The following is a 55,116-nucleotide window of genomic DNA, read 5'->3' as shown; positions in this document are numbered from 1 at the left end:
CCCGACGGGCTTCGGCATCAACGCCGCCATCGACGACTCCAAGGTCCAGGCCGCGAAGGACTTCCTCGCCTTCGCCGCGGGCGAAGAGGGCGCGCAGATCCTGGCCGGCATCGGCATCACGCCGGCGCTGCTGACCGACCCGGTCGTCGAGACGTACTTCTCCGTCGACGGTGCTCCCACCGACGACCTCTCGAAGTTCGCGTACTCGACCCACGAGGTGCACCCCGAGAACCCGACGTCGAACAAGGCTGCGGCGATCCAGGGCATCCTCGGCGACATGCACACCGCGATCATGTCGGGCTCCAAGAGCGTCTCCGACGCGATCAAGGAGGCGCAGGACCGCGTCGCCAACGAGGTCGGCTGACCTCATCCCTTCACGCCGAGGCCCTGAGGGCTGACGCGACCGGCGGAGGATCCGCCGAAATCTGAACCCGGTGACCGGTCCGCTCCTGCGGGCGGGCCGGTCACCGCACCACCATCTGCACCCCGGAGGTCCGCCATGGCGACCATCACCGCCGACGAGACCGGCACCGCGGCAGCGCCGCCCCCCGCGCGCCGCAGGCGCTCGCGGCTGCGGCTGCGCAACACCCTCATCGGGTGGAGCTTCATCCTTCCCAACTTCATCGGCTTCGGGCTGCTCACCCTCGTCCCGATCGTCGTGCTGTTCTACATGTCGTTCACGAACTGGAACGTCTTCGGCACGGCGAACTGGGTCGGCCTCGCCAACTTCCAGCGCCTCATGGGCGACGGCAGCTTCCAGATCGCGGTGTTCAACACCCTGTACTACTCGGTGCTGCACATTCCGCTGACGATCGTCGTCGCGCTGGGTCTGGCACTGCTGCTGAACAACAAGCTCCGCGGAGTCGCATTCTTCCGCACCGCCGCATTCTTCCCCTACATCACCTCGATCGTCGCGATCGCGGTGGTGTGGAACCTGCTCTTCAGCCCCGAGTACGGCCCGATCAACGAGTTCCTCCGCTTCATCGGCATCCAGAACCCGCCCGGATGGCTCACCTCGCCGGAGTGGGCGATGCCCGCCGTCGTCATCGTCTCGACGTGGCGCGACATGGGCTACTACATGATCCTGTTCCTGGCGGGCCTGCAGACGGTGCCGCGCGAACTGCACGAGGCGGCGCGCATGGACGGCGCCAACATCTGGCAGCGGTTCGTCAACGTGACCCTCCCGTGCCTGCGTCCGACGATGTTCTTCGTCACGGTGATGCTCACGATCAACTCGTTCAAGATCTTCGACCTGATCCTCGTCATGACCGACGGCGGCCCGGGTCAGTCCACCCTCGTCATGTCCCAGTTCATCTACCGCAAGGGCTTCGAGGAGAGCCAGTTCGGCTACGCGTCAGCGGCAGCCGTCGTGCTCTTCTTCATGTGCATCATCGTGACGATCCTCCAGTTCCTGTGGAACAAGAAGCGGAGCAGCTGATGGCCGAGCAGATCGAAAAGGATGCTGAGCTCCTGGTCTCCGACTTCACCGCGCCCGCCGGTGCCCGCCGCGGACTGCGCAGGCTCGCCGAAGAGGCCCCTGTTCCTCAGCCCGAGATCCCCACGGAGAAGATGACGCCCGGTCGCCGCATCGCGCGCATCGCGATGTACGTCGGACTGGTCATCTTCGCGATCGGGCTCCTGACGCCGTTCGTCTGGATGGTGCTGAGCTCGTTCAAGTCGGCCAACGAGGTGTTCTCGGTGCCGGTGAAGTGGCTCCCCGAGACGTGGGTGTGGCAGAACTACATCGACATCTGGACCGAGTCGAACATGCTCGTCTGGATCCGCAACACGCTGTTCCTGGCCGTGGTGGTCACGTTCCTGCAGGTGCTGACCGGCTCGTTCGCCGCCTACGGCTTCGCGCGCATGCGCTTCCGCGGTCGCGACGTGCTGTTCCTGCTGTACGTCGGCACGATCGCCGTGCCGTGGCAGTCGTACATGATCCCGCAGTTCATCCTGCTGTCGAATCTCAAGGTGTCGAACACGCTGTGGTCGATCATCCTGCTGCAGGCGTTCGGCGCGTTCGGCGTGTTCCTGATGAAGCAGTTCTACGAGACGATCCCGGAGGAGCTCTCCGAGGCGGCGCGGCTCGACGGCCTCAGCGAGTACGCGATCTGGCGCAGGATCATGCTGCCGCTGTCGATCCCCGCGCTCGCCTCGCTGACCCTGCTGACGTTCGTCAACACGTGGAACGACTACCTCGGGCCGCTCATCTACCTGCGCAACCCCGACCTGTGGACGATCCAGCTCGGCCTCAAGGGATTCGTCTCGAACCTCTACGACACCAACTATGCGCTGCTGTTCGCGGGCCTGACGATCTCGGTCATCCCGATCGCTGTCATCTTCCTGCTCGGCCAGAAGTACTTCATCGAGGGCATCGCGACGAGCGGTCTGAAGGGCTGAGGCCATGAAGAAGCCCGGTGGTTTCAACAAGCTCAGTGGCCTGGTGTCGCATGAGACGTGGGCGTCCCTCATCGGGATGATCTACCTCGGGCTCATCGTGAACCTGCTGCTGGTGGTCACGTCGCTGCCCCTCGTGGCGCTGCTCGTCACGACCGACCCGCTGTACTCCTGGCCGGCGCTCGCCGTCGCAGCGCCGCTCGCCGCCCCCGGACTCGCCGCCGCGTTCCGCGCGTTCCGCGAGCACCAAGGCGGCGGGCTCGGCCCGATCCGCGCGTTCGTCGCGGGGCTGCGGGCCACTTGGCGCCGCGCGCTCCTCATCGGCGCGGCGGTCACGGCCGTCATCGTGGTGCTGCTCGTGGATGTGCGGATGCTGTCGACCACGGCCGTCGCCGTGTTCACGGTGCCCCTGCTCGGCGTGCTGGCACTACTCGCGATCGCGGTCGGGCTCGTCGGGCTGGTCGCGATCGCGGAGGTGCCGGCCGCACGGCTCCGCGACGTGCTGCGGGCCAGCCTCTACCTGAGCCTGCGCCGCTGGTACCTCACGGCCGCGTCGCTGGCCGCCTTGGCGGCGCAAGTCGCCGTGTTCGCCACCGCGCCCGCGCTCGGGCTGGGGCTCACGGCCTCCGCCGCCCTCTTCTTCGCGTGGACCAACTCCCGCTTCACGCTCCGCCCCGTGCTCGATCTCGACGAGAAGGCCGCCGCGCAGGCCTGAGCCCGCGGCATCCGTTCTCCGTATATACCTCAGAAGGAATCTCTCCATGACGTCCACCTCGCCCGCTGCGGGCACCACCGAGACCACGACCGAGGCGGCCATCGCCGCCGCGCTGTCGACGATCCGGCGCAACATCGCGACCTTCGGGGGCTCGTACCCCGACGACACGACGGTGGACGACCGCTACGAGCTGCGTCCGGCTGACGGGAACATCCCGCGCGGCGGGAACCGCGGCTGGACCACGAGCTTCCGCACGGGCATGCTGTGGCTCGCGTGGGAGCTCTCGGGCGACGAGGACTACCGCGAGGCGGCACGGGTCGACGCGGCCGACTTCGAGCGGCGCGTGCGCGCGGAGGAGGACCTCGACACCCACGACCTCGGGTTCCTCTACACGCTGTCGACGGTCGCGGCGTGGCGTCTGGTCGGCGACCCGAAGGCCCGCGACGCGTCGCTGCTGGCCGCCGACCACCTGATGCGCCGGTTCCTCGAGCCCGCGGGCATCATCCAGGCGTGGGGCGACCTCTCGGACCCCGCGCAGCGCGGCCGCACGATCATCGACAGCCTCATGAATATGCCGCTGCTGACATGGGCTCACGAGCAGACCGGCGAGGAGCGCTTCGCCGACGCCGTCGTGCGCCACACCGCGCAGCTGCGCGAGCACATCCTCCGCCCCGACGACTCGACGTTCCACACCTTCTACTGGGACGCCGAGACAGGTGAGGCGCTCCGCGGGGGCACCGAGCAGGGCGCGGCCGACGAATCGTGCTGGGCACGTGGTCAGGCGTGGGGCATCTACGGCTTCGCGATGAACTACGCGGTGACCGGCGACGAGCGCCTGCTCGAGGCATCCCGTCGCTGCACGGAATACTTCCTGCGCCATCTGCCGGCCGACGAAGTGCCCTTCTGGGACCTCGTCTACACCGACGGCAGCGACGCCCCGCGCGACAGCTCCGCCGCCGCGATCGCGGTGTGCGGGCTCCTCGAGCTCGCGAAGGTCGAGACGGATGCTGCGGCCGCCGCCGAGTGGACCGCCCGCGCCCACTCGATCCTGGCGTCGCTCATCGCGAACTACACGCCGGTGAACGCCGAGGACTCGGACGCGCTGATCCTGCACTCGGTGTACGACCTGCCGAAGGACAACGGCGTCGACGAGGGCACCCTCTGGGGCGACTACTTCTACCTCGAGGCTCTGATGCGCGTGGCGCGTCCGGAGTGGAGGAAGTACTGGTGAGGCTCGTCACCTACGCGGGTTCGGACGGCGCCCGGCCGGCTGCGGTCGTCGCGGGCGATCGGGTGCTCGACCTGGGCGGGATCGCCGGTTCGGTGACGGAGGTGCTGGCGGATGCGGCGGCCCTGGCCGCCGCGGAGGCCGCGGCGGCGTCGGCCGAGGTGGATTCCCTGCCGGTGCTCGACGCGTCGGCGCTCTTGGCACCGGTCGTGCCGGGCAAGATCCTCTGCCTCGGGTACAACTACCGCGGGCACGTGCCGGACGGTATCGATCCGACGGCGAACGACCCTGAGTACCCGGACGTCTTCGTCAAGACGTCGAACACGCTGGCAGGCCCGAACGACGCGGTGGTCATCCCGCCCGGAGCGACCGACGTCGATTACGAGGGCGAGGTCGCGGTGGTCATCGGCCGCCGCGCCCAGCGCGTGTCGCTCGAGGACGCCCTCGACCACGTCGGCGGCTACACCATCCTCAACGATGTGTCGGACCGCGCGTGGCAGCGCCGGCAGAGCCAATGGGCGCTGGGCAAGTGCTCCGACGGGTTCGCGCCGCTGGGGCCGTGGGTCGTCACGCCCGACGAGGCGCCCGACCCGCAGGATCTCCTCGTCGAGGTCGTGCGCGACGGGGTCGTCACGGTGTCGCAGTCGACGTCGACCACGATCTTCAGCGTGGCGTACGTCATCCATCACCTCAGCCAGGTGCTGACCCTCGAGCCGGGCGACATCGTCTCGACCGGGACGCCGCAGAAGCTGCCCGCCGCGCAGGACGCGCACCGTCCGCTCGCCGACGGCGACGCGGTCACCGTCCGCATCTCCGGCCTCGGCGAGCTCACCACCCGTTTCACCGCAAGCCAGGAGTCCGCCGCATGATCCTCGATTCGTTCCGCCTCGACGGCAAGGTCGCGCTCGTCACCGGGTCCAGCCGTGGGCTGGGCCAGGGCGCGGCCGTCGCCCTCGCCGAGGCCGGTGCCGACGTCGCGCTGCTCGATCGCGGGGATGCCTCGGCCACCGCCGAACTCATCGAGGCGACCGGCCGCCGGGTGCACCGCGTGCAGCGCGACCTCGTCTCCGCCACCCCGGAGGAGCTCTCCTCGGCCGTGGACGAGGTCATCGCCGAGCTCGGCGGATTCGACATCCTCGTGAACAACGCCGGCACCATCCGCCGGGCGCCGGCCGCCGAGTACCCGGCCGGCGACTGGGACGACGTGCTCTCGATCAACCTCGACGCGGTGTTCCACCTGTCGCAGGCGGCGGGCCGCCACATGCTCGCGCAGGGGAGCGGCCGCATCATCAACGTCGCGTCGATGCTGTCGTTCCAGGGTGGCATTCTCGTTCCGGCATACACTGCGTCCAAGCACGCCGTCGCCGGACTCACGAAGGCCCTCGCGAACGAGTGGGCGGCAGCGGGCGTCACCGTCAACGCGGTCGCACCCGGCTACATGGCGACCGACAACACCGCACCGCTGCGGGCCGACGAGGACCGCGCCGCGTCGATCCTGTCGCGCATCCCCGCAGGACGCTGGGGCGCAGCATCCGATCTCCAAGGCGTCTTCGTCTTCCTCGCCTCGGACGCCGCCGCCTACGTGACCGGCGCCGTCATCCCCGTCGACGGCGGCTGGCTCGTCCGCTGACCCTTACGCACCCCACGCAGAACCAGGAGAGACCTCGTGACCGAGACGCACATCCCGCAGCGCTACGCGACCAACCCCGCCCAGATCCCGGGCATGACGACGCAGGACCTGCGCGACACGTACCTCATCCCCGACGTCTTCGTGCCGGGCGAGATCCGCCTGACGTACACGCACCACGACCGCATCGTGCTCGGCGGCGCCGTGCCCGCCGGCACCGTGCTGGAACTCGGCGGCTACCCCGAGATCCGCAGCGACTACTTCCTCGAGCACCGCGAGGTCGGCATCATCAACGTCGGCGGCACCGGCACGGTCACCGCCGATGGCGAGGTCTACACGCTCGTCAAGGGCGCGTGCCTGTACCTCGGCCGTGGCATCAAGGACGTGTCGTTCGCGGACGCTTCCGGTGAGACGGGGGCGCAGTTCTACCTCTTCTCGGCTCCCGCCCACACCGCGTACCCGTCGGCGCTCGTGTCGCCCGGCGAAGGCACCGTACGCGAGCTCGGCGACCAGCTGACCTCGAACCGCCGCACGCTCAACCAGTACATCCACGAGAACGGCGTGAAGAGCTGCCAGATCGTGATGGGCGTCACCGAGCTGCACCCGGGCTCGATGTGGAACACCATGCCGGCGCACACCCACGACCGCCGCACCGAGTGCTACCTGTACTTCGACCTGCCCGAGGACGCCCGCGTCATCCACCTCATGGGCGAGCGCGAAGAGACGCGTCACCTCGTGATCGCCGACCGCCAGGCCGTCATCTCGCCCTCGTGGTCGCTGCACTCCGGCGTCGGCACGTCGGCCTACACGTTCATCTGGGCGATGGCGGGCGAGAACCAGGCGTTCGACGACATGGACGCCGCCCCCGTCACCGACCTGCGATGACGCGATTCGACGCCGCCGGCGCTGCGCCGGCGGCCGCCGAGAATCGGAGATCCGGCGAAACTCGGACGGATGCGGCGCATCGATCCGAGTTCGGGCAGATCTCCGAGTTTCGCGCGATCACGCCGGGAAGGGCGACGGATGCTGCGGCCTGACTACGCTGGCGGAGTGCCCCGGACTCTGCTCGCGATCGGCGAGACGATGGCGATGGTGACGCCCGTCGTCGCCGCGCCGGTCGCCGACGCCGAAGCGTTCCTGCTGGACGCCGGGGGAGCGGAGTCGAACGTCGCCGCGCATGTGGCGGCGCTCGGGCATCGCGCCGTGTGGTTCAGCCGACTGGGCGAAGATGCCCTCGGGCGCCGTATCGCGCGCCAGCTCACCGCGCGCGGCGTCGACGTCTCGCGCGTCGTGTTCGACGACGCCCACCCGACCGGGCTGTACGTGAAGGATCCCGGCAACGGCGTCCTCTACTACCGCCGGGGCTCCGCCGCGGCGCACCTGTCGGAGGCCGACGCCGACGACGTGTCGTTCGCTGACGTGGATCTGCTCCATGTCTCCGGCATCACAGCCGCGATCTCAGCATCCGCCGCCGCCTTCCTGTCGCGGGTCATCGCCCGGGCCCGGGAGCACGGCGTGCCGGTGTCGTTCGACGTCAACCACCGCGCGCCGCTGTGGGATGCCGCGACTGCCGCCCCGGCGCTGCTCGAGCTCGCTCGCAGCGCCGACATCGTGCTCGTCGGCCGCGACGAGGCCGAGACGCTGTGGGGCACGGCGACCGCGGCCGACGTGCGCGCCCTGCTGCCGGACGTCGCCGAGCTCATCGTCAAGGACGGCGACATCGGCGCGACCGCGTTCGTCGGCGGCGACGTGGTGTTCGAGCCCGCGCTCGTGGTCGAGGTCGTGGAGCCGGTCGGCGCCGGCGACGCGTTCGCCGGCGGCTACCTCGCGGGCCGCCTCGCGGGCGACGCCGTACCCGATCGCCTGCGTGCGGGTCACGCGCGCGCCGCCCGCACCCTGCAGACCACCACCGACTCGATCGACGAGCCTGCTCCGACCGCCGACCTCCCGACCTGACGGGTTCGGGGCGCGCTCCGAACCGTCGGGGCGCACGCGACGCGCCCCGCACGCGCGCGGTGCGCCCCCATCCCGACAAGCCAGCTGAACCCGACGCACGAAGGACCGCCCCATGACCTCTCACACTCCCCAGACGAGCGGCACGGATGCTGCCACCCAGGCCGCCTGGTTCGACAGCGCCTTCGCCGGGGCACCGCTCATGGCGATCCTTCGCGGCATGGGCGTCGAGCGCTCGGTGCGCCTCTCCGAGACGGCGTGGGACCTCGGCATCGACTCCGTCGAGGTGCCGTTGCAGACCGACGAGGACGAGCAGGCCCTGCGTGCTGTCGTCGAGGCCGCGAAGGCCCGCGGCAAGAGCGTCGGCGCCGGCACCATCATCACGCCCGAGCAGGTGACGCGGGCCGCCGACGCCGGCGCGGTGTACCTCGTCTCGCCGGGGCTCGACCCGGTCGTGGTGCGTGCGGCGCAGGATGCCGGCATCCCGATCCTCCCCGGCGTCGCGACCCCCAGCGAGGTTCAGCTCGCCGTCTCGCTCGGGCTGACGTGGCTCAAGGCGTTCCCCGCGACGTGGCTGGGCAGCGGCTGGTTCAAGCACATCCGCGGCCCATTCCCGCAGGTGAAGTTCGTCGCGACCGGAGGACTCGACGCGTCGAACGTCGACGAGTTCCTCGACGCCGGGGTGCGCGTCGCCGCCGTCGGCTCGGCCCTCGAAGACGCGTCACAGCTCGAGCGCCTCGCCGCGGTGCTCCACGCCCGCACGGGCTCGGCTCGATGACGCAGGTCACGGCGCGGTCGTTCGCGATCGGTGAGACGGACTTCCTCCTCGACGGGGAGCCCTTCCGGGTGCTCGCCGGGGCGCTGCACTACTTCCGGGTGCACCCCGGGCAGTGGGCGGATCGCATCCGCAAGGCGAAACTCATGGGCCTGAACACCATCGAGACCTACGTCGCGTGGAACGCCCACGAGCCGGTGCGCGGCGAGTGGGACGCGACCGGCTGGAACGACCTGGGAGCGTTCCTCGACCTCGTCGCCGCCGAGGGAATGCACGCGATCGTGCGGCCCGGGCCGTACATCTGCGCCGAATGGCACAACGGGGGACTGCCCGTCTGGCTGACCGGACTCGAGGGTGTCGGGCTCCGTCGCTCGGAGCCGCTGTACCTCGCCGAGGTCACGGCGTACCTCGACCGCGTGTACGAGATCGTCGCGCCGCGCCAGATCGACCGCGGTGGACCAGTCATCCTTGTGCAGATCGAGAACGAATACGGCGCCTACGCCAGCGACACCGCGTACCTCGAGCACCTCGTGCAGGTGACGAAGGACGCCGGCATCACCGTGCCGCTCACGACGATCGACCAGCCGACCGACCAGATGCTCAGCGACGGCAGCGTCGAGGGTGTGCACCTCACGGGTTCGTTCGGCTCGCGTGCGGCCGAGCGCCTCGCCACCCTGCGCCGGCACCAGCCGACGGGGCCGCTCATGTGCGCCGAGTTCTGGGACGGCTGGTTCGACTGGTGGGGCAACACCCACCACACGACGCCCGCCGCTGCGTCGGCTGCCGAGCTCGACGCGCTTCTTGCCGCCGGGGCGTCGGTGAACTTCTACATGTTCCACGGCGGCACCAACTTCGGGCTCACGAACGGCGCGAACGACAAGGGCCGCTACCTGCCGATCGTGACGTCGTACGACTACGACGCGCCGCTCGACGAGCGCGGCGATCCGACCGAGAAGTACTTCGCCTTCCGCGACGTGCTCGCCAAGTACGCACCGGTGCCCGACGAGGTGCCCGCTGCCAGCGGCCCGGCGCCGGTGTTCGACGTCGCGCTGGAGCGCGTCGACGCCGGGGGCGCAGCATCCGTCTCCCGTCACGAAGCCCCGCCGACGTTCGAGGAACTCGGGCACCTCAGCGCCCTCGTCGCCTACGAAGCAGACCTCGACGGCCGCGGGGGAGTGCTGCGCTTCGGTGAGGTGCGCGACCACGCGTGGGTGTCGGTCGACGGGGCGTCGGTCGGTACGCTGTCGCGCACGCGTCACGAGGACGCTCTTGGCGTGCCGGCCGGCCGCCGGCTGCGTGTGCTCGTGGAGGAGCAGGGCCGCGTCAACTACGACGTGCGCCTGGGCGAGTCCAAGGGGCTGATCGGTCCGGTGACGCTCGCGGGTGAGCCCCTCACCGGGTGGACCGCGACGCCCATCGACGTCGCCGCTCTGGGTGCTTCGGCGATGGATGCTGCGACCGCCGCGGCTGCAGAGGCCGGCGTCGTCGCCCCGTTCGTGCTGCGCGGTACGTTCGTGATCGAGGAGCCGGCCGACCTGTTCCTCGACACCGCGGGATGGGGCAAGGGCTTCGCGCTGGTCAATGGGTTCCTGCTCGGACGCTACTGGTCGAGCGGTCCGCAGCGGACGCTTTACGTGCCCGCCGCCGCGCTGAACGTGGGGGAGAACATGGTTGTGGTGGTCGAACTGGATCGCGTGACCGAGGCGGTCGTGCGCTTCGTCGCCGAGCCGGACCTCGGCCCGCTCGAGGAGTAGCGGGGTGCGCCCGTCGTGGGAACGACCGCGGTGACCGCGTCGCAGCAGCCTGACGATCGTGCTGCGGCTGGTTGACTGGGCGGATGCCGCTCGTCTCTGACGCCCGGGTCGCCGTGTGCGGACCCGCCTCGTGGAACCATGTCATCCTCCTCGACCGCCTTCCCGAGCCGGTGCCGCACATGCAGTTCGCGCTCGGCGACCTGCACACGCTCGGCGGGACGTCGGCCGGCAAGGCGCTGCACCTCGCCGACCGTGGCGTCGACGTGACCCTCCACGCGTTGCTGGGAACCGACGAGGACGGGCGCCGCGTGTCGGCCGCGCTCGAAACGGCCGGCGTCCCGGTCGCGGCCTACGCCTCGGAGCGCACCGAACGCCACGCGAACCTGATGACAGCGGCAGGGGAGCGCGTGAGCCTCTACCTCGCGACGCCCTCGACGGCGTCCGTCGAAACGATAGACCACGTCGAGGCCTCCCTCGCCGACGCGGACATCGCGGTGGTCGACCTCAGCGAGATGGGTGCGGCTCTGGTGCAGCGCCGGCTCGCCGGTGCCATGGGAGCCCCGATCTGGACCGACCTTCACGACTACGACGGCGCGGCGGAGTTCCACGAGCCGTTCCTGCGCGCCGCCGATGTCGCCTTCATGAACGACGATGCGACCGACGATCCGTGGGCGCTCATGCAGAGCTGCCTCGACCGTGGTCCGCGGCTTGCCGTGTGCACCCTCGGCTCGCGGGGCGCCGTCGCGCTCGCCGCGTCAGGGGAGCGCGTGGCGGTCGATGCCGTCGCGGTCGATGTCGTCGACACGAACGGCGCCGGCGACGCGTTCTTCGCCGGGTTCCTCGCCGCCTCGCTCACCGGTGACGGACTGGACGGATGCCTCGCGGCCGGCGCCCGTCAGGCGGTCGTGGCCCTCTCATCCGAGCACCTGCATCCGGCGGTCGCGCCCGGTGGGGTCACCAGCGCGCTTCGGTGATCTTCGCGGGGCTCGTCGAGGCGTCGTACACCCGCACCCACGCGGGGCGCACCACGACGACCGCGAAGTCCGGGTCGAGTGCGCGGGAACCGGGGAACTGCGCGTTGTAGGCGCCGCCGTACTCCTCGCGGAGTGTGCCGTGCACGATCGTGCCGAAGCCGTCGATCTGCGCCGACACCGCGCCGTCCGTTCCGATGACGACGGCGATGCGGTGATCGTGGCGGAGGTTGTACGCCTTGCGCGAGCCGACCAGTGTGTCGAACACGAGCGTGCCGTCGTCGAGTGCGGCGATCCCGACGAGCGCGGCCTCGGGTGCTCCCGACGGTGTGACGGTCGCGACGACGCCCTGCGCTTCGGAGCGCACGAAGGCCACGAATGCGGGAACGTCGCTGGGATCGAACGCCATCCGCTCACAGTACGGCAGGGAGCGCGGCCGCGGCATCGACTCGCAGAGCAGCGGATGCTGCGCCGCGACGCTGGTTCAGAAGCTCGTGTTGAGTGTGGCCTGCCTGCTCGTCACGCCCGCGCGCGACGCCCACCGGATCGTCACGCCGCCTCGAATCGCCGGGGTGATCTCGATCTCAGCTCGACGGGCTCGCCGATCTCACCCGTGGCGGGGTCGGGTGGTGGATGGAGCCAGTACGTGTCGCCTTGTCAGCCGACGAGCCGGCGGAACACCTCGTCCGCCCGGGCCTTCACGTCGCCGGGATCCTGAACCGGCGCCACCGATTCGGACGCTTCCGCGCGTTCCAGTTCCCGCGCGGCGAATCGCCGGAGCACCGCGGGCGCCTCGCCGGAGCCGAGTTCTCGCGTCACGGATTTGAGGGCGATCAGGTCGACGGCAGCATCCCGGATCTCCGGCGAGACCGTGACCTCGGACAGCAGCGTCGGCAGGTCCATCGGCGGCAGCGCGTCGCCGGGGTGGTCGGCGAGCCACCGCAGCGCGGTGGCCGGACGCAGCACGTAGAAGAACCGCTTCAGCGTCTGAGGACCGGACTGCTGCCGCCGTGCCACATGGAGGTAGTGGCGGGAGATCGCCGCGCGCTCCACGACGGCGGACGCGTACGCCAGCAGCTCGTCGCGGAACGCGGTGTCGCCGCCGTACACGATGGGCGATCGCAGCCACTCGATCGGCGTCGCGTTGCCGCGCGCGATGAGGGTCAGCGCCTTCGGCAGATCCCAAGCGCCGGTCGATCTCGGTGACGACCGCGGCGTCGAGGCTGTCGGGGATCGCGCGCATCGCTCGACCCTACTCGCGGATCACGTCGATCGTCACGGATGCTGCGCCCCGCGGCATCCGGAATCCACACGTGCGCCGTGCGAGCCGTCGCTTCGCAGCCGGCTCATGCGACTGGTCTACCCTCGCCCGTATGGCGGGCGGAACGCATTTCGAGGAGGGCGCGGACGAGTACGACTCGGCGCGCCCGCCGTATCCGCAGGCCCTGTGGGATCGGCTGCGGATGCTCGGGCTGCTTCAGCCGGGGCGGTCTGTGCTCGACGTGGGTGCAGGAAGCGGGCAGGCGACGAGAGTTCTCCTGGCGGCCGGGATGAGCGTCACGGCGATCGAGCCGGGCATGCGGCTGGCGACCCTGCTCGAGGCCGCGTATCCCGCAGCAACGGTGATCGTCTCACGGGCCGAGGACGCGGATCTCCCTGCGGGCCGGTTCGACCTCGCTGTGGCCGCGACGTCGGTCCACTGGCTCGACCTCACCATCGTGCTCCCGAAGATACATGCGACTCTCGCGCCGGATGGACGTTTCGCCGTCTGGCGCAATGTGTTCGGCGATGGCGACGCACCCCCGACGCCGTTCCGCTCACGTGTCGCCGAGATCGTCGCCGCGCGTCGCGCACCTGAGCGACCGGGACCGCCTGCGGAGGATGTCGCCGCGATGACCGCGGCGCTGACGGCGTCGGGGCTCTTCGCCCTCGAGGACGCGTCGGTCTATCGATGGACCATCGAACTCGACGCCGCGGCGATCCGACGTCTCTTCCGCACCTTCAGCGACTGGTCGGCGGCGGAGGTGGAGCAGGCGGTCGCGGCGGTGACCGAACTCGGAGGCTCGGTCACCGAGCACTACTCATCGTGGCTGCTGGTGCTCGCCCCGACCCGGGTGACGCCCTGATCGAGCGGTGACGGATGCCGCCTACCGCAGCGTCGCCGCGGGCTCCGGCCGGTGCACGCCGCGGGGACGATAGCCGAGCGCATCGGAGACGCCGGCGAGGTCGGCGAGGTACCAGAGGATCGCGAGCCACATCTCGGTGCCCTGCAGTCCCGGCTCGGTCTCGGCGAGGCCGCGGGTGGCCGGGCTCGGCTCGCGGAACGAGAAGCCGGCGCCGGGCACCCAGGTCGACAGGGCGTCCGCCAGGAGTCGAGCGGCGAGCTCCCGCACCTCGTCGTCGCGGTAGCCGTTCCCGCGCGCGAGCCACAGCGGGTGCGCGACGTCGAGCACGTTGCACGCGTTCCGCGCGCCCGACGCGAACCAGCGCGGGTCGCGGGCGTGGCGCAGCACCGTGTCGATCACGCGATCCGGGTGGGGGAGCGGCACGCCGAACTGCGCGAACGTGCCGCGCGATGCGCGGTAGAAACCGTTCACGACGGGGAGCAGCCCGCGGTCGGGTGTCGCCGAACCCCACATGCCGGTGTGCGGGTCGGCGTGGAGCAGCAGCCAGCCGAACAGCGCCTCCTCCACACCTGCCGGAATGGAGTGCCCTGCCCGCTTCGTCCACAGGATCGCCGTGCCGAAGCCGTCGACGTGATGTCCGGCGCCCCACGCGTCGGTGGCCCACGGCAGACTCTCGCAGAACTCGACGACGCGTTCGGGCGTCGCCGCCGTCACCCACGTGAGAGGAGCAGGGAATGCCGACCCCAGCAGATCGAGCGCGTAGCCCGTGCTCAGCACGTGATACGCGACGTCTTCGTGCGAGAACCCGAGCCCCTCCCGCTGGCGCCCGTCCGCATCGAAGGGAGCGACCGCGCCGGTCGCGGCATCCTGCCAGCCGTGCAGCCGGCGGATCTGGACGTCGACCGGCGCCTGCGCCGGCGCTGCGCCGAGCAGCAGGTCGGCGATCTCGATCGCATCGGCTTGCGCGCGAACGGTGGGCGCGGCGCCGGGGCGGTCTGCGAAGAGCCCCGGCTCGTCGTTCCACGCGCGTTGCAGGACGACGGATGCCTCGTCCCGCGCGCGTGCGGCGAGCTCGGCGACGCGCTCGGCCAGGCCGGCGAACTCGTCGGTGGCCGCGGTGCCGACGAGGGCCGGCGCGAGCTCGGGCGTCGAGAAGGACGCGGGTGCGGGAGCAGGCCCCGGAGCGAACGGCGCGGGGTCCGTCGTCGACTCAGGCGTGCCCTCCGACGCGGCCGCGGCCAGCGCGGCGAGCACCTCGGGCGGCGTCTCGACGGGCTCGCGTGGTTCGGCGATCTCGGGCCGATCCTCCGTGCCGCGGGCCGCAGCATCCGCCGCCGCATCGGGGTGGATGCCGGTGTCGTCGGGCTCTACGCGCCAGCGGATGAAGCGCGCGGGGTTGCCGCCGACGACGGCTCCGGCCGGCACGTCCTTGGTGACGACCGCGCTCGCAGCGAGCACGGAGTGCGAGCCGACCTTGACGCCGTCGAGGATCACGACGTGCGAGCCGATCCAGACATCGTCGCCGATCTCGATGCCCTGGGAGGTGAGCGGCTGGCGGAAGACGGGCGTGCCCGACTCCATCGAATGGTTGAAGCCGAGGATCGACGTGTGTGCGCCGATCCGCACGCCGTCGCCCATCGTGACGCGGCCGCGGATCACCGTGTAGGGGTTGATGCTGCAGTCCGCGCCGGCAAGGAGGTCGCCGGTGAGGTAGGCGCCCGCCGCGACGTACGTGCGGTCGCCGAGGCGCAGCGAGTCGTTGTCGATCGAGGCGAGCTCGGAGAGGAAGCACTGCTCGCCGAGCTTGTGATCGGGACGGCTGTCGACGACGGTCTGCTGTAGGGCCAGCTGCGCCTCGCGTTCGAACGGACTCGCCTCGCTCCAGAAATCCCAGGGGGAGTACTCGTGCGCGGCGATTGCGGGAGACATGGAGGGGCTGACGGGAATCGAACCCGCGCTGTCTGCTTGGGAAGCAGAAGTTCTGCCATTGAACTACAGCCCCGATGCCTTGAAATTACTGGGATCGAGGAACCCTGTCAAGGCGGGGTATACACATTGGTGTACACATGAGCGTGGCGCCCAATTTCTCGGCGACACTCGATCAGCTTACCTGCCAGCTCCGTTGACACGCCCGCAGGTGCCCCAACTCAGCGGACTCCGCGCGGCCCGCGAGTGCGCTCGCTGCGTCCGGGGGGCGTTGGATCATGACGATCGCAACTATGTCGTGGCGTAGTTCGCTCAGCTAGATGAAGCTCGGCGGCTTCGTTCCTGCTGATGCCCCAGAGCTAGCGCCCGCGTCCTTACGCCGCGCTGGTTCGTGTGTGGAGGGGGCGCTGCGAACTACACGCTCAGGAGGTGCTCGGGGTGCGTGGGCAGGTGCTCGATGAACTCTTTGAGATCCGACACGAGGTACAAAGGCTTCGTCCCCGAGAAGTGTGGGACCACGTCCCCGAGGCGTACATGCTGTCGGAGGCGAGACGGGCTCATCCCGACCGCGGCAGCCGCGGAGGCGTGATCAAGCGCGACAACGGCCTGCGCTGCATCCGAGTCGAGGCTCGCGATGCTCATGATGGGTCTTCCAGTGATGTCGGCGAGTCGGGTCGCTCGGACATGGGCCGCCCGAGGTTCGACGTGAGGCCGGCGAGCCAGCCGGCGGCGCGAGCCTCCTGAACCCAGTACGCCGCAGTGCGCTCGGCAACGTCGAGCTCCTGCGCTATCAGCTTCAAGGGGGGGAGGCCGGCGAGCGCCGCGGTCCCGTACAGGATCTCGATGACCTCCCAGCGTTCATCCTTCATGCCTCGTTTGACGACTGCCTGCGCCATCCAGACCGGGATGATTCGCCCCTCGGCTGATGTGAGGTCAGCGACGGTCGTGGGTGTCGCGCCCGCACTGTCGTCAAGAAGCAGTGCGATGCACTGGGGGATGGCTGCCTGGAGTATCGCCTGCGTGGCGACGTGCTTGAGTCGGTCCTCGAGGAAGTCGCTGCCGACCGCCTGGTTGGTGATCTTCGTGAGCACATAGCGACCGCGATTGGCGCTGTAGTGCGCCTCGACGGTGGTCTCGATGCCGGTCGTCTGATCGATTGCGATCGCGATGAAGCCCGGCGCAATACGAAGCGTCGCACCGATCAGTTCCGTCGCGTCCTTCGACGTCATCTTGGTGCCGTCAAGCGCCTTCACTTCGACCTTCACCCCCTCAGCTTGCCGTATTCGAGACGAGTTCAGCAGTTGCCTCTTGCAAACTATACGACTAAGCGGTGTACTGCTGTCAATAGCCGATTCACTTCGGCAGTTTCGAAGGTTGGAGATTAGTCATGAGGATCGTCGCGGTCGCCAATCAGAAGGGCGGGGTCGGGAAGACTACCGTCGCGATGCAGGTGGGTGCGGAGTTGTCGCGGCGGCATCGGGTGCTGGTGGTGGATGTGGATCGTCAGCAGTCGACGGTGTGGTGGGCGGAGAACGCCCGCGACCGTCTGCCGTTCGACTTCGCCGGCAGTCAGCACCCGAACATGCTGAGCCGGCTCCGGGAACTCGGCGCGGACTATGAGTTCGTGCTGGTGGACACTCCGGGCAGCCTGGAAGACACGGCCGTGCTGGAGACGGTCCTTGAAGCCGCCGACTATGCCCTGGTGCCGGTCACCCCCGAGCCGCTCGCGGTCGACCCCACGCTCCGCACGCTCAGCCGGCTGATCGAACCACGCCACCTGCGCCATGGGGTGCTGCTGAACCGGGTCGACCCGCGGGTGCCGCACCAACTGAACACCTGGCAGCGGTTGCTGGACTCCGAGTTGGGGGTGCCTCGGCTGGATTCGTATCTGCGGCAGTACAAGGTCCACGCTGAGGCCCCGGTGATGGGGGAGCTGGTGACGAGCCTGCGCCGCAACCGCCGCACCGAGGGCACGATCGCGGACATCGCAGCCATCTCCCGGGAACTGGAGCAGCTGCTGTCGCCGGCGCTGGCGGGAGCGTGGTGAGGATGGGCAGGGTCGATCTCGCCGGCAAGCTCAGCGACGCCCGTGCCCGCGTCGACGCCGAGATCCCACCGACAGAGCCCTCCGCCCCAATGTTCGCCCGGCTGGCGCGGAAGGACGCGCGCATCCGCGACGACCAGCTCATCGCACTGACAGCGCTCGCGGATGCGGTGATGCGCCGTCGCCGGTTCAAGGCGGAGCGGATCACGGAGAACACGCTGATCCGCATTGCGGTCGATCTCCTCCTCGCCCACGCCGACCGGTTGCGAGGCTCGACCGAAGACGAACTGCGGAACTCCGTGACCTCCGCAGTTCCGAACTCCGCGACTTCCGCAGGTCCGGACTCCGGACCTTCCGGAGCGACCGTGCCGGGCGCGGCGATGCTCGAGCCCGCGGCGGCGCGCGTGAGCGGCGCCCGGGCGCCAGAGGAGGTCGGAACTTCGGACGTTCGTGACTCCGGCAGTCTCGGGCCTCGGTCCCTTGCCGGATCGGAGGGTTCGGCATGAACTCCCGGTCGGAGCGCGGCGAGGAGCGCGTTGCCGGGGAGCACGAGAGGGCGGCGCGGCGCGCGTATCGGGAGCGCAACGCGGAACAGATCAGCGCGACGAAGCGGGCGTGGCGGGAGCGCAATCAAGAGCACATCCGGGCGTACCGCGCCGCGTACAACGCGGAACACCGCGAGGAGGTGCGCGCGAAGAAGCGTGAGCACGCGGCCGTCTACGGCGCCCGGAAGGCTGCCGAGCGGCGCCGGAAGGAATCGAAGCGGGCCTCGTCGAAGAAGTACTACGAGGCGCACAAGGCCGAGCACCGTGAGTACTCACGGCAGTGGCAGGCTCGCAAGCGTGCGGAGGACCCGGAGGGGTACCGGGCGATGCGCGCCAAGGCGCAACGCCGCTGGTGGGAGAGCCACAAGGACGAGTACAACGCGAAGCTCCGCGCCCAGCACCGGGAGAACCCCGAACCGAAACGTGCCGCGTCCCGCGCGTACTACGCCGCGCACGCCGAGGAGCTGAAGGCGAAGAAGCGCGCCTACTACGCCGCGAACCGAGAGAAGGTGCTCGCGGGCAACCGGGCGTGGAAGGAACGTGAGAAGCGCCGCCTCGACGCCGGCCTGCCACCCCGCCGGATCCGGACGACCCCTGCCGCTGAGCGCCGCGCGAACACGGCCGCGGCCGACGCGTTCTTCGCCCGGCAGCGATCACCGGAGGAAATCGCCGCAATGCGACGCAAGCCGCGCCCGGTCGTGGAGCTGCTGCTGGGGACACCGCCGGAGTTGGTCGCGGCGTTCGAGCGCGAGAGCAAGCGCGCCCGGATCGAACATACTCTGGCCACCAACGGCAGCTTCGCCAGCCGGCAGCTGCTCGCGGAAGCACGCCGGCAGCTCGCGGCTCAGCAACGGGCGGCGCTCCGCGAGCATCGGGACGCCGCGGAGGACGCCCGGTTGGACGCGATCGGCAAACAAGTCAACGACCGCCTGCGCCACCGCGAACCCCCGCGCCGGCGACATCACCTCGACCCCGATCCCGCCGCTCCTCACCCGATGCTGAACCCGAACAACACGATGGGAATGAACCGATGACCGACACCACACCGAACCGGGAGGCGATCATGCTCGACCGCGCCGCCGCAGAAGCCGCCCGCTGGCGCATCGCCGTCAGCGCGTTCGAGTACTACCCGGGAAAGCACCTCGACGAACCCGGCTACACCGTCGACGAAGACGTCATCTGGTGCATCCAACCGCTCGCCGGCCTCTCCGCCGCGGAACTCGAACTGCTGCGCGCCACCATTCGGACACTCATCACGACCCCGACCGCGGACCGGCAGGCGTTCATCCGTCACCTCGCCGCCCTCACCGCCGACGACACTTCAACCGAAGGTCCGTGACCAGCTCGGCCGCGACCACGCAGGGAAGGAGAAACACCATGAACGTCCCCGCTCATTTGGAACCGCTCGTCGCGGTCACCGCGATCGCTTCCGTCGCGACCGTGATGCTGGTCCCGGTGTTGGTGGCTCAGCTGCTGCGCGGAAGGCTGCGGCGAGCCTTGGGCACTCTCGCAGCCACCGCGCTGCTCGCAGCGGTGGGGCTCGGGGCCGCTCTTCCGCTCGCGAACACTCCGCTCATAGGGATGCCGCCACCCTGACCCGCCACCGCAGCGCCCTGTTGCCACGTGCGGTAGCGGGGTCACCGGAAGACACCGGGTAGCGGACGGGTCTTTCCTGGACGACAACGAGGTCCCCCACCGCATCCCAGGCCCCTGGGAGCGTCAACGCGATCGCCGCGTGGGATGACCTGGAATACCCCGTCGACCGGCTCGCCGACGTCGACGACCTCTTCACCCGCCACGACGAGCAGCTCGTGTGCAGCCTGCACTTCCCGGAAGCGGAGGCTCTCGCCGAAGTCCTCGACGCCGGCAGGCACACCCGCACCGCGACACGCCTGATGCACCAGTGGGCACTCACCGAAGCCGACTGGGAAGACCTCGGCCACGAGGCGATCATCCGCGGCTGGCTCACCGTCGACTCACGCCGGCAATCCGACCAGCCCGCCCCGTAACCCGGGGGCTACGGGGTGTGGGGAATGTGGTCGAGCGCGCGCTGCACCGAGTTCGGGCTCACCCCGAGCACCCGCGCGATGTACGTGACCGGGCGGTCGAGCTTGCGCAGCTCGAGCGCCATCGCCACCTTCTCCGGTGTCATCACCGTCGGCCGGCCCGGCCGCTTCCCGGACGCCGCCGCCGCCATCCCTGCCCGGGTCCGCACACTCACCAGGCGGCGTCGCAACCCCTCCAACGCCGCGACGACCTCGGCCGGACCCGCACCCGACGGCGCATCGGTGCACAACGCCGGCTCCGACAGCGACCGAAACTGCACACCACGCTCGCTCAGGCCGGTGAACGTGCTCAGGAAGTGCGTCACCGCGTGAGACAACTGTGCCGAACTGGACACCACCAGCACATCCCCGGGTTCGAGGAACGCCAGGCACTCGGCCAGCCCCGGCCGCTTCCGCGGGTCGGTGGTCGCGTCGTCGGTGAACACCCGCACCGCACCGGCCGCGGTCAGGCGCGCGGCATCGGCCTCGGTTCCGGCGCCCGGCGTGAGCTCCCGGGTGTACCCGACCAGCCGCGTCACCGGGACGGACCCTCCACCCCCGGGCCGCCCGGTACGACCACCGGTGCGGCGATGTCGACAGGGCGGGCGGTGAGCATTGCTTGGCGCAGTGCCACCAGTCGGGCGACGGTCTTCTGCTCCATCGCGGTCGCGAACTTCCCATTCGCCGGCACCCGCAGCCCCGGGATCACCTCCCGCAACGACGTCTCATGCAGGTCCACCAGCAGTTCCGCGACCTCGTCCGGCAACCCCCGTCGGCCTGACGCGAACTCGGCAGCATGATGCAGCTCGCTCAACCACTGCGTCGCATCGAACCGGCCCAGCCGCTCCGACTGCGCCGCCACCAATGCGGCCCCAGCACCCGCGAAGCCCGCACCCTCCGAGCCGGTGGCGTCGAAGATCAGGCGCCCGTCACGGCCAACCACAGTCAGTCGGTCCGCCCACCCGGAGTCCTCAACGGACGCGACCAGAGTCCGGGTCGCCGCGAAGCCTTCGTCGTGGGTCGCGCGGGAGGTCGGCGTCGCACGGCGGCCGGCCTGGGCATCCCGGAGGTATGCCGACAGCACCGACAGCAGGCTGTCCGCGCGCCGCGAGCCAACCACCACGACCCGGGTGCGGAAGCCCTCCGCGGCGAATCGCTGCGCCGTGCCCGCGGCCGCCGTTACGTTGCCGAATGTTCCCTCCACCGCGAGAGACCGGCGGTGCTCTCGCGCGTACCGGATGCAGCCGGACACCCATCCCGCCACGGACTGCGCGACCTCGCTCACCGCTTCCGGGTCGGTGGCAGATCTCGGATCGAGGAAGGCGGGGTGGAACGCGCGCAGGTCGTCAGCGCTCAGCACCGCGACGTCCAGCTGATCCCTACCTGCGAGGGATGCTGCGGCGCGGGAGCGGCCGGCGCCTGGCTGGCCGGCCACCAGCACGAACGTCGGCCGATCGGACTCGACGTCGTCCGGGAAGTACAGCGGCAGGATGTCGCGGCGAAGGATCTCGTCGCGCTGGCCCTGCTCCAGGCCTGCCGGGATCATGCGTCCGCCGCCGACAGGTCACCAAGACGGGCCTCCAGTCGCGCTGTCAGGGCGCCGACCGCGGCCCGGTCGTACGCGTCGACGCTCAGCACCTCCCGACGAAGTGTCGCCAACTCATCTCGCTGTGATTCCGCGTGCAGCAAGGCGAAGACGGTGACTGCGGTCTCGCGCATGCGGTCGTACGCGACGACATCATTGACTCGCCACGGCGAGGCCGTTCCGGGCATCGACCCTCCTTGAGGGCCATCGTACCGAGTGCCAAAAAGGTTGTGGTGGCTCTTTTGACGATCCGTCGCTCCGAGCGTGCTGCGCTGAGGGGAAGCGTCGTCGACGGGGCGCGCGGCGATCGGTCAGCCGCGGGCGGCCGGCTGTATTGTCCGCCCGCGTCCGCGGGCGTTGTTTGCCGTGAAGCCTGCGGCAGTCTACGGTCGGCGCCGCTGCGCGCAAGCAGCTGACGCTGCCGGCTCCTCCGAGACTTTCGGCACGCGGTCGCCAGCTCCCTTACTTCGCGCCGAAACTCTCTCCCCCTCCGCCCTTCGGGTTGCACTCCGCGTCGCACTCCCTGACAGGCACTTCGTGCCTTCCCGGCAAACAGCTAAGGGAAAAGGAGAAGGACATGACCATCAACGCTGTGACCGTGTACACCACCGGACCCAGCTGCCAGCGCTGCAAGCTCACCAAAGACGTCCTGACCCGCAAAGGCGTGCCCTTCACCGAGGTCGACATCCGGGAGCAGCCCGCCGCACGCGAGTACGTCGTCCACGAGCTCGGCTACGCCGAAGCCCCCGTTGTCGTCGTCGACGAGCACGACCACTGGAGCGGCTTCCGACCCGACCAGATCGACCGAATCGCCCAATCATGACCCAGCTCGTCGACCTCTGGCTCGCCGCCGCACACGAAGCCCACGCGCTGCGCGCCCAGCTCGCCTACCTCGAGGAAGCGTGGCTCCGCGCCGAAGCAGACGCCGACTACTGGTATTTCCAAGCGTGCAATCGCCCCGCGCTCGAAGCCCGCTGAGCGGGTCTGATCCGCTTGCGCCCCCTACCGTCGTCTGCCCGAAACAAAGCGTGCGGGTCCGGTTGGCATACTGTAGGCATTCTCCGTCCATGGCCGGAAGGTGCCTCATGACGTCGGATATCCCCCTCGGGCTCGCCGATCAGCCGCTGTCGGCGAAGATCTACGAGCTCCTACGCGAACGCATCATCGAGGGTGCGCTGGGGCCGGGCGAGCGGATCCGAGAGCGTGAGCTCGCCACGGAGCTAAACGTCTCTCGGATCCCGATCCGTGAAGCGATGCCGAGGCTCGAGGCGGAGGGCTTCATCAAGACCCTTCCGCGCCGAGGGGCCGTCGTCACGGAGATGACCATCAACGACGTCGAGGAGCTCTTCGCCGTGCGGTCGAGTCTCGAGGTGCTCGCCGCAAAGCTGGCCGCACACGCATGCGGGACGGGGCGCTCGCCGGAGGAGCTCTTCGCTCGGCTGGCAGCCGCCGAGGCGGCGTTGGATGGGGCCGACGACGCCGCGATCGCAGCGGCGAACTCGGCCCTCCACGAGGAGATCCTGAATCTCTCGTCGAACTCGTTGCTCATCGGGCTGATGGGGCCGATTAACGGCCGGGTTCGAAGGCTGTTTCGTCTCGAGGCAGAGCGCGACCAGCGAGTGCTCTGCGCTGAGCACAAGGAACTGTGCCACGCCATCGCGGATGGCAACGTGGAATGGGCGGGTGCGCTCGCGTATGCACACGTCGAACACAGCCGAGCAGACTCCCTCCGCCTCATGCGGGAGCGCTTGGAGTAGCCCAGAATCGCATTTGGCCTACCAGCTGACGCGAAACATTCAATTTACGTAGCGCCTGATCCGGTGAAACACAGGAATGGAATCTTGTATACCAAGTTCCTCCTCCTGAAGGGTCACCGGTGTACGAAACGCTTCACCTCCTCGACGGCACGCTGCCGGACGGCTCCCGCGTCGATCTGACGATCGCTGACGGCCGCATCCGCTCCGTCGCGCCGGCGAAGGAGTCGGCGGTGCGCGGCTCCCTCGCTGTCGCGTCGGCCGGCTTCGAGGATGCGGTGCGCACCGGCGCGGTGTCACGCGAGACCACCCTCGACCTCGGGGGGCGGCTCGTACTTCCGGCGCTGGTCAACGGCCACGCCCACCTCGACAAGACGTTCGTCGGATCGGGATGGCAGCCGCATCGCCTGGGGACGACGGTGGGGGAGCGCGTCATCGCCGAGCGGGCGATCCGCGACGAGCTCGACGTGCCGGTGGCGGAGCGGGCCGATGCCCTCGCGGCCGCCATGATCGGCTTCGGCACCGGCACGGTGCGCACGCACGTCGACATCGATCCGGCCGTCGGGCTCACGTCGCTGGAGGCGATCCTCGATCTGCAGGATCGCCTGCGCGACACCCTCCGCGTTCAGGTCGTCGCGTTTCCGCAGAGCGGGATCATCGCGTCCCCCGGGGTGGGCGCGCTCCTCGAGGAAGCGCTGCGCGCTGGCGCGGATGCGATCGGCGGTCTCGACCCGGTGGGCTTCGATCAGGACGCAGAAGGCCACCTCGACAGAGTGTTCGATCTCGCCGCGCGCTACGACGTCGGCGTCGACATCCACCTGCACGACCTCGGTGAGTCGGCGCGGCGCCAGTACGCCATGATCGCCGAGCGGACGCGACGTCATGGCCTGGCCGGGCGGGTGGCCGTGAGCCACGCGTACGGGCTCGGATCGATCGGTGTCGACCAGGCCCGACGCGTCGGCGCCGAGTTCGCAGCCACCGGTATCGCCGTCATGACGAACGGCCCGGCCGGGCCGATGCCCCCTGTTCTGGCGATGCGCGCCGAGGGCGCGACGGTGTTCTCGGGCTCCGACAACATCCGCGATGCGTGGTGGCCCTACGGCGACGGCGACATGCTCGCCGTCGCCCGCCAGGTCGCCTACCAGTCCAACTTCCGCACCGACGAGGAGCTCGGCGTCGCACTCGATCTGGTCACGGCGTCTGCCGCGCGGGCTCTCGGCGTGCACGACTACGGCGTGCACGAAGGGGCCGTCGCCGATCTCCTCGTCATCGACAGTCCGTCTCCGGCCGCCGCTGTTGCCGCCCACCCCGCATCCCGGCTCGTGCTGCACGGCGGACGCATCGTCGCCGCACAGCTCGCATCCGCCCACGTACTCGCGCCGATCACGCTCGACGCGATGGCCACCCGGCCCTGATCCACCCCGTTCCTGCAGCACCCGACCTTCAACAACCCGGAGTGAACATGAGAACCAACAGGACCCGAGTACTCGGCGCCATCACAGCAGCACTCGCCGTGGGTGCGCTCGCCACCGCCTGCGCGGGCGGCTCGGCGACCCCCTCGTCGTCGAGCGACCGAGATGACACCGTCATCATCGGCACAGGAGCCACGCCGCAGACGCTCGACCCGATCCTCGCCTCGGACGTGCAGACCGACTTCACGGTCGGCGGCGCCTACGACAAGCTCATCGACTACGACGACGACGGCGCGATCGTGCCGCTGGTCGCCACCGAGTGGACGTACAACGACGACGCGACCGCCGTCACCCTCACCCTTCGTGACGACGTGGTGTTCCACAGCGGAAGTCCGCTCACGGCGGCCGACGTCGTGTACACGCTCGACCGCATCGCTTCCCTGGGAATCGGGGTGTCTTCGTTCCTCTCGTCGTATGCCTCGAGCACCGCGGTCGACGACACGACGGTGGAGATCGCGCTGAACGGCACCAACACGACCTTCGTCGGCGCACTGAGCAAGGTGTACATCCTCGACTCGGCGCTCGTCACCGAGAACGAGGGCGGCGACCAAGGCCAGGCGTGGCTCGCCACCAACGACGCCGGCTCAGGGCCGTACGTCATCACCGACTACACCGCCAACCAGCAGGCCACGCTCGAGCGCTTCGAGGACTCGTGGCGCTTCGACGAGCACCGTCCCGACAGCCTCGTCTACCGCTACATCACCGAGAGCTCGACCCTGCGCGACGAGCTCAAGTCCGGCGGCGTGGACGTGGTCACCGGTCTCACCGGCACCGACCTCGACGCCCTCGCCTCGCAGGACGGCGTCTACCCGCAGGAGCTGTCGAGCATGCTCCAGCTGTTCGTCATGATGAACACGCAGGACGGCATCACCGCCGACCCGAAGGTACGTGAAGCGATCCAGCTCGCCTACGACTACGACGGGCACATCTCGTCCATCCTGAGCGGGCGCGGCCAGGTCGCCACGGGCCTCACCGCCCCGAGCGTGTCATGCCGCGTCGACACCGGTGCCGCGAAGCAGGACGTCGCGGCGGCGAAGGCGCTGATCGCCGATGCCGGCGCAGAGGGCCAGACCCTGACGCTCGCGTATCAGTCGCAGATTCCCGAGCACCAGAAGGCAGCGACCCTGCTGCAGTCGAACCTCAAGGACATCGGGATCACGCTGGAACTCAAGACGGTCACGTACCCGGAGTATGTGGCGATGATCGAGTCGCCCGACACGACCCCCGACCTGGCGCTGCTGTGGGACTTCCCCTACTACCCGGAGATCGGTCCCATGCTCTACCGGGTCTACGACTCGCAGTTCATCGGTCAGACGAACTACGCGCAGTACTCCAACCCGGACGTCGACGCGCTGCTCGAGCAGGGGATCGCGACCGTCGACCCCGACGCCGCATGCGACCTGTTCACCCAGGCGCAGGAGCTGATCCTCGCCGACGACGTCAGCGTGAACATCTCCAACCCGACCACGACCGTCATGCTGCGCGACGGCATCGAGGGCCTCGAGTACGCGCCGACGTACCAGCTCTTCGACCCGAAGATGCTCGTCCTCGCCGACTGACCCACCGGGTGGCTCCGTTCGTCCACGGATGGACGGAGCCACGTTTCCCCCCGACCGACCCGAACCGAGGAGGCCCGCATGGCGACGTACATCGCGAAGCGGCTGGGGCTCGCCCTGCTGAGCGTGTGGGGCATCATCACGATCGTCTTCTTCATGACGAAGCTCATCCCCGGCGACGCCGCGCGCGTGGCGGCGGGCCGCACCGCCACGGCCGAACAGGTCGAGCAGGCGCGCCAGCGCCTGGGGCTGGACCTCCCGGTGATCGAGCAGTACTTCCTGTTCCTCGGGAAGGCGCTCCGCGGTGATCTCGGCCAGTCCGCGTCGACGCACCAGAGCGTGGTCGGCGACCTTGCGAACACCGTCCCCACCACTCTCCAGCTCGTGGTCGTCACGATGTTCGTGACCATCGTCGTGGCCGTGCCGCTGGGTGCGCTGTCGGCGGCGCTGCGCGACCGGGCACCGGACGTCTCGGCACGCATCCTCTTCGTCTTGGCCGGCGGTGTTCCCGTCTTCTGGCTCGCGATCCTGCTGCAGTGGGTGTTCGCGTCGAATCTCGGCTGGTTCCCGATCTCCGGAGCGAACTCTTTCGGGATGGCGCCGCCGGACGTCACCGGCTTCACCCTGGTCGACTCGCTCATCGCGGGCAGCCCTGCGATGTTCTTCGATTCCCTCGCCCACGTGATCCTGCCCGCGCTCGCCTTGAGCGCGCCGTTCATGTCGACGATCGCCCGCAACGTCCGTTCCAACCTGATCGGCGCGCTCGACACCGACTACGTGTCGTTCGCGATCTCGAAGGGTGCAGGACGCTACCGCGTCATCGTCCACCACGGACTCCGATCCACGATGGGATCGACGCTCACCCTGCTCGGCATGCAGTTCGGCTGGATGATGGGTGCCGCGCTGCTGGTCGAGAGCGTCTTCGCGCTCCCCGGCATCGGCACCTACCTGAATCAGGCGGTGCTCAACCAGGACACCTTCGCGGTGCTCGGGTGCGTCCTCGTCATCGGCATCGTCTTCACCGTCGCCAGCCTCGCCGTCGAGCTGCTGCAGATCTGGACCGATCCCCGGGTTCGCGAGTCCCACCTGACGGGAGCACAGGCATGACACTGACATCGACCCCGCCCGACACGGGATCGCCCGACCTCCACGCGGCCGCACCGGCATCGCGCGCGACCCGGGCCTCCGAGTGGCTCTCGCCCGCCGGTCTCGGCGGCGGCATCTCACGCGGACTCCGCGGTCTGTTCGGGCATCGCACGGCGGCGCTCGATCGGGTGGCCGTCGTCGTCTCGATCCTCCTCGTGGTGATCGCCGTCGTCGGACCGTTCATCGCCCCGTACGACCCCTACCTCGCCAACCCGGCCGACGCGCTGCTGCCGCCGAGCGCCGCGCACTGGATGGGCACCGACGACGCCGGCCGGGATGTGCTTTCGCGGCTCTTGGCGGGGGCCGCCACGACTCTGCTCGCGGCGGTCGCGGTCGTCCTCATCTCGACCGTCATCGGAGTGCTCATCGCCTGCGCTGCGGTGCTCTCCCCGCGCGGCGTGGACGCCACGATCATGCGCATCTGCGACATCTTCATGGCGTTGCCCGCGATGGTGCTGGCGCTCGGGATCGCGGCGGCACTCGGCCCCTCGCTCGGCTCCGTGGTGCTGGCCATGGTCATCGCCATGTGGCCGGGCACGACGCGTCTGGTCCGCGGCATCCTCCGCGTCACGATGAATGCCGCCTACGTCGAGTCGGCCCGCGTGAACGGCATCAGCCGGTTCTGGACGCTCGTCCGCCATGTGCTGCCGAACTCGCTCGACTCCGTCTACGTGCAGGCGAGCATGGAGATCTCAGGCGCCGTCGTGCTCATGGCGGGCCTCGCGTATCTCGGCGTCGGCGCCCCGCCTCCCAGCGCCGACTGGGGCGCAATGGTCGCCCAGGGCCGCGAGTACATCACCACCGCGTGGTGGGTGGCGACGTTCCCGGGCCTGGCCATCACCGTCGCGGCGATCGCCTTCGGACTGCTCGGCGACGCCATCCGTGTCCGGCTGGACCCGAGCCTTCGGAGGAAGCGATGACCCCGCCTGTTCTCGAGATCACCGGCCTGACGGTGAGCGTCCCCGACTCGACGCGCACCGACGGCGGTCGCGGCGACCTGACCCTGGTCGACGGCGTGCGCCTCACCCTCGAGCGGGGCGAGCGCGTGGCGCTCGTGGGCGAGTCGGGGTCGGGCAAGTCCATGACCGCGAAGGCCGTGATGCGACTCGACCCCACGGTGGACCTGGCGGGCTCGATCCGCGTCGCCGGTCACGAGGTGATCGGCGCACCTGAACGCACCGTGCGGCGGCTGCGCGGCTCCGCGGTGTCGATGGTGTTCCAGGACCCGATGACCGCGCTCAACCCGGTGCTCACGATCGGCGATCAGGTGACCGAGCCGCTCCGTCTGCGGGGAGTGCCGCGGCGCGAGGCGCGGGCGCGAGCTATCGCGATGCTGGACCGCCTCGGTGTGCCCTCGGCCGCTTCCCGCATGGATGCGTACCCGTACGAGTTCTCCGGCGGCATGAGGCAACGCGTCGTGATGGCCGCGGCACTCATCGGCGGCCCCGACGTCCTCATCGCCGATGAGCCGACGACCGCGCTGGACGTGCGCGTGCAGGAACAGGTTCTCGACCTGCTCGAGGAGCAGTCGCGCGAGCTGGGTCTCGCAGTACTCCTCATCACCCATGACCTCGCGATCGTCGCCGGCTTCGCGCATCGCGTCGCCGTCATGCGTCACGGGCGCATCGTCGAGGACCGTACGGTCGACGACCTCTACGCAGCGCCGCAGCATCCGTATACCCGCGGACTGCTCGCCTCGATCCCGAGCGTCGACGACGACCCGACGGCTCGTCTTCGGACGGTGGACGACGTGATGAAGGAGGATGCTGCGCTCGCGGCGTCCGCGACCGCCCTGGAGGTGCGGCGATGACCAGCCCCGTTCTGCCGGTCGACGGCGTCGACCTGCGCGTCGAGGACCTGACCAAACGATTCGGGCGCGGCGCGCGCGAGTTCACCGCGGTGGATCGCGTGTCGTTCCAACTCGGCACCGGTGAGACCCTCGGCCTCGTCGGCGAGTCCGGCTCCGGCAAGTCGACCACCGTGCGCTGCCTGATGGGTCTCGAGCGGCCGCAGGCCGGCACCATCACCTACAACGGGCTCAATCTGCGCCGCATGACCTTCAAGGCCGAGCGCATCTTCCGTTCGCAGGTGCAGATGGTCTTCCAGGATCCGTACTCGAGCCTCGACCCCCGCATGACGATCGGGCAGATCGTGGCAGAGCCGCTCCGGGTGCACACCGACCTGGACGCCGCGCAGCGTCGCGCCCGTGTCGGCGAGATCCTCGAGCGGGTGGGGCTCGAGCCCGCCCACATGAAGCGGTTCCCGCGAAGCTTCTCGGGCGGCCAGCGCCAGCGCATCGCCATCGCCCGCGCGCTGGTCGTGCGGCCGCGCGTGCTCGTGTGCGATGAGCCCGTCTCTGCGCTGGACGTGTCCGTCCAGGCGCAGGTGCTCAACCTCATCAAGGACATGCAGCAGGAGTTCGCGCTCTCGGTGCTCTTCATCGCGCACGACCTGGCCGTCGTCCGGTACCTGTGCGATCGACTCGTGATCCTCCAGAAGGGGCGCGCGGTCGAGCAAGGCACGCGCGATCAGGTGTACGGCGATCCGCAGCATCCCTACACCCGATCCCTGCTGGAAGCCGTCCCGCGGGCCGACCCCGCCGGCGAAAGGGAGCGCCGCCTGCGGCGCCGCGAATCCACCATCAGCCCATCAGAAGCGGAGGCCGCCGCATGACGCGCATCGGAACCGACATCAAGTTCATCGACGGAGTCACCCACTTCGGAGGACCGCTCGACACCCTCCGCGAAGTCGCCGCGCTCGGGCTCGAGGGCGTCAACGTGCGCACACTCGACGAGATCGCACCAACCCAGGACCCGGCATTCCTGACCGACTTCGCGCAGCTCGCAGCCGAGCTCGACCTCTACGTCGAGATGGGCGTCGGCAAGGTCAACCCGTACATGACGGCTGAGCTGCCGCGCGTGCGCGCCCTCGGCGACGGCAGCTACCTCGCGGGCATGGAGCGCCTCCTCACCACGTGCGCCGAATTCGGCTGGACCGAGACGTGGACGGCGGTCGGCGGCTTCAAGCCGTACCCGGGCATCTTCTTCACCGACCGATTCCGGACGGATGCTGCGTGGGAAGACCAGCTCGCCGCCATCGAGCGCTTCCTGCACCGGCTCGCACCCGTGCTGCGCGACACCGGCGTGCGCCTGAACCTCGAGACGCACGAGGAGATCACGACCTTCGAGCTGCTCCGGCTCATCGAGTCCGTGGGCGACGACGTGCTGGGCGTCTGCCTCGACCCCGCAAACCTCGCCGTCCGCGCCGAGGTGCCGCTGGAAGGTATCGCGCGGATCGCGCCGTACGTGCGCACGACGCAGCTGCGGGATGCCGCGCTGTGGCGCACCGACGTCGGCCTGTCTCGATTCATCGCGCCGTGCGGTGAGGGCGTGATCGACTGGCCGGCGGCGCTCGACGTGCTGCTGGCTCACAACCCCGATCTGAATCTCACGATCGAACCCATCGGGCGCGTCCGCGCCGAGATGGCGCTGCACACGTCCGACCCGACCTGGCAGGCGGGCCACCCCGATCTGACCGACGCGGCGCTCGGCGAGTTGTTCGCGCTCGCCGAGGCTTACGAGGCCCGCGCGGCGCGCGGCGAGGCCGGGACCCTCGCGCAGCTGCGCGCACTCCGGCCGGACGCGGAGCTGGTGACATTCCTGCTCGCGTGCGCCGACCACCTGCGAGCGGTGCTCGCCGAGCTTCCGGCGGCCGAGGCCGTCGGCATCCCGAACTGAAAGAAGGAGAACCCCATGACACTCACCCAGCCCACCGAGACGGTCGTGCTCGCCGAACTCGTCGCAGCCCTCGCCTGCGACGTCGTCCTGCCCGGCGACGAGGGATACGACCTGCTCCGCCGCGTCTGGAACGCCGACATCGACCGGACCCCCGCCGCGATCGTGCGCGTGCGAACGGCGCAGGACGTGTCGGACGCGCTGCAGTGGTGCGTCGGGCGAGGTGTGCCCGTGACAGTGCGCGGCGGCGGCCACAATCTCGCCGGAACGGCGGTCGCCGACGCCGCGGTGCTCATCGACACCGCGCTCCTGAACGACGTGGAGTTCGACTTCGAGGCCGGCACCGTCTCGGTCGGAGCCGGATGCCGGTGGGGCGACGTCGACCGGGCGGCCCAGCCGTACGACCTCGCCGTGCCCGCAGGCGTCGTGTCCCACACCGGCGTCGCAGGGCTCACGCTCGGCGGCGGCTTCGGGTACCTCGCACGCCTCCACGGCGCCACCGTCGACCATGTCGTCGAGATCGAGGTGGTCGTCGCGGATGGGCGCATCCTCACCGCGAACGCCGACGAGAACCCTGACCTGTTCTGGGCGCTGAAGGGCGCCGGACACAACTACGGCATCGCGACGCGCTTCACCTACCGCACGGTGGCGCTCCCTGGACTCGCGACGGTGCGGCAGGCGCTGTACCCGGCGTCGGATCGCAAGGGCATCCTGCAGTTCTTCCGGCAGTGGGGTCCCGATGCGCCCGGCAATATCGGCACCTACATCCGGCTCCTGCGCGCACCCGAGTACTGGACCCAGATCCCCGCAGAGCACCGCGGAGAGCCGATCATCTCCGTCGCCACCGTCTACTACGGGGACCCCGTGGACGAGCCCGTTGAGACGGCCGTCATGTTTGCGCACGGCACGGCGATCCACGAGAGCCTCCGCACCATGCACCACGCGACGCTGCAGCACGCCACCGACGACGAATTCCGCTACGGCATCGCGCACTACTGGAAGCACATCTTCCTGCAGGACCTCTCCGACGACGCGATCGACACCGTCATCGAGCACAGCGACGCCTACACCGGCCGCGCGCTCAACTCGAGCGCCCACATCGCGCACCAGCTCATGTGCCCGTTCGAGATCCTCGCCGGCCGCCGCGAGCCCCGCGACTCGTCCAACGACTCGACCGCGGGCGTGGGATCGCCGTTCGCCGCGAACATCGGCGCCGACTGGGAGTACCCGGGCGAGAAGGCGCCGCTGGTCGCGTGGGCGAAGGCCTTCGACCAGGCGCTCGCACCGCACAAGGCCGGGACGTACATCAACTTCACGTCGGTCGCCGGCGACGAGACCGTCGCGCGCGCCGTCTATGGCGACAAGTATGACCGGTTGGTCGCGGTGAAGACCGAGTACGACCCGGCCAACGTCTTCTCGCGCGGGCTCGTCGACCTCAGCGACAACGCCGGAGAGCTCGCATGACCCGCCGAGTCGGAACCGACACGAGCAAGTTCCCCGGTGCCGCAGAACTCGGTGCAATCGGCACGCTCGAGCGGATCGCAGCGCTGGGACTGGACGGTGCGTTCTTCCGCAGCGCGTTCCAGTTGAGCCCCACCTTGGACGCTGGGGAGCTGTCGGCGGTCGCGGATGCCGCGGCCGACCTGGATCTCTACCTCGAGGTCGGCGTCGCGAAGGTGAACCCGTTCGCGACGCCGGAGGCGCCGGAGGTCCGTGCCCTCGGCGAGGGGGACTACCTCCTGGGGATGGCCCGGATCATCCGCGCCGTGACAGCGGTCGGCATCACCGAACTGTGGACGGCGACCGCCAACTACCAGTTCCGCATCCGCGGAATCTATGCGTGCGACCGCTTCCGCACCGACGTCGATTGGGCGGACCAGCTCGCCGGGACCGCCAAGGTGCTCGACCGTCTGGCGCCACTGCTCCGCGAGACCGGCGCGCACCTCAACATCGAGACGCACGAGGAGATCAGCTCGTTCGAGGTGGTGCGGCTCGTGGAGGACGCAGGTCCGGACGCGTTCGGCATCACGTTCGACACCGCGAACGTCCTCGTCCGCGGGGAGGACCCCGTCGCGGCCGCGCGCCGGGTCGCGCCGTACACGCGCTCGACGCACGTGCGCGACGTCGCTCTCCACCGCACCGATGACGGCATCGGCCGGTTCCTCGCCCCGGTCGGGCGGGGAGTCATCGACTGGGACGCCCTGCTGGGTGAGCTCGACCACGGTGGCGCCACCAGCAACCTGTCGATCGAGGGGGTGATCGGGATGAACGCCGAGATGCCGCTGTTCGTGGACGACCCACGGTGGTGGGCCGCCCACCCCGATCTCACGCGCGAGGAGTTCACCGTCGTCGAGGCGCTCACCGCCGATTACGAGCGGCGCGCGGGGGCTGGTGAAGCGCCCTCCCTCGCCGAGCTGCGCGGGCAGGTCGATTCCGGCCACGCGCTCGCCTTCATCACCGACAGTGCGGCCGCGTTGCGCGCCGCACTCGCCGCACGCGAGCCGGCGATCGCCGGCTGACCGAGTCACACCCCCGAGGAGAGAAATGACCCTGACCATCGTCCCCAACTCCATCGCTGTCGACAGCGACTACTTCCCGACCCTGAGCCTGGCTGAGCGCGATCGCCGCTGGGCGAACGTGCGGGCGTTCCTGTCGGAGAACGGCCTGGACGCGCTCGTCGTGTTCGGGCAGGGCCGCAACGCGAACGACTCGTACCTCACGAACGAGGACGCCCACGCCACCGTCGTGTTCACACCGACCGACGAGCCGCTGTCGCTGCTCGGTGACGTGCCGATCAACCGCTATGACGGCGTCGGCGCCCGATACGAGCGCTGGACCGACAGCTGGCTGCACGGCAACCCCATCGCCAACCTCACCGCGGTGCTCAAGGAGCGCTCGCTCGACGCCGCGACCATCGGGGTGGTCGGGCTGACCAGCCGTGCCGTCGGCCAGTGGAACGGCGTCATCCCGTTCCGGACCTGGAGCGCCGTGCTCACCGCCCTCCCGTCGGTGGTCTGGGTAGACGTCTCGGATGCCTTCGAGACGCTCACGCAGTTCAAGAGCGAGGAGGAGCAGGAGATGATCCGCAAGGCCGCCGCCCTCGGCGAGGCGGCCTGCGCGGCTTATGTCGACGCCGTCCAGGTGGGGGTGCGCGAGAGTGTACCGACGGCGGCCGCGGTCAACGCGATCATCGCGGGAGGCGGCTGGATCCGCGCCCCGTTCATCCTGGAGCGCGCGGGCTCGCACCGGTTCGGCTGGGGCCAGCCCGAGTGGTTCGGCATGGGAGGTGCTCCCTACGCACTCCAGAAGGGCGACAGCATCGCCTCCGAGATCTTCGCCTACTACGGCGGCTTCGAGTCGCAGCAGCAGATCGACGTCGTGCTCGGCGAGCCCGACAAGCTGCTGCGCGAACTCGAGGACGTGTGCCTCGAGTCGTACCACGCGGGGCTCGCGGCGCTCCGCCCCGGGCTCCGGTTCGCCGAGCTCGCCGCGATCATGGACGAGCCGCTCCAGCGCTCAAAGACGTGGAACACCGGCCCCATGGTGCAGACGGTGTCGGGCGTGCTCTACAACTCCGCCACCCGCATCGACCCCAGCGTCGACCCCGCACTCTCGCACCTGCCGAAGCTGCCGTCTGGCGTCGGGCTGGACGGCGACTTCGAGATCAGCGAAGGCGTCGTGTTCGCGATCGAGCCCAACGCGCTGCGCGATGGCAAGCGAGTCTGCATCGGAGGCACTGTGATGCTGACCGGCCGCGGCGTCGAGGAGCTCAACACGATCCCCAACCGCCTCGTGGTGGTGGACGCATGAGCACCGTGAACCTTCCCTCCGCCGAGGACGCCGCGGCGACCGGCGCCCTGCGGGTGGGCCCGGCGGTCCTCGCCGCGGGCGCCGCGACCGGTCCGCTGGCCGGAACCGTCACCGTCACGAAGGACCTCTTCGACGTCGCCGGCCAGCGCATCGCGGCCGGAAACCCCGACTGGCTCGAGGACGCCGAGCCTGCGGCTGCGAACGCGGTGTCCGTGCAGCGCTGGGTCGATGGCGGTGCCACCGTCGTCGGCATCTCCCACACCGACGAGCTGGCGTTCAGCCTGTCCGGCACGAACGTGCATTACGGCACTCCGCGCAATCCCCACGATCCCGTACGGATCCCGGGCGGTTCGTCGAGCGGATCCGTGGCGGCCGTCGCCGGCGGCCTCGTCGACTACGCCCTCGCCACCGACACGGGCGGATCGACCCGCGTGCCGGCGTCGTACAGCGGTGTCTTCGGCATCCGCACGACGCACGGCCGCGTGCCCATGACAGGTGTGGTGCCGCTGGCGCCGCGCTTCGACACGGTCGGCGTGCTCGCGAGCTCGGGCGCGATGCTCGAGCGGGCGACGCGCGTGCTGCTCGACACCCCGGTGGTGGCGGAGACGGATGCCTCCACCGCCGCCTCGGTGACGCGCATCGTGCTCGCCGACGACGTGCTCGCCCTGGCCGACCCCGACACGGCCGACGCCGTCGCGGCGGCGGTGCGGCGACTCGGGGAGGATCTGGACGTCGACGTCGCGACCACCGAGCTCGCCGGACCGGAGCTGCTCGGCGACTGGCGTGCGGCATTCATGGCGCGGCAGATGCCCGAGATCTGGCAGACGCACGGCGCGTGGGTCACGCGGCGGAAGCCGTCGTTCGGCCCCGGAGTCGCCACGCGCATGAATGACGCGCGCAACGCGTCGCGCGACGGCATGCATCTCGCCGACGACGCACGAGTCGAGGTGCTCGCGCGCCTGGACGCCGCGCTCCCTGAAGGTGCCGTGCTCGCCTTCGCCGCAGCATCCGGTCCCGCCCCTCGCGTGGATCTCGACGCGGCGGCCAAGGGATCCCTCCGCGGCCGCACCATCGCGATGACCTGCATCGCAGGTCTCGGGGGACTGCCCGCCGTGTCGCTGCCGCTGGCCGAGGTCGACGGTCTTCCCGTGGGGGTCTGCCTGGTCGCGCGACCGGGGGAGGACGAGCTGCTCCTCGCCGTCGCCCGCGCGGTCGACGCCCTCGTCGCGCGCGCCGAGTACGTGGCATGACCCGGATCGGCGATCTCGCCGCGGCGTCCGCGAGCATCGTGCTCACGGATGCCGCGGCGCCGGGCATCAGCGGACGCGTCGACGTCCGCATCACCGGCAGCGTGATCGCCGACGTCTCGCCGGTCGGCACGGCGATGCCTCCTGCCGACGCGACGGTCGTCCCGCTCGACGGACGCGTCCTCGCTCCGGCGTTCGTCGAACCGCACCTGCACCTCGACAAGGCGCTGCTCGGCACGCCGGCCGAGGGCGGCGACCTCGGTGCGGCCATCGCATTCACGGCGGAGCGCAAGCGCGCGTTCACGCACGCCGACGTCGAGGCTCGCGCGGAGCGCGTCCTCGCCGCGGCACTCCGCGCCGGAACGACCGCGATCCGGGCGCAGACCGAGGTCGATCCGACGGTCGGGCTGCTGAGCATCCGGGTGATGCGCGAGCTCGCCCAGCGTCATCGCGCGTGGCTCGAACTGCAGATCGCGGTGTTCCCGCAGGAGGGCATCCGCGCACGCCCGGGAACGCTCGCGCTGATGCGGGAAGCCCTGATGCTGCCGGGCACGATCGTGGGCGGCTGCCCCTACACCGAGGCCGACGCGGTGGACGCCCGCGCACACGTCGACCAGGTGCTCGATCTCGCCGCCGAGTTCGGCACGTACGCCGACCTGCACCTCGACCTCGCCGACGACACGAGCGACGAGCGTTTCGCTCTCGCCGGGTACGTCGCACGGGCCACGCGGGAGCGTGGTCTCGAGGGCCGCGTCGCGATCGGGCACGTCACGACGCTGGCAGCCATGGAACCGGGCGATCGCGGGCGGGTGCTCGACGAGCTCGCGAGCGCAGGCGTTTCGGTCGTGGTGCTTCCCGCGACCGACCTGTACCTGATGGGACGGTCGGATACCGCGAATGTGCGACGTGGCATCGCCCCGGTGTCCGACCTGTGGGCGCACGGCGTGCGCACCGCACTGTCGTCGAACAACCTTCGCAACGCGTTCACGCCGACGGGCCGCGCCGATCCGCTCGACATCGCGCTCCTCGCCGGTCGGGTCGGTTTCGCGTCGAGCCGCGAGGACTTCCTCCGCCTCCACCGGGCAGTGACGACGGATGCCGCTGCCGTGCTGGGCTCCGAGCGGGCTCGCGGGCTCACCGCCGGGGCGCCGGCCGACCTCATCGTCTTCGACAGCACCGAGCCCGACACTGTGGTGCTCGACCAGCCCACACGGCTGCTCGTCCTCGCTGGAGGCCGGCCGGCTTACTCCGCGACGCTCGAGGAGTCGTTCCACGACGTGCCGCTGCCCGCGTAGTCGCCGCGCGTCCGCATAGGTCGTGGCCGTGGCCGCCTTCGGAGCCCGTGCGGCCCCGGCCGTGGCGATTCGTCGCTAAGTTCGCCGCACGCGCGCGAAATCCGAGGTGCGGATGCGGGCGTGCACCCCGGAGACGAGGTCGACGACCTGCGTGACCTCGAAGTCGGTGGCCGCACTGAGATAGGCGAGCGCGAGTTGCGGGGCCATGTCGTACCGCGAGCCCAGGAGGGCCACGGCGACGCGGACGCACTCCCGCATGGCCTCGTCGAGGTCGGCATCCAAACCCATGGGCACCAGGTGCTCGGCGGTCTCGGCGACCGGAGCGACCAGCTCGCCGAAGTCGCGCAATGCGGTCTCCGCGGGGATCGCGGTGATCTCGAGCGTGACACGCAGCGATGCCTCGAGCGCGGTGAGCGCCACCTCGCCGCCGCCCTGCGCGAAGTGGGGATCGCCGACGTACGCCCCGGCACCCTTCACCTGCACGGGGAGGTACAGCGAGGCGCCCTCGACGAGCAGGTTGAGATCGATGTTGCCGCCGTGCCGCCCCGGGGGAACGCTGTGGGGGCGCGTGTCGGTGTCGGAGGCGACGCCCATGATGCCGAGGAACGGAGCGAGCGGGAATCGGACGTCGCGGTCGCCGCCCTCGACGAGGGGGAGGCGCCCCGTCCAGATGCCCTGTTCGTCGCGCGCGATCGGCGTGAACAGGCTCACGTTGCCTGGTGCGAGCGGGAACTCGCCGGCCAGAGCGCCGCGCCCGTGCCTGTTGGAGATCACGCCGTACGGCACACGGGGAGTGGTGTCGAGCACGGTGATGCGCAGCAGATCGCCAGGTCGTGTGTCGGCCACGTCGATCGGCCCCGACACGACGTGCGGACCATGCCGGGATGGATCGCGATCGTGACGTGACCCGGCGAGTGCGACCGCTTCGTCGAGCAGGAGGTCGGCGTCGACACCGTGCGAGCCGAACCACGTCCGCGGGTCGCGGCCCTGATCCTCGAGCAGGCCCTCGTGGCTGAGGGTGTCGACGACCACGTGGTCACCTGACGAGAGACGGATGCGGGCGGCATCGCCCCCGATCGGCAGCTCGCCCCAGTACAGGTGCTCCGGCTCGGGTGCGAGGTAGGCGACGTCCGCCGGCAGCTGCTCGCCGGCCCGCAGCACACCCCGGTACTCACTCACCGCGAGCTCCCGCCGGCTCGGGCCGCGCGACGTGGCCGACGATCGCGACCACGATCGTGATGAACGCCGGCACGGCGATCCCGAACCACAGGCCGACGTGAAGGGTGAGCGCACCGAGCGCGGCGCCGGCCCCGATCAGCGCGATCGCGCCCAGGCGGCGTGCCCAGGGGTGCCCCGGGCTTCGTTCGTCCGAGACGGCGGATCGCGGATCGGCGACGACAAGCAGGACGACTACGTCCGTGCCCTGGCGTTCGACCTGCTTCTTCCTGAGCAGCGCTCCGTGGCGGCAGAGCGGCTCGTCGAGCTGATCACCGCCGCCGGCGATCATCTCGGCACAGGCTTCCTCAGCACGCCGATGCTCCTCCCCGCCCTGGTCGAGGCCGGTCATGAGGACGTCGCGTACCGGGTGCTGTTCCAGGACGCCGCACCGGCATGGCTGGACCAGGTCAAGAACGGCGCTACGACGATCTGGGAGAACTGGCAAGGCTATAAGGAGAACGGTCAGGCCAAAGGCTCGCACAACCACTACGCCTTCGGCAGCGTCGCCCGGTTCCTGCAGGAGCACATCGGAGGAGTCGCTCCTCTCGAGCCCGCCTACCGCCGATTCCTGGTCGCCCCGGCGGTTCGTTCGGGGCTGAGGTCGGCCGCAACCTCGATCGAGACGCCGTACGGCCTGGCGCGGAACTCCTGGTGGATCAGCGACGGTCGCGTCGAACTGCGGGTGACAGTTCCGCCGGGGACCCAGGCGATCATCCGGGTGGGCGGCGAGCACCGCGAGCTGGAGTCCGGAGAGCATTCGCTCTCCCTCGCGCTGGCTGATTCTGATGCGGCCGGCGGACGCGCTGCGCCCTCTCGCCGTATCAGGACGCGCTGATCAGCTGATCCGCAGGCTCCGCGTCGGAAGCGATCTGGCGCCGTCCGAGCGCGAACTCGCGTGAGGAGTTGACCGCCTCCACGCAGCGCAGGCGACCATCGACGCGATGCAGCAGCGCGAACGATCCCGAAGCGAGGTCTCCACGGACTTCAGTGTCGGCGTCGTCCGGCAGGAGGCCGGCGATCTGCAGCTTCCAGTCGAACTGATCCGACCAGAACCACGGCGTCGCCGGGGCGGGTGACGCCGCGCCCGCGATCGTCGCTGCGACGATCCGCGCGTGCTCGTTGGCGTTGTGGACACTCTCCAGTCGGGCGGAGTCCGCATAGGGCTGCAGTGGCCGACGGGCTACATCGCCCACGGCGAACACGTGCGGCGCCGATGTGCGTCCGCGGTCGTCCACGAGGACTCCGTTGCCGCATTCGAGTCCGGCCGTGCGCGCGAGCGTCTCATCGGGCACCGCTCCGATCGCTACCAGCACGGAATCGAACCCACGGGGCGCACTCGAGCCGATGGTGACGTCGATGCCGCCCTGCGGATTCGACCTGAGGGCCATCACATCGGCATCCACCAGAATCTCGACGCCGTGCGCCGCGTGGTGTCGGGCGAGCTGCGCCGAGAGCTCGACGCTTGCGAGTCGGGCGAGCACGCGCGACTCCCGCTCGATCACGCAGACTTCGACGCCGAGGTGACGCGCGGTCGCCGCGACCTCGAGGCCGACGAAGCCTGCGCCGACGATGGCGAGTCGAGATCCGGGCGCGAGTAGCTCTTTGAGCGCCGCCGCGTCCGCGGCATCCCGCAGGCTGAGGAGCGGAAGCTGTCCGTCGGTCTGTCCGGGGAGCGGACGAGCGAGTGCCCCGGTGGCGAGTACGGCGAAGGCGAAGCCCAGCACCCGGCCGTCATCGAGGTGCGCGACGCGGCCTTCCGCGTCCAGCTCGGTTACGCGCGTGGTCGAGAGCAGGCGGATGCCGTTCTGGTCGAAGTAGCCCGGAGGCTGGAGCCAGCCCGAGTCGGCGTCGGCATCGCCCTTCAGCCACGCCTTCGACAGTGGGGGGCGGTGGTACGGCGCAGCACCCTCTTCGTTCACCAGCGTGATCGATCCGGGGTAGCCGAGCCGACGCAGCTCGGCGGCGACGGAGACGCCGCCGTGGCCGGCTCCGATGATCAGAACATCGCACGATTCCATAGGAGTACGATACCGTACACTTATTGAGTCGCATAGGCGCGAGTCGCGCCCCCGTATGTCAGGTGGGGCGCATGGCCCTCGCTGCGACGAAACCATGAGTCACGCAATCGAGGAGGCCCCCATGGCAGTGCGAGCACGCGTCATCGTCGACAACGACTACGCAGGTGACCCCGACGGGCTGTTCCAGCTCGCGCATCATGTGCTCTCGCCATCGGTTCAGATCCCCTTCGTCGTGGCTTCGCGGCTCCCAGAGATGATGGGTCCCGGGGCAGTCGATGCCGTCGCGCGCGGGGTGGAAGCAGCACAGGTCGTGCTCGAGATCCTCGGGTCGCGCGTACCGGTGGTCGGCGGATCGGACGCAGGCCTCGAACCTGACGTCACGCCGCCTCTGTCGCCTGCCGCGGCGGCCATCATCGAAGAGGCGATGCGCGAAGACACGACGCTGCCGCTGTACTACGCAGCGGGCGGGGGCCTGACCGAACTCGCCACCGCCTATCTTCATGAGCCGGCGATCGCCGAGCGGCTCACGCTCGTGTGGATCGGCGGCAAGTCCTACGATGCGGACCCGGATGCCGGGGACGGTCGGCCTGAGTTCAACGTCATGATCGACTTCGCCGCAGCGCAGGTGGTCTTCGCCGCACCGATCCCGCTGTGGCAGGTGCCCCAGCAGACGTATGGTCAGTGCCTGGCGTCATGGGCTGAACTCGATGCGTGCGCGCGGTCGGGCGGGGCGCTCGGCCGTCACCTCGTCGACAGCCTCAAGGGCTTCGTGGAGCTGCTCGAAGGCCAGTTCCACCTCAATCTCGGCGAGACGTTCATCCTCGGCGACAATCCCCTCGTGCTGCTCACCGCGCTCCAGTCGTCGTTCGAGGCGGATCCTTCGACATCCGCCTCGGAGTGGCGCACACGCCCGGTCCTCACAGCGGACGGACGATACGACGGCACTCGACCGGACCTGCCCGAGGTCCGATTGTTCACGCGTCTCGATACGCGATTGATGCTGGCAGACATGTTCGCGAAGATCGCGGCGTACGGAAACGAAGGAGTGACGCGATGACCGGTTCGGCAGAGACGGCCACGGACGGAAACGACACAACGCTCGACCGCGGGTACTTCGATGCGGACCGGCCCGTCGACGAGCGCGTCGAGCTCCTCTTGTCTCAGATGACTCTGGAGGAGAAGGCAGGCCTGATGTTCCACACCATGGTCATGCCCGGCGAGGGGGGAGCTGTGCAGGACGGCGGTGGAGCGTTCGGGCTCCCATCCGTCACCGAGATGATCGCGGGCAAGGCGATGAGCCACTTCAACGTGCTCGGCTCGGCAGGGTCCCCGTCGGCTCTTGCGCGCTGGCACAACGCGCTTCAGGAGCTTGCGGCCGCGACGCGGCTGGGCATCCCGGTCACGCTGTCCACGGATCCCCGCCATTCCTTCACGGACAATCCCGGCACCGCGGCCATGGCGGGTTCCTTCTCGCAGTGGCCAGAGCCGCTCGGACTCGCCGCGATCGGAAGCGAGGACCTCGTCGAGGAGTTCGCCGGCTACGCGCGCGAGGAGTACCTGGCCGTCGGGCTCAGGGTCGCGCTGCACCCGCAGATCGATCTCGCGACCGAGCCTCGATGGGCGCGCCAGGTGGGCACGTTCGGCGAGGACGCCGAGCTCACCGCGCGTCTCGCGGCCGCCTACATCCGCGGGTTCCAGGGCGCGGAGCTCGGCGCGCGGTCCGTGGCCACGATGGTGAAGCACTTCCCCGGAGCGGGACCGCAGAAGGACGGGGAAGACGCGCACTTCGCCTATGGCCGCGAGCAGGTCTACCCCGGAGGGCAGGCCGCACTGCACCTGCGTCCGTTCGAAGCCGCGTTCGAGGCGGGCGCGAGCCAGGTCATGCCGTACTACGGGATGCCGGTAGGTACGGACTGGGAAGAGGTGGGTTTCGGCTTCAACAAGAGCGTCGTGACGACACTTCTGCGGGAGCGCTACTCGTTCGACGGAATCGTGTGCACCGACTGGGGGCTGCTGTCAGATGGGCATCTCGCCGGCGAGGTTCACCCTGCGCGGGCGTGGGGCCTAGAGGACCGCTCCGTGCCCGATCGGATGCGCATTGCGATCGAGGCGGGCGTGGATCAGTTCGGTGGCGAGCACATTCCCGACGTGCTGGTGGACCTCGTGAAGGACGGCGCTGTGTCCGAGGGTCGTATTGACCAGTCGGTACGTCGTCTCCTGCGTGAGAAGTTCGTTCTCGGCCTGTTCGACTCCGCAGTCCTGGATACCGCCGCTGCGGACGCGATCGTCGGCTCCGCCGCGGCGCGCGCGGCCGGCGAGCTCGCTCAGCGGATGTCGGTGACGGTGCTGACGAATCGGCCGTCCGATGGAGGTGGTATCGGTGAGCAGCTGACGCTCCCCGCCCGCCGAGGCATCCGTCTCTACAGTGAGGGAATCGATCTCGATGTCGCCGCCGAGTACGGCGTGGTCGTCGACGATCCCTCGCTGGCCGATCTCGCCATCCTGCGGCTGCAGGCGCCGTTCGAGGATCGTCCCGGAATCTTCGAGCGGTTCTTCCATGCCGGATCGCTCGAGTTCTCTGCCGGGACGGTGGCGCACGTAAAGGATGTCGCCGCGCGCGTGCCGACCGTCGTCGACGTGTTCCTCGATCGGCCGGCGATCCTGACGCCGTTCGCGGAACGGGTCAGAGCTCTTCTTGGCAACTACGGTGCGAGCGCGCGTGCGGTGCTCGATGTGATCTTCGGCGAATCTGCGGCGATGGGACGACTTCCGTTCGACTTGCCGCACAGCATGGCGGCCGTGGAGGCGAGCAGGGAGGACGTCCCCTTCGACACACGAGACCAGCTCTTCCGGTTCGGCCACGGGCTGAATCCTCGCTGAGAAAGCAGCAGGATCCTTACGCTTGCCAAAAAGAGTACGCTCTCGTACAGTATTTGAAGATCGCCGCGACAAACGAACGGCACAACCCCGAAGAAGTGGAGCACGACACATGGCTGCAACGGCGCCAACGACGAACGAGATCGAAGCGGAGATCGCGGAGCTGCTGCGGATCGAAGAGGTGGGTGCGCTGGCTGTGACGCTCGCCGACGGGTCCCCTCATGTCGCCACCATGCACTTCGCGGGCGACGGCCTCTCCGTCTACTGCCACACCTTCGTCTACACCCGCAAGTACGAGGCGATGAAGCGCGACCCCCGAGTGAGCTACACGCTGGCGTACCAACCCCCGGGGGGCTTCTACGACCGGATGAAGCTCCGGGCCATCCAGGTCAGCGGCGTCGCGACCTTCCTGGAGGAGCAGGCCGAGATCGAGCGGGCCATCGCACTGTGCGGTGAGCAGTTCGACTGGCTCAAGGACTCGACCATGTTCGACAATTTCCGCCGTGAGGGCGTCGAATTGCGCCAGGTCTTCTTCCGCATCGATCCGGTCTCGGCAATGTGGAACGACAATCGCGTGCGAATGATGTGGCGCCAGGACGTCGCCTTCACCCCGGACCACAAGCACGTGGCCGAGGTGACGCCCTACTCGACGGCGCCGCGATGACCCGCGAGGCCATCACCGTCACCTTCACGGAGTCCGACGGTGCGACCATCAGTGGAGAAGTCGAAATCGGCAACTCCCTGATGCGCGCCGCGCAGATTCTCAACGTGCCGGGAATCATCGCCGAGTGCGGGGGAATGGCGGCGTGCTCGACGTGTCACTGCTATGTGGACCGAGAGTGGCTAGACCGGCTCCCGCCCATGGATGACATGGAGGAGGGGATGCTCGAGATCGCCATCGATCCCGACGACCGCAGCCGCCTCTCCTGCCAGATCACGCTGCAGCCGGACTTGGACGGCCTGACAGTGAGCGTTCCGCGCGATCAGGCCTGACCAGTAGGTATCGTGACTTCAGTCGGTCTCCCTCGTAGTTCGCGGGCCGTGAGCGCCGCGACAGGATGGGAGCGCCATGGTGCAGCCGCGGGGACGAGAACGCGAACTATCGATCCTCCGCGTGGTTCTCGAGTTGCTGGGAGAGAACGGCTACGAACGGCTGACGATCGACGCGGTCGCCGCGCAGGCGCGCACCAGCAAAGCAACCATCTACTCCCGATGGCCGGACAAGGCGACGCTCGTGGCGGCGGCGCTGAATGCCAGGTCGGGCGATCTGCCCCGACTGCTGCCGGCGGGTTCCGACTTGCGCGACGACCTGACCAGTCTCCTGGCCCTCTTCGTGCAATTCGCCGAGAACGAGAGCCTCACGGTGTTCATGAGCGTCCTGATCGCTGCGGAGAACGAACCGGTGCTGGCGGAGGCGTTCCACGGCACGGCGCTGGAACCGCGGCGCCAGGACTGCAACGACATCGTCGCACGAGCAATCGCCGCGGGGGCGGTGCCGAACACGGCCTCGGGCGAAGAGCTTTTCGAACTCGTGATGGGGAAGGTTCTCGTCCGCTATGTCATCGAGCAGGGGCGCCTGTCAGCGTCCGACCAAGCCGCGTTCATCGAGCGTGTGCTGATCCCGGCTCTCGGGCGGCCCGTCTCGAACTGAGGCCGCTGCTAAATCACCCATCCTGCCGGGGCACGTCCCGGACTCGGGGTAGGGCCGATTTCGTGCGCCCAGCGCACCGACCGCTTTGTGCCTCGTCCCGTTTATCAGGACGCTAGGCGTGTATAGTAGGACTGTCGAAGGAGACCGCATGGGCAACGAAGGCCGTGAACCGCTCACATTCCGCGCGGACTGGGGCGGGGCGAATCTGCTACGAGCTTCGGGATGGCTCTCGCAGTGGGTGTGGGATCACACTTCCGACCACCGGTTGAGCCGCATCCACACGGGTCGCGGGATGGGCGACAACCTGAGCGCGCTCGGCGACGGCGAGGTGGATGTCGCGTTCGCGACGCCCGCCGCGTTCGCGCGCCTGGCGCGGGAAGGGCGTGGGCCGTTCGAGGGCAGAGCGATCGAGAACCTCGTCGCGATCGGTGCGCTCCCACATCGCGACGCGATGCTGCCGGTGGCGCGAGCGGACAGCGGCCTGCGGACGCTCGCTGATGTCGCGGCTCATCCGGGTCCGCTCAGGGTGTCCGTCGGTGTGAACGATCCCGACGGCTTCATGGGCTTCGGCGGGGACCTCGTGCTCGCCGCGGGTGGGGTCGACCTCGGTGAGATCGTGCGCCGCGGCGGCACGGTGACGCGGCACGAGCAGCCGTTCGACGTCATCGACGACCTTCGCGAGGGCCGGGCGGACCTCATGGTCTCGGAAGCCATCATGACTCCCGACTGGCAGGCCCTTGCCCGTGAGCAGGATGTGCGGTTCCTCTCGCTGACGCCAGACGAGGTGCATCGCATCGACGCCCGATGGGGGCTCGGGGTGATCGAGATTCCGCCCGGTTACTTCCCCGGCCAGGATTATCCCGTCGTCGGCCTCGACTACTCGGACTGGATCTGTGCGACCACGACCGATCTCGACGATGAGACCGCCGCCCTTCTGGCGGATGCCTTCGTCCACGGCGGCGAGGCGCTCGCCCGTGGCTACCGGCACCTTCCCGTCGACTACTCCCCGCTGCGATATCCGATCGACTACCGGGTCGCCGGAAGGACATCCATTCCGCTGCATCCGGCGGTGGAGCGGGCCTATGAAAGCGCAAGTACTCACGCGGAGGTGAGCTGATGTTGGCATCCGAGGTAATCGATCAGCAGGGGACGCTGAAAGTCGGGAACGTGCCCGACCCGGTCGCCCAGGCCGGAGAGGCGGTCGTGCGGGTGGAAGCCGCAGGGCTTGCGCCGGGCGCGTTCAACCTGCTGCGCATGGGCGCGGTTCCCATTCTGCCGACCATCCTCGGCCATGAGATCTCGGGCACGGTGGAGTCCGTGGGAGACCCCGAGCGCGAGGGCCTCCGGGGCCGTCGTGTGCGAGTGCACCCGCTGCTGTCGTGCGGCGCGTGCGACTACTGCACGACTGACCGCGAGATGATGTGCGCCCAGAATGCGATGATCGGCCACGCCGTCTTCGGGCCCGAGGCGATGGGGCGGTATCAGCGGTTCCACAACGGCGGGCTGGCGGAGCTCGTCGTCGTGCCCGTCGCGAACCTTGATCTCCTGCCCGACAACCTCGACTTCGAGCTCGGCGCGAAGGTGCACGACTTCGCGAACGCCATCCGGGCGTACAAGCTCGCCGACCTCGAGAAGGGCGCGACCCTGATCGTCACCGCCGCGACCGGCGCCATGGGCGTGGCGACCATCGCTCTCGCACATGAGTTCGGCGTGCATCGGATCATCGCCGTGGGGCGCGACGCGGACCGCCTCGCCGAGGTCGGGCAGCTGGACCCCGATCTCATCCGAACCGTGACGCTCCAGGACGACGACAACCCGCAGACCGTCGCCGGACGCATCCGGGCCATCGCGCCGCAGGGTGCGCACGCCGCCATCGACTATCTGCCGGGAGGGCGAGGGACATCGTTCATCTTCGGCGGCGTGCGCGTCGGCGGACGGATCGTCCACATGGGCGTGAACCCGGAGCCGCTGGTGATTCCCCCAGCCGCGTTCTCGGTCAACTGCATCTCGTTCATCGGCACCCGCAACGGCACCCGGAAGGATGCGCACGACGCCATCCGACTGCTCAGTGCCGACCCTCAGCGGTACTCGCGACTGATCACGCACCGCCTCGCGCTCGACGAGGCGGCAGTGGCCCGCGACAACTTCAGCTCGCGCGCTGAACCGATGTGGATGGCAGTCGTCCGTCCAGAGCTATCTTCGGCCGACGCCCTCGGCGTCGGTGCCTGACACCACACGACAGAGAGGCGATTCCATGGGCATCGTTACCGAGCACTTCGAGGTCTTCCCGTTCGACGGGCCGGCGCGGGTTTTCAGGCGCGATGAGGGTGAGCTGCTCTCCCGTGCGGTCCCGAAGATGCCGGGGGTGTCGTGGGATCCGATCCCCCCGCTCAAGATCGTGCGCTTCGATCAGGCGTACCAGGACGGCGCGTTCATCCCCCCACGCATCCTGTGGGAAGGCGAGACCGGTCGGATCGAGTGGATGCAGATGAACTTCCGGCAGCCGATGTATCACCGCAACCTCGACGTCGACGAGATGTCCTACCAGATCCGAGGCGGTCGCACTTTGATGACGGAGTACGGAACGGTCGAACTGACCGACGGGGACTTCGTGCGCATCCCGGTCGGCGTCGCCCACGACAACTATGGGCGACGCGCCAGTCACATCCTCTGGTATTTCCCGACGCCGCTCGAGGACGTGGGTGAGGTGGTGCGCACCAGCGAAGTGCTGATTCCTCCGTTCGAGGGTTGGACGCCGGATGTCGTGAACGAGGTACACACGGATTGTCTCGGCGGCCGGCATTGCGACCGAGCGGTGCAGCTGTCGGACGAGCAGCTCATCCTCGAGCAGGGCTACATCGAGACCGAGCGGCTCAAGGTCCTCTCCTCTGAGGTGACGTCGGATGAGACGCAGTGGATCTGGCGTGGTGAGCAGCACGCGATCGGCATCATCGGCATCACCGACAGTGACGGCACGGTGTACACGCGTCGGCGGAACGTCGACGAGGTGCAGTACCAGGTCGAAGGGACACGGCTGCTCATCAGCGCTAACGGAGTCGTCGAGATGACGCCGGGGACGTTCACGCACATTCCCGTCGGCGTCGCCTATGCGAGCATCGTCCACGGCACGAGCAAGCACATCACGACGGTGACGACGGGCAAGCTGGACTGCGTGTGGGAAGGGGCGGAGGAAAGCGAGCAGTGGGATGCCGAGAGGATCGACGGCTACCGCGCGAAGGCCTTCTCCGCCTCGGCTCCGTGAGCGCGATCTCTGTCGAGCGGGTGCTCGACGTCTGCGGTGCTCTCCTCGCCGCAGAGCAGCAGGACATGGTCTGGGGTCATGCCGGTGTGCGCGATCCCGACGGCCGCGGCGTATGGATCAAGCGTTCCGGCGTCGCCTTCGACGAGCTGACCACCGCCGACGTCCACCTGGTCGGATGGGACGGGTCGCTCGTCGAGGGAAAGGGCCGGCCGCACATCGAGTCCTTCATCCACCTCGAGATCATGCGCGTCCGGCCCGACGTGATGACGTCCATCCACAGTCACCCAGCTGCGGTCAACGCCTTTAGTGCACTGGATGAGCCGTTGCGGGCGATCTCGCACGAGGGCGTGCTCTTCGTCGAGCCGCAGATCCCGCGGTCTCCGCTTTCCGGCGACCTCATCGCCGACCCCTCGAGAGGCGCAGCGCTCGCCGCGGCACTCGGTCAGGCGCGGGCGTGTCTGATGCCGCGCCACGGCCTCGTCGCCGTCGGAGCGGACGATGCCGCGGCCACCATGACCGCGGTGCTGCTGGACCGGGCGTGCGCGCTTCACCTCGCCGCACGTGCCGCGGGCGAAATCCGGTCGTACTCCGATTCGGAGGAGATCATCGCGAAGACGGCGCACGTCTGGCCCAGATCGCAGCTCGCTGCCGGGTACGACTACCTTCTTCGCAAGGCCGGCCGGCGCGGCTGACGCCCAACAGCGAAGGGGCGCGACAAGACTGTCGCGCCCCTTCCCCTTCTGCGCGGACTACTCGGCCGTCACCTGGCTCTCGATCCGTCCGACACCGTCGACCTCGACCGTCACCATCGTGCCGGGGGTGAGGAACAGCTGCGGATCACGGCGGAAGCCGACGCCACCCGGGGTGCCGGTCAGGATGATGTCACCGGTCTTGAGCTCGGTGAACTCCGAGATCACGCTGATGAGCGTGGGGATGTCGAAGATCAGCATCGACAAGTCGGAGTCCTGCACCGTGACGCCGTCGACCGTCGTCCGTACGCCGGCGGTCGCGAGATCGACCTCGTCGGGGCGGACCAGGTAAGGTCCGATCGGCGTGGCGCCGTCCCAAGCCTTGCCCTGCAGCCACTGATGCGTCTTGTACTGGTAGTCGCGCATGGTCACATCGTTCGCGACCGTGTAGCCGAGCACATGGTCGGCCGCGTCTTCGCGGGCGATGCGTCGCCCGGGCCGGCCGATGATCACTGCGAGCTCGGCCTCGTAGTCGACCTGGGTCGACTCGCCGGGAACCGGTATCGGACGATCGGCGGCGATCAGGCTCGACGCGTACTTGGGGAACAGCACCGGATAGGTGGGCAGATCCCGGCCGGTCTCCTCGATGTGCGCCTTGTAGTTCAGCCCGACACAGAACACCTTGCTCGGGGCCCACGAGGGCGGCAGCAGTTCGACTTCGCCGCGATCGATCCGACCGGACTCGCGAGGCTCGGCCGCGAGAAGCGCGTCGACGTCCGTGTCGGCGTCGATCCTGGCGATGCCGTCGAGGGGCACGAACTGATCACCATCGACGATGCCGACCTGTGTCCGGCCGTTGTGCCGGTAGCTCGCCCAGGCCATCAGATGTGGTCCTCGCTCGTGCGGCGCCAGGACGGGGTCTGCCCTCCCCAGAGGTTCACTGTCTGCGGTGCCGGAGTCCAGCGTCGCGGAACGTACTGCACGCGATCGTCGTAGAACTTCTCCATCTCGGCGGAGAGCTCGATGTGGTTGCCTGCCGGGTCGTCGAAGAAGACGAACAGGTTGTTTCCGGGTCCGTGCCTGCCCGGACCCCACGTGACCGGAACGTCGAGCTCGGTGAGGCGGTCGCACCAGGACTTGAAGTCCTCCCACTCGGCGAGGTCGTAGGAATAGTGGTCGATGTCGCCGGCGCTGCCGACGTTCACGATCGCGAGGGTGTGGTGGTCTCGGTCGCTGCGCAGCCACGCGAATCGACCATCGGCGAGCTGATCGGAGATCCGGAAGCCGACGACATCGACGTAGAAGGCCGCCATTCGGGCGACGTCCACCGTCCCGAGCGTCGTGTGCTGGAACTTGATGGGACGACGACCGGTGTCGGCGGTGTTCTCGCCATGGCGGCGGACCTCGCTGTGGAAGTGCACCGTGTTCCCATCGGGGTCGGTGACGACGATGCCGTCCGCCTCGCCGACGGCATCGTCGATGGCGGCCACGTCCAGGTGACTGTGAGCGATTCCGGCTTCGTCGAGCCGATCTCGGATGCCGTCGATCCCGTTGTCGTCCCGCACCTCGAAGCCGATATGCACGAGACCCTGCGGGCCCTCGGTCAGATCGATGACGTGGTGGCCGGCGCCCCACCCCAGGCGGACGGCGCCGTCGGCGAGAGTGGCGTGGCGATGCATGCCGAGCACGCGCGTGTAGAACTTCTCCGCCACGGCGATGTCGGGCACGCTGAACCCGATGTGCGAGACGGCAGTCTGACGGAGCGCGCCGGCGCGCTCGCCCTCGATCAGAGTGATGCGTTGTGGTCTTTCCATGGTGTTCCTTCCATTTCTCGTTCGGGCCGCGGTCACACCGCGGAGGAAACTGCCTGGCGCCCGGCCACGATGTCGCGCAGCCGGATCGAGAGCAGTGTCAGGGCGTCCGGATCGGCGACGGCGACCCCGGCGACCACCCGGTCGGGGCGCTGAACGATGAAGCAGCCCCGGGCGGAGCCGACTTCGGCGTACAGCCGGGTGTCGACGTCGATTGCGACGCGCACCTCCAGGGGCCTTTCGTGGACGAGGTCGTCGACGGGCACGTCCACGAAAGCCGGGTCGAGGTGGCCGAGAGCCGAGATCGCGCTCGTCCACGCGGCGTGGCCGCCGTCGTCGCCGATGCCGACGCCGATCACGGCCCAGCCGGTTCCCGTCAGATCATCCAGCGGCACGACGCAGTGCGCGGCGAAATCGAAGACACGTGGTTGGCCGAGAACCCAGCCGATGAGCGGATGAGATTCGGGATCGACCACCGCTCCCGCCTGAAGGCGCGTGCTCGGGCGGTACTTCATGCCCTCGAAGTAGGCTCGGCCCTCCTCCGTGGCCATCGCGTCCCGAACGACCCGGTCGCGGAAGGCCGCCAGGCGAGTGTTCGTCGTCATGACGACGCGGCCGAGCCGTTCCGAACTTCTGACGACGGCGGCGGCGTGGGGCCGCCGCTCGAGCTGGTAGGTGTCGAGCAGACTCGGCGAGGCGTCTCCGCGCAGAACGGAAGCGATCTTCCACGTGAGGTTCGCGGCATCCCGAATGCCTGAGTTCAGACCCTGCCCCGCGAACGGCGGCATCATGTGGGCCGCGTCTCCGAGCAGGAGTGCCCGACCGCGGCGCCACTCGTCGGCGACCAAACCGTGGAAGCGGTAGGCCACCGCACGCTCGACCTCGTCTTCACGGATCGCGCGGTACGGGGCGAGCAACCGCTCCATCAGATCGAACGGTGGGTTCACCCAGCTGGTGACCTCGTCGGGGTAGAGGTAGAACTCATACCGGCATCGACCGTTCAACCCCGGCACGATGACGTGGGGGCGCCGCGGGTCGCCGTGGTGCATCCCATACCGCTCGTGGTGGTCGTCCCCCCTCGTGTCGATGACCAGCCACACGTCTTCGTGACTGCGGCCTGTCATCGAGATCCCGAGATCTGCGCGCACGCGGGAACGGCCGCCGTCCGCTCCCAGCACGAAGTCCGCGGCGATGGTGAACGGTCCCTCCGCATCGGTGACGGATGCCGTGATGCGGTCCGGCGACTCTTCGAAGGCGACCAGTTCTGTGGAGAACCTCACGTCGACCAGCGGGTGGGCGTCCAAGGCCGTGCGGAGCACACGTTCGAGATCCGGCTGCGCGAACGGGTTCTTGAAGGGGAAGCCGAAGCGGAACGGGATCGTTGCTCCGCCGTGGAAGATCTCCGCGCCGTCCGCACCGTAGTAGGTGGTGCCGGTGCCGGGGACGATGACTCGGAGGACCTCGTCTGCTATGCCGGCGCGCTGATAGACGCGCAGCGACTCATCGTCGAGGCTGATCGCCTTGGGATCGTCCGCCGTGCGGGCGTTCTTCTCGACGACGGTCACCTGCACGCCGTCCGAGGCGAGGAGGATCGCCGCGGTCATCCCGACAGGTCCAGCGCCCACGACAAGCACCTGGGTTCGTATGGTCGACTCCACTGATCACATCCTCGCGATGTCCTAACTTGTGAGCCACTATATCTGACTATCAGAACATTGTCGCAAGAGTCTTCCCTAATTCCTGCGGGGCGCACTCGAGCGACTGGCGATCGAAAGGAGGTCCCAGGCGGGTTCCGGGCGCGCCAAATGCCGCCGAGACGGCGTGAGAATCAGCGAACTTCCGCTGGGCTGCCAGTCAGTGAGCGGGGTCGAGCGAGCGTCAGATGCTCGCCGCGCACATCAGAGTTCGAGGAGGGCGGCTTGCGCGCTCAGAGCCGCGGCCGCGGCCACCAGTGCTTCGACGATGGACTGGATCTGCGGCTCGGAGACCAGCGAGCGGATGAGCACGACGCTGATCGCGGCGATCACCTCGCCGTTCTCTCGTCTGATCGGCGCGGCGACGCCCATCGCGGTCGGGTCGACCTCGCCCGACGAGATCGCGAAGCCGTCCGAGCGAATCTGCGCCAGTCGGGCGACGATCCGCTCGGCGTCGGTGAGCGTGTTCGGCGTGAACTGCTTCAGCGTGGTCGAAGCGAGGATGCTGCGCGCCTGGTCGTCCTCCATCGCCGAGAGGAGCACGAGAGCTGACGCTCCGGCGTTGATGTCGAGGACCGAGCCGCGCTCGTAGGACAGGCGAACGTACTGCTCGCGCGCTTCCTCGCGCTCGAGGCACACGACGGCGTTGCCCATGAGCTTGGTGAGCAGCACTGTCTGGTGGAACTGCTCGGCGAGCTCGCGCATGACCGGGACGCACAGTTCGGTGAGGCCGAATCCCTTCCGGGCGATCCTGGCGAGTTCGAGCACGTAGAGACCGAGACGGAAGCTCCCGCGCCCGGATTCCGCTAGGAAGCCCGACTGGACCAGCGTCTGCAAGTAGCGGTACGCCGTCGAGCGAGCCACGCCGAGACTTTCGGCGACGTCGATGGCCGAGAGCTCCGGCCGCTCCTCCGTGAACATCTGGAGCACATTCAACGCGCGGTCTGCCGTGCTGTTTCGCTCGCGGTACCCACTGGTCTGAGGCATGCGAGTCATCTAACCAGACCGCAGGCTCATTTCTGGTGGAAGATCCTGAATGCGAGGACATTGCATCTAAACGTCGGAAACTGGTGTTGCCATTTTCAGGACGTGGGTATTGAATAACAGGACAGGGTGGCACTCGGACGGGGACGCCAGCCGAGCGCCCACTACCGTCGGGCTCCACGCCGCAGGTCGTCCTTCGGCCACCCTTACCCGACCTGCCAAAGGAGGCAATCATGAGTGACACAACCACCGCGACGCCCAGCACCGATGCGGATCTGTTCGCTCCCGAAGTCGTGGCCGACCCGTTTCCGACGCTGACCGCCCTGCGAGAGCAGGCTCCCGCGGTCTACTCGACGAAGTACGACTTCTACGTGCTGACGCGATACGAAGACGTCCGCGCAACGGCCGGCGACTGGGAGTCCTTCACTTCGTCGAAGGGTGTCGGGCTCACCGAGCAGTTCAACAAGCAGCTCGTGGGCTCGGTGCTCGCGACAGACCCGCCCGAGCATGATGCCCTCCGCGAAGTCCTGTCGGACAAGCTGGCACCGCGCGGCCTCGCCCAGATCCGCCAGCAGATCAGCGACTATGCGAACTCTCTCGTCGCCGAGTGCGTCGCGAAGGGCAACTTCGACGGAGTGGTCGACATCGCTCGGGTCTTCCCGATCAATGTCGTCGGCGACCTGGTGGGACTCCCGATGGAAGGCCGGGAGAAGATGCACCCTGGTGCCGATGCCACCTTCTCGGGCTTCGGGCCGTTCGTCCCTTACGTCATGGAGCACCTGCCCCAGCTGCAGGACTACCAGGCCTGGATGGGCACCATGGCGGATCGTTCGAAGCTGACGCCCGGCGGCTGGGGCGAAGCGATCATGGACGCCGTCGATGACGGTCGCCTCACTCAGCTCGGCGCCATCCGGACGGTCAGCGCCTACCTCACGGCGGGCATGGACACCACGGTAAACGCGATCGCCGCGCTGATGCGGCTCTTCGCGGACCGTCCTGATGTCTGGAACGCCCTCAAGGCCGACCCCAAGCTCGCGGCGCCGATCTTCGAGGAGATCCTGCGACTGGAGTCGCCGGTCGTGGGCTTCTGGCGCGTCGCGACGAAGGATGTCCAGTTCGGTGAGGTGACCGTGCCTGAGGGCTCCAAGGTCCTGCTGCACTGGGCGGCCGCGAACCGGGACCCCCAGAAGTACCCGAATCCCGACAC

Annotated in this window: 59 protein-coding genes and 1 tRNA gene (2 of these 60 only partly in view); 46 read left to right on the top strand and 14 right to left on the bottom strand. The window is 69.1% G+C overall.

The annotated features are described in order from the left end of the window. The 13 genes from ACVN90_RS20375 to ACVN90_RS20315 all read left to right on the top strand — a co-directional run. Window positions 1-364 carry the final stretch of an ABC transporter substrate-binding protein gene (locus tag ACVN90_RS20375; RefSeq protein WP_475100021.1) on the top strand. The gene continues 938 nt to the left of window position 1, outside the view, so the window shows 364 of its 1,302 coding nt (coding positions 939-1,302); its start codon lies off the left edge, out of view; the stop codon is at window positions 362-364. 135 nt (window positions 365-499) lie between these two features. Then, window positions 500-1,438, top strand: a complete 939-nt coding sequence (locus ACVN90_RS20370) for a carbohydrate ABC transporter permease (protein ID WP_475100020.1) — start codon at window positions 500-502, stop codon at window positions 1,436-1,438. Further along, a complete protein-coding gene (locus ACVN90_RS20365; RefSeq protein ID WP_475100019.1) occupies window positions 1,438-2,400 on the top strand; it encodes a carbohydrate ABC transporter permease in 963 nt (320 codons plus the stop codon). Before ACVN90_RS20370 ends, ACVN90_RS20365 begins: the two co-directional genes overlap by 1 nt. 4 nt (window positions 2,401-2,404) lie before the next feature. After that, entirely contained in the window at window positions 2,405-3,112 is a 708-nt protein-coding gene (locus ACVN90_RS20360; RefSeq protein WP_475100018.1) for a ferredoxin-NADPH reductase, read from the top strand. Between the two features lie 46 nt (window positions 3,113-3,158). Further along, on the top strand, window positions 3,159-4,343 hold the full coding sequence (locus ACVN90_RS20355) for a glycoside hydrolase family 88 protein (RefSeq protein WP_475100017.1): 1,185 nt from the start codon (window positions 3,159-3,161) through the stop codon (window positions 4,341-4,343). Further along, window positions 4,340-5,209, top strand: coding sequence for a fumarylacetoacetate hydrolase family protein (locus ACVN90_RS20350; protein WP_475100016.1), 870 nt, complete (start codon window positions 4,340-4,342; stop codon window positions 5,207-5,209). Before ACVN90_RS20355 ends, ACVN90_RS20350 begins: the two co-directional genes overlap by 4 nt. Beyond that, window positions 5,206-5,970, top strand: coding sequence for a 2-dehydro-3-deoxy-D-gluconate 5-dehydrogenase KduD (gene kduD, locus ACVN90_RS20345; RefSeq protein ID WP_475100015.1), 765 nt, complete (start codon window positions 5,206-5,208; stop codon window positions 5,968-5,970). Before ACVN90_RS20350 ends, kduD begins: the two co-directional genes overlap by 4 nt. Window positions 5,971-6,006: 36 nt before the next feature. Then, a complete protein-coding gene (gene kduI, locus ACVN90_RS20340; protein ID WP_475100014.1) occupies window positions 6,007-6,852 on the top strand; it encodes a 5-dehydro-4-deoxy-D-glucuronate isomerase in 846 nt (281 codons plus the stop codon). Continuing rightward, window positions 6,849-7,004, top strand: coding sequence for a hypothetical protein (locus ACVN90_RS20335; protein ID WP_475100013.1), 156 nt, complete (start codon window positions 6,849-6,851; stop codon window positions 7,002-7,004). The genes kduI and ACVN90_RS20335 overlap by 4 nt, the downstream gene beginning before the upstream one ends. Window positions 7,005-7,017: 13 nt before the next feature. Then, window positions 7,018-7,923: a sugar kinase gene (locus ACVN90_RS20330; RefSeq protein ID WP_475100012.1), complete on the top strand. Its 906-nt coding sequence runs from the start codon at window positions 7,018-7,020 to the stop codon at window positions 7,921-7,923. A 112-nt stretch (window positions 7,924-8,035) separates the two neighbouring features. Beyond that, entirely contained in the window at window positions 8,036-8,698 is a 663-nt protein-coding gene (locus tag ACVN90_RS20325; RefSeq protein ID WP_475100011.1) for a bifunctional 4-hydroxy-2-oxoglutarate aldolase/2-dehydro-3-deoxy-phosphogluconate aldolase, read from the top strand. Beyond that, window positions 8,695-10,449 carry a glycoside hydrolase family 35 protein gene (locus tag ACVN90_RS20320; RefSeq protein WP_475100010.1) on the top strand — a complete coding sequence of 585 codons (1,755 nt, stop codon included), beginning with the start codon at window positions 8,695-8,697 and terminating at the stop codon, window positions 10,447-10,449. The genes ACVN90_RS20325 and ACVN90_RS20320 overlap by 4 nt, the downstream gene beginning before the upstream one ends. An 83-nt stretch (window positions 10,450-10,532) precedes the next feature. Next, complete coding sequence (locus ACVN90_RS20315) at window positions 10,533-11,423, top strand: carbohydrate kinase family protein (protein ID WP_475100009.1); 891 nt, start codon at window positions 10,533-10,535, stop codon at window positions 11,421-11,423. Here the strand turns inward: ACVN90_RS20315 and ACVN90_RS20310 are convergent. Together ACVN90_RS20310 and ACVN90_RS20305 are read right to left on the bottom strand one after the other, a co-directional pair. Further along, complete coding sequence (locus ACVN90_RS20310) at window positions 11,404-11,829, bottom strand: pyridoxamine 5'-phosphate oxidase family protein (protein ID WP_475100008.1); 426 nt, start codon at window positions 11,827-11,829, stop codon at window positions 11,404-11,406. The two genes, ACVN90_RS20315 and ACVN90_RS20310, sit on opposite strands and share 20 nt — an antisense overlap. A gap of 248 nt (window positions 11,830-12,077) precedes the next feature. Then, the gene (locus ACVN90_RS20305; RefSeq protein WP_475102162.1) at window positions 12,078-12,599 is read right to left on the bottom strand and encodes a nucleotidyltransferase domain-containing protein; all 522 of its coding nucleotides are present in this window, start codon (window positions 12,597-12,599) and stop codon (window positions 12,078-12,080) included. A gap of 194 nt (window positions 12,600-12,793) precedes the next feature. On the opposite strand from ACVN90_RS20305, the gene ACVN90_RS20300 reads away from it, so the two are divergent. Further along, the gene (locus ACVN90_RS20300) at window positions 12,794-13,546 is read left to right on the top strand and encodes a class I SAM-dependent methyltransferase (protein ID WP_475100007.1); all 753 of its coding nucleotides are present in this window, start codon (window positions 12,794-12,796) and stop codon (window positions 13,544-13,546) included. Window positions 13,547-13,567: 21 nt separating this feature from the next. Here the strand turns inward: ACVN90_RS20300 and ACVN90_RS20295 are convergent, their stop codons facing one another. The 3 genes from ACVN90_RS20295 to ACVN90_RS20285 all read right to left on the bottom strand — a co-directional run bounded on the left by ACVN90_RS20295 (window position 13,568) and on the right by ACVN90_RS20285 (window position 16,737). Continuing rightward, a complete protein-coding gene (locus ACVN90_RS20295) occupies window positions 13,568-15,475 on the bottom strand; it encodes an acyltransferase (RefSeq protein WP_475100006.1) in 1,908 nt (635 codons plus the stop codon). Then, a tRNA-Gly gene (locus ACVN90_RS20290) sits at window positions 15,475-15,548 on the bottom strand. The genes ACVN90_RS20295 and ACVN90_RS20290 overlap by 1 nt, the downstream gene beginning before the upstream one ends. 562 nt (window positions 15,549-16,110) lie before the next feature. After that, the gene (locus ACVN90_RS20285) at window positions 16,111-16,737 is read right to left on the bottom strand and encodes a hypothetical protein (protein ID WP_475100005.1); all 627 of its coding nucleotides are present in this window, start codon (window positions 16,735-16,737) and stop codon (window positions 16,111-16,113) included. A gap of 122 nt (window positions 16,738-16,859) precedes the next feature. Between ACVN90_RS20285 and ACVN90_RS20280 the strand changes: the two genes are divergently transcribed. From ACVN90_RS20280 to ACVN90_RS20255, 6 genes are all read left to right on the top strand, one after another. Then, window positions 16,860-17,519: an AAA family ATPase gene (locus ACVN90_RS20280; protein WP_475100004.1), complete on the top strand. Its 660-nt coding sequence runs from the start codon at window positions 16,860-16,862 to the stop codon at window positions 17,517-17,519. A gap of 2 nt (window positions 17,520-17,521) precedes the next feature. Continuing rightward, entirely contained in the window at window positions 17,522-18,022 is a 501-nt protein-coding gene (locus ACVN90_RS20275) for a hypothetical protein (RefSeq protein WP_475100003.1), read from the top strand. Next, on the top strand, window positions 18,019-19,095 hold the full coding sequence (locus ACVN90_RS20270) for a hypothetical protein (RefSeq protein ID WP_475100002.1): 1,077 nt from the start codon (window positions 18,019-18,021) through the stop codon (window positions 19,093-19,095). The genes ACVN90_RS20275 and ACVN90_RS20270 overlap by 4 nt, the downstream gene beginning before the upstream one ends. After that, entirely contained in the window at window positions 19,092-19,400 is a 309-nt protein-coding gene (locus ACVN90_RS20265; protein ID WP_475100001.1) for a hypothetical protein, read from the top strand. The genes ACVN90_RS20270 and ACVN90_RS20265 overlap by 4 nt, the downstream gene beginning before the upstream one ends. A 38-nt stretch (window positions 19,401-19,438) precedes the next feature. Next, window positions 19,439-19,657: a hypothetical protein gene (locus ACVN90_RS20260; RefSeq protein ID WP_475100000.1), complete on the top strand. Its 219-nt coding sequence runs from the start codon at window positions 19,439-19,441 to the stop codon at window positions 19,655-19,657. A 215-nt stretch (window positions 19,658-19,872) separates the two neighbouring features. Continuing rightward, the gene (locus ACVN90_RS20255; protein WP_475099999.1) at window positions 19,873-20,070 is read left to right on the top strand and encodes a hypothetical protein; all 198 of its coding nucleotides are present in this window, start codon (window positions 19,873-19,875) and stop codon (window positions 20,068-20,070) included. An 8-nt stretch (window positions 20,071-20,078) separates the two neighbouring features. Here ACVN90_RS20255 and ACVN90_RS20250 read toward each other — a convergent pair whose 3' ends face one another. From ACVN90_RS20250 to ACVN90_RS20240, 3 genes are read right to left on the bottom strand one after another with little or no spacing between them, the layout of a single operon-like run. Further along, window positions 20,079-20,645 (bottom strand): recombinase family protein, encoded by a 567-nt coding sequence (locus ACVN90_RS20250; protein ID WP_475099998.1) that lies wholly within the window; start codon window positions 20,643-20,645, stop codon window positions 20,079-20,081. Then, entirely contained in the window at window positions 20,642-21,652 is a 1,011-nt protein-coding gene (locus ACVN90_RS20245) for a zeta toxin family protein (RefSeq protein WP_475099997.1), read from the bottom strand. The genes ACVN90_RS20250 and ACVN90_RS20245 overlap by 4 nt, the downstream gene beginning before the upstream one ends. After that, window positions 21,649-21,879 (bottom strand): hypothetical protein, encoded by a 231-nt coding sequence (locus ACVN90_RS20240; protein ID WP_475099996.1) that lies wholly within the window; start codon window positions 21,877-21,879, stop codon window positions 21,649-21,651. Before ACVN90_RS20240 ends, ACVN90_RS20245 begins: the two co-directional genes overlap by 4 nt. Window positions 21,880-22,268: 389 nt before the next feature. On the opposite strand from ACVN90_RS20240, the gene ACVN90_RS20235 reads away from it, so the two are divergent. From ACVN90_RS20235 to ACVN90_RS20165, 15 genes are all read left to right on the top strand, one after another. Continuing rightward, window positions 22,269-22,514 (top strand): glutaredoxin family protein, encoded by a 246-nt coding sequence (locus ACVN90_RS20235; RefSeq protein ID WP_475099995.1) that lies wholly within the window; start codon window positions 22,269-22,271, stop codon window positions 22,512-22,514. Then, complete coding sequence (locus ACVN90_RS20230) at window positions 22,511-22,669, top strand: hypothetical protein (protein ID WP_475099994.1); 159 nt, start codon at window positions 22,511-22,513, stop codon at window positions 22,667-22,669. The genes ACVN90_RS20235 and ACVN90_RS20230 overlap by 4 nt, the downstream gene beginning before the upstream one ends. Window positions 22,670-22,776: 107 nt before the next feature. Continuing rightward, window positions 22,777-23,448: a GntR family transcriptional regulator gene (locus tag ACVN90_RS20225; RefSeq protein WP_475099993.1), complete on the top strand. Its 672-nt coding sequence runs from the start codon at window positions 22,777-22,779 to the stop codon at window positions 23,446-23,448. Between the two features lie 119 nt (window positions 23,449-23,567). Continuing rightward, window positions 23,568-24,860 (top strand): amidohydrolase, encoded by a 1,293-nt coding sequence (locus ACVN90_RS20220; protein WP_475099992.1) that lies wholly within the window; start codon window positions 23,568-23,570, stop codon window positions 24,858-24,860. 47 nt (window positions 24,861-24,907) lie between these two features. After that, complete coding sequence (locus ACVN90_RS20215) at window positions 24,908-26,476, top strand: ABC transporter substrate-binding protein (protein WP_475099991.1); 1,569 nt, start codon at window positions 24,908-24,910, stop codon at window positions 26,474-26,476. Between the two features lie 78 nt (window positions 26,477-26,554). Further along, the gene (locus tag ACVN90_RS20210) at window positions 26,555-27,580 is read left to right on the top strand and encodes an ABC transporter permease (protein ID WP_475099990.1); all 1,026 of its coding nucleotides are present in this window, start codon (window positions 26,555-26,557) and stop codon (window positions 27,578-27,580) included. Beyond that, window positions 27,577-28,539, top strand: coding sequence for an ABC transporter permease (locus tag ACVN90_RS20205; protein ID WP_475099989.1), 963 nt, complete (start codon window positions 27,577-27,579; stop codon window positions 28,537-28,539). Before ACVN90_RS20210 ends, ACVN90_RS20205 begins: the two co-directional genes overlap by 4 nt. Next, the gene (locus ACVN90_RS20200) at window positions 28,536-29,429 is read left to right on the top strand and encodes an ABC transporter ATP-binding protein (RefSeq protein WP_475099988.1); all 894 of its coding nucleotides are present in this window, start codon (window positions 28,536-28,538) and stop codon (window positions 29,427-29,429) included. The genes ACVN90_RS20205 and ACVN90_RS20200 overlap by 4 nt, the downstream gene beginning before the upstream one ends. Next, window positions 29,426-30,292, top strand: coding sequence for an ATP-binding cassette domain-containing protein (locus tag ACVN90_RS20195; RefSeq protein ID WP_475099987.1), 867 nt, complete (start codon window positions 29,426-29,428; stop codon window positions 30,290-30,292). The genes ACVN90_RS20200 and ACVN90_RS20195 overlap by 4 nt, the downstream gene beginning before the upstream one ends. After that, window positions 30,289-31,356, top strand: coding sequence for a sugar phosphate isomerase/epimerase family protein (locus ACVN90_RS20190; RefSeq protein ID WP_475099986.1), 1,068 nt, complete (start codon window positions 30,289-30,291; stop codon window positions 31,354-31,356). The genes ACVN90_RS20195 and ACVN90_RS20190 overlap by 4 nt, the downstream gene beginning before the upstream one ends. A gap of 15 nt (window positions 31,357-31,371) precedes the next feature. Continuing rightward, window positions 31,372-32,817, top strand: a complete 1,446-nt coding sequence (locus ACVN90_RS20185; RefSeq protein WP_475099985.1) for an FAD-binding oxidoreductase — start codon at window positions 31,372-31,374, stop codon at window positions 32,815-32,817. Beyond that, entirely contained in the window at window positions 32,814-33,872 is a 1,059-nt protein-coding gene (locus ACVN90_RS20180; RefSeq protein ID WP_475099984.1) for a sugar phosphate isomerase/epimerase family protein, read from the top strand. The genes ACVN90_RS20185 and ACVN90_RS20180 overlap by 4 nt, the downstream gene beginning before the upstream one ends. A gap of 25 nt (window positions 33,873-33,897) precedes the next feature. Beyond that, a complete protein-coding gene (locus ACVN90_RS20175) occupies window positions 33,898-35,163 on the top strand; it encodes a M24 family metallopeptidase (protein WP_475099983.1) in 1,266 nt (421 codons plus the stop codon). Then, window positions 35,160-36,413, top strand: coding sequence for an amidase family protein (locus ACVN90_RS20170; RefSeq protein ID WP_475099982.1), 1,254 nt, complete (start codon window positions 35,160-35,162; stop codon window positions 36,411-36,413). Before ACVN90_RS20175 ends, ACVN90_RS20170 begins: the two co-directional genes overlap by 4 nt. Then, window positions 36,410-37,705 carry an amidohydrolase family protein gene (locus tag ACVN90_RS20165; RefSeq protein WP_475099981.1) on the top strand — a complete coding sequence of 432 codons (1,296 nt, stop codon included), beginning with the start codon at window positions 36,410-36,412 and terminating at the stop codon, window positions 37,703-37,705. The genes ACVN90_RS20170 and ACVN90_RS20165 overlap by 4 nt, the downstream gene beginning before the upstream one ends. Before the next feature lie 75 nt (window positions 37,706-37,780). Here ACVN90_RS20165 and ACVN90_RS20160 read toward each other — a convergent pair whose 3' ends face one another. After that, entirely contained in the window at window positions 37,781-38,884 is a 1,104-nt protein-coding gene (locus ACVN90_RS20160) for an acetamidase/formamidase family protein (protein ID WP_475099980.1), read from the bottom strand. 31 nt (window positions 38,885-38,915) lie between these two features. Between ACVN90_RS20160 and ACVN90_RS20155 the strand changes: the two genes are divergently transcribed. Further along, entirely contained in the window at window positions 38,916-39,758 is an 843-nt protein-coding gene (locus ACVN90_RS20155; protein ID WP_475099979.1) for an alpha-L-rhamnosidase-related protein, read from the top strand. On the opposite strand, the gene ACVN90_RS20150 is transcribed toward ACVN90_RS20155, so the two are convergent. After that, the gene (locus ACVN90_RS20150; RefSeq protein WP_475099978.1) at window positions 39,745-40,941 is read right to left on the bottom strand and encodes an NAD(P)/FAD-dependent oxidoreductase; all 1,197 of its coding nucleotides are present in this window, start codon (window positions 40,939-40,941) and stop codon (window positions 39,745-39,747) included. The two genes, ACVN90_RS20155 and ACVN90_RS20150, sit on opposite strands and share 14 nt — an antisense overlap. Before the next feature lie 121 nt (window positions 40,942-41,062). Between ACVN90_RS20150 and ACVN90_RS20145 the strand changes: the two genes are divergently transcribed. From ACVN90_RS20145 to ACVN90_RS20105, 9 genes are all read left to right on the top strand, one after another. Further along, window positions 41,063-41,998 (top strand): nucleoside hydrolase, encoded by a 936-nt coding sequence (locus ACVN90_RS20145; RefSeq protein WP_475099977.1) that lies wholly within the window; start codon window positions 41,063-41,065, stop codon window positions 41,996-41,998. Continuing rightward, window positions 41,995-43,821: a glycoside hydrolase family 3 protein gene (locus tag ACVN90_RS20140; protein WP_475099976.1), complete on the top strand. Its 1,827-nt coding sequence runs from the start codon at window positions 41,995-41,997 to the stop codon at window positions 43,819-43,821. The genes ACVN90_RS20145 and ACVN90_RS20140 overlap by 4 nt, the downstream gene beginning before the upstream one ends. Before the next feature lie 109 nt (window positions 43,822-43,930). Beyond that, window positions 43,931-44,482, top strand: a complete 552-nt coding sequence (locus ACVN90_RS20135) for a pyridoxamine 5'-phosphate oxidase family protein (protein ID WP_475099975.1) — start codon at window positions 43,931-43,933, stop codon at window positions 44,480-44,482. Next, a complete protein-coding gene (locus tag ACVN90_RS20130; RefSeq protein WP_475099974.1) occupies window positions 44,479-44,811 on the top strand; it encodes a 2Fe-2S iron-sulfur cluster-binding protein in 333 nt (110 codons plus the stop codon). The genes ACVN90_RS20135 and ACVN90_RS20130 overlap by 4 nt, the downstream gene beginning before the upstream one ends. A 76-nt stretch (window positions 44,812-44,887) precedes the next feature. Continuing rightward, entirely contained in the window at window positions 44,888-45,469 is a 582-nt protein-coding gene (locus ACVN90_RS20125; RefSeq protein ID WP_475099973.1) for a TetR/AcrR family transcriptional regulator, read from the top strand. 148 nt (window positions 45,470-45,617) lie between these two features. Next, the gene (locus tag ACVN90_RS20120) at window positions 45,618-46,586 is read left to right on the top strand and encodes a TAXI family TRAP transporter solute-binding subunit (RefSeq protein ID WP_475099972.1); all 969 of its coding nucleotides are present in this window, start codon (window positions 45,618-45,620) and stop codon (window positions 46,584-46,586) included. A 50-nt stretch (window positions 46,587-46,636) separates the two neighbouring features. After that, a complete protein-coding gene (locus tag ACVN90_RS20115) occupies window positions 46,637-47,698 on the top strand; it encodes a zinc-dependent alcohol dehydrogenase (RefSeq protein ID WP_475099971.1) in 1,062 nt (353 codons plus the stop codon). A gap of 25 nt (window positions 47,699-47,723) precedes the next feature. Then, entirely contained in the window at window positions 47,724-48,731 is a 1,008-nt protein-coding gene (locus ACVN90_RS20110) for a hypothetical protein (RefSeq protein WP_475099970.1), read from the top strand. Then, window positions 48,728-49,423, top strand: coding sequence for a class II aldolase/adducin family protein (locus ACVN90_RS20105; protein ID WP_475099969.1), 696 nt, complete (start codon window positions 48,728-48,730; stop codon window positions 49,421-49,423). The genes ACVN90_RS20110 and ACVN90_RS20105 overlap by 4 nt, the downstream gene beginning before the upstream one ends. A gap of 57 nt (window positions 49,424-49,480) precedes the next feature. Here ACVN90_RS20105 and ACVN90_RS20100 read toward each other — a convergent pair whose 3' ends face one another. The 4 genes from ACVN90_RS20100 to ACVN90_RS20085 all read right to left on the bottom strand — a co-directional run bounded on the left by ACVN90_RS20100 (window position 49,481) and on the right by ACVN90_RS20085 (window position 53,912). Further along, window positions 49,481-50,302 carry a fumarylacetoacetate hydrolase family protein gene (locus ACVN90_RS20100; protein ID WP_475099968.1) on the bottom strand — a complete coding sequence of 274 codons (822 nt, stop codon included), beginning with the start codon at window positions 50,300-50,302 and terminating at the stop codon, window positions 49,481-49,483. Then, on the bottom strand, window positions 50,302-51,234 hold the full coding sequence (locus tag ACVN90_RS20095; RefSeq protein ID WP_475099967.1) for a VOC family protein: 933 nt from the start codon (window positions 51,232-51,234) through the stop codon (window positions 50,302-50,304). The genes ACVN90_RS20100 and ACVN90_RS20095 overlap by 1 nt, the downstream gene beginning before the upstream one ends. Before the next feature lie 32 nt (window positions 51,235-51,266). Further along, window positions 51,267-52,889, bottom strand: coding sequence for a bifunctional 3-(3-hydroxy-phenyl)propionate/3-hydroxycinnamic acid hydroxylase (locus ACVN90_RS20090; protein WP_475099966.1), 1,623 nt, complete (start codon window positions 52,887-52,889; stop codon window positions 51,267-51,269). Window positions 52,890-53,129: 240 nt separating this feature from the next. Further along, on the bottom strand, window positions 53,130-53,912 hold the full coding sequence (locus ACVN90_RS20085; RefSeq protein WP_475099965.1) for an IclR family transcriptional regulator: 783 nt from the start codon (window positions 53,910-53,912) through the stop codon (window positions 53,130-53,132). A gap of 230 nt (window positions 53,913-54,142) precedes the next feature. Between ACVN90_RS20085 and ACVN90_RS20080 the strand changes: the two genes are divergently transcribed. After that, window positions 54,143-55,116: the 5' portion of a cytochrome P450 gene (locus ACVN90_RS20080; RefSeq protein WP_475099964.1), read on the top strand. 226 nt of this gene lie beyond the right edge of the window; the window shows 974 of its 1,200 coding nt (coding positions 1-974); it begins with the start codon at window positions 54,143-54,145; its stop codon lies beyond the right edge, outside the window.

The sequence above is a fragment of the Microbacterium sp. F01 genome (assembly GCF_056156365.1).
The sequence above is the reverse complement of the archived record's forward strand: the minus strand, read 5'-3'. Positions and strand labels throughout refer to the sequence as shown.

Excerpts from the sequence above, each read along its gene's own strand:
- ACVN90_RS20370 (WP_475100020.1), top strand. The coding sequence starts at position 500 with ATGGCGACCATCACCGCCGACGAGACCGGCACCGCGGCAGCGCCGCCC.
- ACVN90_RS20365 (WP_475100019.1), top strand. The coding sequence starts at position 1,438 with ATGGCCGAGCAGATCGAAAAGGATGCTGAGCTCCTGGTCTCCGACTTC.
- ACVN90_RS20360 (WP_475100018.1), top strand. The coding sequence starts at position 2,405 with ATGAAGAAGCCCGGTGGTTTCAACAAGCTCAGTGGCCTGGTGTCGCAT.
- ACVN90_RS20355 (WP_475100017.1), top strand. The coding sequence starts at position 3,159 with ATGACGTCCACCTCGCCCGCTGCGGGCACCACCGAGACCACGACCGAG.
- kduD (WP_475100015.1), top strand. The coding sequence starts at position 5,206 with ATGATCCTCGATTCGTTCCGCCTCGACGGCAAGGTCGCGCTCGTCACC.
- ACVN90_RS20335 (WP_475100013.1), top strand. The coding sequence starts at position 6,849 with ATGACGCGATTCGACGCCGCCGGCGCTGCGCCGGCGGCCGCCGAGAAT.
- ACVN90_RS20325 (WP_475100011.1), top strand. The coding sequence starts at position 8,036 with ATGACCTCTCACACTCCCCAGACGAGCGGCACGGATGCTGCCACCCAG.
- ACVN90_RS20320 (WP_475100010.1), top strand. The coding sequence starts at position 8,695 with ATGACGCAGGTCACGGCGCGGTCGTTCGCGATCGGTGAGACGGACTTC.
- ACVN90_RS20315 (WP_475100009.1), top strand. The coding sequence starts at position 10,533 with ATGCCGCTCGTCTCTGACGCCCGGGTCGCCGTGTGCGGACCCGCCTCG.
- ACVN90_RS20310 (WP_475100008.1), bottom strand. The coding sequence starts at position 11,829 with ATGGCGTTCGATCCCAGCGACGTTCCCGCATTCGTGGCCTTCGTGCGC.
- ACVN90_RS20300 (WP_475100007.1), top strand. The coding sequence starts at position 12,794 with ATGGCGGGCGGAACGCATTTCGAGGAGGGCGCGGACGAGTACGACTCG.
- ACVN90_RS20295 (WP_475100006.1), bottom strand. The coding sequence starts at position 15,475 with ATGTCTCCCGCAATCGCCGCGCACGAGTACTCCCCCTGGGATTTCTGG.
- ACVN90_RS20280 (WP_475100004.1), top strand. The coding sequence starts at position 16,860 with ATGAGGATCGTCGCGGTCGCCAATCAGAAGGGCGGGGTCGGGAAGACT.
- ACVN90_RS20275 (WP_475100003.1), top strand. The coding sequence starts at position 17,522 with ATGGGCAGGGTCGATCTCGCCGGCAAGCTCAGCGACGCCCGTGCCCGC.
- ACVN90_RS20270 (WP_475100002.1), top strand. The coding sequence starts at position 18,019 with ATGAACTCCCGGTCGGAGCGCGGCGAGGAGCGCGTTGCCGGGGAGCAC.
- ACVN90_RS20265 (WP_475100001.1), top strand. The coding sequence starts at position 19,092 with ATGACCGACACCACACCGAACCGGGAGGCGATCATGCTCGACCGCGCC.
- ACVN90_RS20260 (WP_475100000.1), top strand. The coding sequence starts at position 19,439 with ATGAACGTCCCCGCTCATTTGGAACCGCTCGTCGCGGTCACCGCGATC.
- ACVN90_RS20245 (WP_475099997.1), bottom strand. The coding sequence starts at position 21,652 with ATGATCCCGGCAGGCCTGGAGCAGGGCCAGCGCGACGAGATCCTTCGC.
- ACVN90_RS20240 (WP_475099996.1), bottom strand. The coding sequence starts at position 21,879 with ATGCCCGGAACGGCCTCGCCGTGGCGAGTCAATGATGTCGTCGCGTAC.
- ACVN90_RS20235 (WP_475099995.1), top strand. The coding sequence starts at position 22,269 with ATGACCATCAACGCTGTGACCGTGTACACCACCGGACCCAGCTGCCAG.
- ACVN90_RS20230 (WP_475099994.1), top strand. The coding sequence starts at position 22,511 with ATGACCCAGCTCGTCGACCTCTGGCTCGCCGCCGCACACGAAGCCCAC.
- ACVN90_RS20225 (WP_475099993.1), top strand. The coding sequence starts at position 22,777 with ATGACGTCGGATATCCCCCTCGGGCTCGCCGATCAGCCGCTGTCGGCG.
- ACVN90_RS20215 (WP_475099991.1), top strand. The coding sequence starts at position 24,908 with ATGAGAACCAACAGGACCCGAGTACTCGGCGCCATCACAGCAGCACTC.
- ACVN90_RS20210 (WP_475099990.1), top strand. The coding sequence starts at position 26,555 with ATGGCGACGTACATCGCGAAGCGGCTGGGGCTCGCCCTGCTGAGCGTG.
- ACVN90_RS20205 (WP_475099989.1), top strand. The coding sequence starts at position 27,577 with ATGACACTGACATCGACCCCGCCCGACACGGGATCGCCCGACCTCCAC.
- ACVN90_RS20200 (WP_475099988.1), top strand. The coding sequence starts at position 28,536 with ATGACCCCGCCTGTTCTCGAGATCACCGGCCTGACGGTGAGCGTCCCC.
- ACVN90_RS20195 (WP_475099987.1), top strand. The coding sequence starts at position 29,426 with ATGACCAGCCCCGTTCTGCCGGTCGACGGCGTCGACCTGCGCGTCGAG.
- ACVN90_RS20190 (WP_475099986.1), top strand. The coding sequence starts at position 30,289 with ATGACGCGCATCGGAACCGACATCAAGTTCATCGACGGAGTCACCCAC.
- ACVN90_RS20185 (WP_475099985.1), top strand. The coding sequence starts at position 31,372 with ATGACACTCACCCAGCCCACCGAGACGGTCGTGCTCGCCGAACTCGTC.
- ACVN90_RS20180 (WP_475099984.1), top strand. The coding sequence starts at position 32,814 with ATGACCCGCCGAGTCGGAACCGACACGAGCAAGTTCCCCGGTGCCGCA.
- ACVN90_RS20175 (WP_475099983.1), top strand. The coding sequence starts at position 33,898 with ATGACCCTGACCATCGTCCCCAACTCCATCGCTGTCGACAGCGACTAC.
- ACVN90_RS20170 (WP_475099982.1), top strand. The coding sequence starts at position 35,160 with ATGAGCACCGTGAACCTTCCCTCCGCCGAGGACGCCGCGGCGACCGGC.
- ACVN90_RS20165 (WP_475099981.1), top strand. The coding sequence starts at position 36,410 with ATGACCCGGATCGGCGATCTCGCCGCGGCGTCCGCGAGCATCGTGCTC.
- ACVN90_RS20150 (WP_475099978.1), bottom strand. The coding sequence starts at position 40,941 with ATGGAATCGTGCGATGTTCTGATCATCGGAGCCGGCCACGGCGGCGTC.
- ACVN90_RS20145 (WP_475099977.1), top strand. The coding sequence starts at position 41,063 with ATGGCAGTGCGAGCACGCGTCATCGTCGACAACGACTACGCAGGTGAC.
- ACVN90_RS20140 (WP_475099976.1), top strand. The coding sequence starts at position 41,995 with ATGACCGGTTCGGCAGAGACGGCCACGGACGGAAACGACACAACGCTC.
- ACVN90_RS20135 (WP_475099975.1), top strand. The coding sequence starts at position 43,931 with ATGGCTGCAACGGCGCCAACGACGAACGAGATCGAAGCGGAGATCGCG.
- ACVN90_RS20130 (WP_475099974.1), top strand. The coding sequence starts at position 44,479 with ATGACCCGCGAGGCCATCACCGTCACCTTCACGGAGTCCGACGGTGCG.
- ACVN90_RS20125 (WP_475099973.1), top strand. The coding sequence starts at position 44,888 with ATGGTGCAGCCGCGGGGACGAGAACGCGAACTATCGATCCTCCGCGTG.
- ACVN90_RS20120 (WP_475099972.1), top strand. The coding sequence starts at position 45,618 with ATGGGCAACGAAGGCCGTGAACCGCTCACATTCCGCGCGGACTGGGGC.
- ACVN90_RS20110 (WP_475099970.1), top strand. The coding sequence starts at position 47,724 with ATGGGCATCGTTACCGAGCACTTCGAGGTCTTCCCGTTCGACGGGCCG.
- ACVN90_RS20100 (WP_475099968.1), bottom strand. The coding sequence starts at position 50,302 with ATGGCCTGGGCGAGCTACCGGCACAACGGCCGGACACAGGTCGGCATC.
- ACVN90_RS20095 (WP_475099967.1), bottom strand. The coding sequence starts at position 51,234 with ATGGAAAGACCACAACGCATCACTCTGATCGAGGGCGAGCGCGCCGGC.
- ACVN90_RS20085 (WP_475099965.1), bottom strand. The coding sequence starts at position 53,912 with ATGCCTCAGACCAGTGGGTACCGCGAGCGAAACAGCACGGCAGACCGC.